The sequence below is a fragment of the Mesorhizobium sp. M0340 genome (assembly GCF_040321535.1).
GTDB lineage: Bacteria > Pseudomonadota > Alphaproteobacteria > Rhizobiales > Rhizobiaceae > Mesorhizobium.
Window position 1 is genome coordinate 56,600 of record NZ_JAMYRR010000004.1, and the last position, 55,852, is coordinate 112,451.

Annotated in this window: 55 protein-coding genes and 2 pseudogenes (2 of these 57 cut by a window edge); 32 read left to right on the forward strand and 25 right to left on the reverse strand. The window is 63.4% G+C overall.

Going from position 1 to position 55,852, the window contains the following annotated elements; genetic code table 11:
- The 3 genes in view from xdhB to uraH are tightly spaced (at most 1 nt apart) and all read right to left on the reverse strand, a layout consistent with a single transcriptional unit that may run on beyond the window.
- Positions 1-580 carry the 5' portion of a xanthine dehydrogenase molybdopterin binding subunit gene (gene xdhB / locus NKI79_RS06995; protein ID WP_352801069.1) on the reverse strand. 1,772 nt of this gene lie to the left of the window's left edge, so only the first 580 of its 2,352 coding nucleotides appear in the window; the start codon lies at positions 578-580; its stop codon lies beyond the left edge, outside the window.
- Positions 580-2,061, reverse strand: coding sequence for a xanthine dehydrogenase small subunit (xdhA, locus tag NKI79_RS07000; RefSeq protein WP_352480064.1), 1,482 nt, complete (start codon positions 2,059-2,061; stop codon positions 580-582). The genes xdhB and xdhA overlap by 1 nt, the downstream gene beginning before the upstream one ends.
- 1 nt (position 2,062) lies before the next feature.
- On the reverse strand, positions 2,063-2,437 hold the full coding sequence (gene uraH, locus NKI79_RS07005; RefSeq protein WP_352800673.1) for a hydroxyisourate hydrolase: 375 nt from the start codon (positions 2,435-2,437) through the stop codon (positions 2,063-2,065).
- Positions 2,438-2,610: 173 nt separating this feature from the next.
- On the opposite strand from uraH, the gene puuE reads away from it, so the two are divergent.
- From puuE to NKI79_RS07065, 12 genes and pseudogenes are all read left to right on the forward strand, one after another.
- Entirely contained in the window at positions 2,611-4,044 is a 1,434-nt protein-coding gene (puuE, locus tag NKI79_RS07010; RefSeq protein WP_352480062.1) for an allantoinase PuuE, read from the forward strand.
- 64 nt (positions 4,045-4,108) lie between these two features.
- Positions 4,109-4,957, forward strand: coding sequence for a bifunctional allantoicase/(S)-ureidoglycine aminohydrolase (locus tag NKI79_RS07015; RefSeq protein ID WP_502895601.1), 849 nt, complete (start codon positions 4,109-4,111; stop codon positions 4,955-4,957).
- A complete protein-coding gene (locus NKI79_RS07020; RefSeq protein ID WP_352480060.1) occupies positions 4,954-5,457 on the forward strand; it encodes an ureidoglycolate lyase in 504 nt (167 codons plus the stop codon). Before NKI79_RS07015 ends, NKI79_RS07020 begins: the two co-directional genes overlap by 4 nt.
- Positions 5,457-6,050 (forward strand): nucleoside deaminase, encoded by a 594-nt coding sequence (locus NKI79_RS07025; RefSeq protein WP_352480059.1) that lies wholly within the window; start codon positions 5,457-5,459, stop codon positions 6,048-6,050. The genes NKI79_RS07020 and NKI79_RS07025 overlap by 1 nt, the downstream gene beginning before the upstream one ends.
- An 85-nt stretch (positions 6,051-6,135) precedes the next feature.
- The gene (locus NKI79_RS07030) at positions 6,136-8,118 is read left to right on the forward strand and encodes a CocE/NonD family hydrolase (RefSeq protein WP_352800676.1); all 1,983 of its coding nucleotides are present in this window, start codon (positions 6,136-6,138) and stop codon (positions 8,116-8,118) included.
- A gap of 155 nt (positions 8,119-8,273) precedes the next feature.
- Positions 8,274-9,863, forward strand: a complete 1,590-nt coding sequence (locus NKI79_RS07035; protein ID WP_352800677.1) for an ABC transporter substrate-binding protein — start codon at positions 8,274-8,276, stop codon at positions 9,861-9,863.
- Between the two features lie 16 nt (positions 9,864-9,879).
- Positions 9,880-10,839: an ABC transporter permease gene (locus tag NKI79_RS07040; RefSeq protein WP_352480056.1), complete on the forward strand. Its 960-nt coding sequence runs from the start codon at positions 9,880-9,882 to the stop codon at positions 10,837-10,839.
- 10 nt (positions 10,840-10,849) lie between these two features.
- Complete coding sequence (locus NKI79_RS07045) at positions 10,850-11,674, forward strand: ABC transporter permease (RefSeq protein ID WP_352480055.1); 825 nt, start codon at positions 10,850-10,852, stop codon at positions 11,672-11,674.
- Complete coding sequence (locus NKI79_RS07050) at positions 11,674-13,374, forward strand: ABC transporter ATP-binding protein (RefSeq protein ID WP_352480054.1); 1,701 nt, start codon at positions 11,674-11,676, stop codon at positions 13,372-13,374. Before NKI79_RS07045 ends, NKI79_RS07050 begins: the two co-directional genes overlap by 1 nt.
- A gap of 93 nt (positions 13,375-13,467) precedes the next feature.
- Complete coding sequence (locus NKI79_RS07055; RefSeq protein WP_352480053.1) at positions 13,468-14,307, forward strand: alkaline phosphatase family protein; 840 nt, start codon at positions 13,468-13,470, stop codon at positions 14,305-14,307.
- 131 nt (positions 14,308-14,438) lie between these two features.
- Positions 14,439-15,002 (forward strand): annotated as a pseudogene (locus NKI79_RS07060) (sigma-70 family RNA polymerase sigma factor).
- The gene (locus NKI79_RS07065; protein WP_352800680.1) at positions 14,999-15,667 is read left to right on the forward strand and encodes an anti-sigma factor; all 669 of its coding nucleotides are present in this window, start codon (positions 14,999-15,001) and stop codon (positions 15,665-15,667) included. The pseudogene NKI79_RS07060 and the gene NKI79_RS07065 overlap by 4 nt, the downstream one beginning before the upstream one ends.
- 325 nt (positions 15,668-15,992) lie before the next feature.
- Here the strand turns inward: NKI79_RS07065 and NKI79_RS07070 are convergent, their stop codons facing one another.
- Positions 15,993-17,015, reverse strand: a complete 1,023-nt coding sequence (locus tag NKI79_RS07070; RefSeq protein ID WP_352800682.1) for a substrate-binding domain-containing protein — start codon at positions 17,013-17,015, stop codon at positions 15,993-15,995.
- A 352-nt stretch (positions 17,016-17,367) separates the two neighbouring features.
- Here NKI79_RS07070 and NKI79_RS07075 point away from each other — a divergent pair, with 352 nt between their 5' ends.
- The 5 genes from NKI79_RS07075 to NKI79_RS07095 all read left to right on the forward strand — a co-directional run bounded on the left by NKI79_RS07075 (position 17,368) and on the right by NKI79_RS07095 (position 23,925).
- A complete protein-coding gene (locus tag NKI79_RS07075; RefSeq protein ID WP_352800683.1) occupies positions 17,368-18,723 on the forward strand; it encodes an ABC transporter substrate-binding protein in 1,356 nt (451 codons plus the stop codon).
- Between the two features lie 225 nt (positions 18,724-18,948).
- Positions 18,949-19,962 (forward strand): carbohydrate ABC transporter permease, encoded by a 1,014-nt coding sequence (locus tag NKI79_RS07080; RefSeq protein WP_352800685.1) that lies wholly within the window; start codon positions 18,949-18,951, stop codon positions 19,960-19,962.
- Between the two features lies 1 nt (position 19,963).
- Complete coding sequence (locus NKI79_RS07085; protein ID WP_352667393.1) at positions 19,964-21,118, forward strand: carbohydrate ABC transporter permease; 1,155 nt, start codon at positions 19,964-19,966, stop codon at positions 21,116-21,118.
- Positions 21,119-21,122: 4 nt separating this feature from the next.
- Positions 21,123-22,787: a beta-galactosidase BglA gene (bglA, locus tag NKI79_RS07090; RefSeq protein ID WP_352800686.1), complete on the forward strand. Its 1,665-nt coding sequence runs from the start codon at positions 21,123-21,125 to the stop codon at positions 22,785-22,787.
- Between the two features lie 25 nt (positions 22,788-22,812).
- Positions 22,813-23,925 (forward strand): ABC transporter ATP-binding protein, encoded by a 1,113-nt coding sequence (locus tag NKI79_RS07095; RefSeq protein ID WP_352480043.1) that lies wholly within the window; start codon positions 22,813-22,815, stop codon positions 23,923-23,925.
- Between the two features lie 80 nt (positions 23,926-24,005).
- On the opposite strand, the gene NKI79_RS07100 is transcribed toward NKI79_RS07095, so the two are convergent.
- The 9 genes from NKI79_RS07100 to NKI79_RS07140 all read right to left on the reverse strand — a co-directional run bounded on the left by NKI79_RS07100 (position 24,006) and on the right by NKI79_RS07140 (position 31,391).
- Entirely contained in the window at positions 24,006-24,245 is a 240-nt protein-coding gene (locus NKI79_RS07100; protein ID WP_352700926.1) for a DUF680 domain-containing protein, read from the reverse strand.
- A 68-nt stretch (positions 24,246-24,313) separates the two neighbouring features.
- A complete protein-coding gene (locus tag NKI79_RS07105; RefSeq protein WP_352800689.1) occupies positions 24,314-24,520 on the reverse strand; it encodes a DUF680 domain-containing protein in 207 nt (68 codons plus the stop codon).
- A 71-nt stretch (positions 24,521-24,591) separates the two neighbouring features.
- Positions 24,592-24,795, reverse strand: coding sequence for a DUF680 domain-containing protein (locus tag NKI79_RS07110; protein WP_254815994.1), 204 nt, complete (start codon positions 24,793-24,795; stop codon positions 24,592-24,594).
- 440 nt (positions 24,796-25,235) lie between these two features.
- Positions 25,236-25,982: an FAD-binding oxidoreductase gene (locus tag NKI79_RS07115; RefSeq protein WP_352480240.1), complete on the reverse strand. Its 747-nt coding sequence runs from the start codon at positions 25,980-25,982 to the stop codon at positions 25,236-25,238.
- The gene (locus NKI79_RS07120) at positions 25,979-26,590 is read right to left on the reverse strand and encodes a molybdopterin-dependent oxidoreductase (protein ID WP_352480239.1); all 612 of its coding nucleotides are present in this window, start codon (positions 26,588-26,590) and stop codon (positions 25,979-25,981) included. Before NKI79_RS07120 ends, NKI79_RS07115 begins: the two co-directional genes overlap by 4 nt.
- 128 nt (positions 26,591-26,718) lie before the next feature.
- Complete coding sequence (locus NKI79_RS07125) at positions 26,719-28,257, reverse strand: DegQ family serine endoprotease (RefSeq protein ID WP_352800691.1); 1,539 nt, start codon at positions 28,255-28,257, stop codon at positions 26,719-26,721.
- 365 nt (positions 28,258-28,622) lie between these two features.
- Positions 28,623-29,348, reverse strand: a complete 726-nt coding sequence (locus NKI79_RS07130) for an MBL fold metallo-hydrolase (RefSeq protein ID WP_352800693.1) — start codon at positions 29,346-29,348, stop codon at positions 28,623-28,625.
- A gap of 16 nt (positions 29,349-29,364) precedes the next feature.
- Positions 29,365-30,531 carry a diphosphate--fructose-6-phosphate 1-phosphotransferase gene (locus NKI79_RS07135; protein ID WP_352800695.1) on the reverse strand — a complete coding sequence of 389 codons (1,167 nt, stop codon included), beginning with the start codon at positions 30,529-30,531 and terminating at the stop codon, positions 29,365-29,367.
- Positions 30,532-30,626: 95 nt separating this feature from the next.
- The gene (locus tag NKI79_RS07140; RefSeq protein ID WP_352800697.1) at positions 30,627-31,391 is read right to left on the reverse strand and encodes a L,D-transpeptidase; all 765 of its coding nucleotides are present in this window, start codon (positions 31,389-31,391) and stop codon (positions 30,627-30,629) included.
- Between the two features lie 188 nt (positions 31,392-31,579).
- Between NKI79_RS07140 and NKI79_RS07145 the strand changes: the two genes are divergently transcribed.
- From NKI79_RS07145 to xylB, 3 genes are all read left to right on the forward strand, one after another.
- The gene (locus NKI79_RS07145; protein WP_352736816.1) at positions 31,580-32,203 is read left to right on the forward strand and encodes a LysE family translocator; all 624 of its coding nucleotides are present in this window, start codon (positions 31,580-31,582) and stop codon (positions 32,201-32,203) included.
- A gap of 9 nt (positions 32,204-32,212) precedes the next feature.
- Positions 32,213-33,538 (forward strand): tetratricopeptide repeat protein, encoded by a 1,326-nt coding sequence (locus NKI79_RS07150; protein ID WP_352800699.1) that lies wholly within the window; start codon positions 32,213-32,215, stop codon positions 33,536-33,538.
- Between the two features lie 191 nt (positions 33,539-33,729).
- Positions 33,730-35,184: a xylulokinase gene (xylB, locus tag NKI79_RS07155; RefSeq protein WP_352800701.1), complete on the forward strand. Its 1,455-nt coding sequence runs from the start codon at positions 33,730-33,732 to the stop codon at positions 35,182-35,184.
- 38 nt (positions 35,185-35,222) lie between these two features.
- Here xylB and NKI79_RS07160 read toward each other — a convergent pair whose 3' ends face one another.
- Entirely contained in the window at positions 35,223-35,585 is a 363-nt protein-coding gene (locus NKI79_RS07160) for a nuclear transport factor 2 family protein (protein ID WP_352800702.1), read from the reverse strand.
- A 110-nt stretch (positions 35,586-35,695) separates the two neighbouring features.
- Between NKI79_RS07160 and xylA the strand changes: the two genes are divergently transcribed.
- Positions 35,696-37,021 carry a xylose isomerase gene (xylA, locus tag NKI79_RS07165; protein ID WP_352800704.1) on the forward strand — a complete coding sequence of 442 codons (1,326 nt, stop codon included), beginning with the start codon at positions 35,696-35,698 and terminating at the stop codon, positions 37,019-37,021.
- Positions 37,022-37,149: 128 nt separating this feature from the next.
- On the opposite strand, the gene NKI79_RS07170 is transcribed toward xylA, so the two are convergent.
- Positions 37,150-37,782 carry a TetR/AcrR family transcriptional regulator gene (locus NKI79_RS07170; RefSeq protein WP_352800706.1) on the reverse strand — a complete coding sequence of 211 codons (633 nt, stop codon included), beginning with the start codon at positions 37,780-37,782 and terminating at the stop codon, positions 37,150-37,152.
- Positions 37,783-37,875: 93 nt separating this feature from the next.
- Here NKI79_RS07170 and NKI79_RS07175 point away from each other — a divergent pair, with 93 nt between their 5' ends.
- Together NKI79_RS07175 and NKI79_RS07180 are read left to right on the forward strand one after the other, a co-directional pair.
- A complete protein-coding gene (locus tag NKI79_RS07175; RefSeq protein ID WP_352800708.1) occupies positions 37,876-38,532 on the forward strand; it encodes an O-methyltransferase in 657 nt (218 codons plus the stop codon).
- A 164-nt stretch (positions 38,533-38,696) separates the two neighbouring features.
- Entirely contained in the window at positions 38,697-38,906 is a 210-nt protein-coding gene (locus NKI79_RS07180; RefSeq protein WP_352800710.1) for a hypothetical protein, read from the forward strand.
- A gap of 61 nt (positions 38,907-38,967) precedes the next feature.
- Here NKI79_RS07180 and NKI79_RS07185 read toward each other — a convergent pair whose 3' ends face one another.
- Complete coding sequence (locus tag NKI79_RS07185; RefSeq protein ID WP_352480228.1) at positions 38,968-39,948, reverse strand: GlxA family transcriptional regulator; 981 nt, start codon at positions 39,946-39,948, stop codon at positions 38,968-38,970.
- Between the two features lie 76 nt (positions 39,949-40,024).
- Here NKI79_RS07185 and bcoG point away from each other — a divergent pair, with 76 nt between their 5' ends.
- The 7 genes from bcoG (at position 40,025) to NKI79_RS07220 (ending at position 47,777) form a co-directional block, all read left to right on the forward strand.
- Entirely contained in the window at positions 40,025-40,936 is a 912-nt protein-coding gene (gene bcoG / locus NKI79_RS07190; protein WP_352480227.1) for a 3-dehydrocarnitine:acetyl-CoA trimethylamine transferase BcoG, read from the forward strand.
- Between the two features lie 28 nt (positions 40,937-40,964).
- On the forward strand, positions 40,965-41,594 hold the full coding sequence (locus NKI79_RS07195; RefSeq protein WP_352480226.1) for an HD domain-containing protein: 630 nt from the start codon (positions 40,965-40,967) through the stop codon (positions 41,592-41,594).
- On the forward strand, positions 41,591-42,664 hold the full coding sequence (locus NKI79_RS07200; RefSeq protein ID WP_352800713.1) for a 3-hydroxyacyl-CoA dehydrogenase NAD-binding domain-containing protein: 1,074 nt from the start codon (positions 41,591-41,593) through the stop codon (positions 42,662-42,664). Before NKI79_RS07195 ends, NKI79_RS07200 begins: the two co-directional genes overlap by 4 nt.
- Positions 42,665-42,668: 4 nt before the next feature.
- Positions 42,669-43,832 carry an acyl-CoA dehydrogenase family protein gene (locus NKI79_RS07205; protein ID WP_352800715.1) on the forward strand — a complete coding sequence of 388 codons (1,164 nt, stop codon included), beginning with the start codon at positions 42,669-42,671 and terminating at the stop codon, positions 43,830-43,832.
- 64 nt (positions 43,833-43,896) lie between these two features.
- Complete coding sequence (locus NKI79_RS07210; protein WP_352800717.1) at positions 43,897-45,975, forward strand: acetate--CoA ligase family protein; 2,079 nt, start codon at positions 43,897-43,899, stop codon at positions 45,973-45,975.
- Complete coding sequence (locus NKI79_RS07215) at positions 45,968-46,750, forward strand: carnitinyl-CoA dehydratase (RefSeq protein ID WP_352800719.1); 783 nt, start codon at positions 45,968-45,970, stop codon at positions 46,748-46,750. The genes NKI79_RS07210 and NKI79_RS07215 overlap by 8 nt, the downstream gene beginning before the upstream one ends.
- Positions 46,751-46,835: 85 nt before the next feature.
- Complete coding sequence (locus tag NKI79_RS07220; RefSeq protein WP_352800721.1) at positions 46,836-47,777, forward strand: alpha/beta hydrolase; 942 nt, start codon at positions 46,836-46,838, stop codon at positions 47,775-47,777.
- Between the two features lie 46 nt (positions 47,778-47,823).
- Here the strand turns inward: NKI79_RS07220 and NKI79_RS07225 are convergent, their stop codons facing one another.
- From NKI79_RS07225 to NKI79_RS07235, 3 genes are all read right to left on the reverse strand, one after another.
- Complete coding sequence (locus NKI79_RS07225) at positions 47,824-48,096, reverse strand: hypothetical protein (RefSeq protein ID WP_502895602.1); 273 nt, start codon at positions 48,094-48,096, stop codon at positions 47,824-47,826.
- A gap of 89 nt (positions 48,097-48,185) precedes the next feature.
- Positions 48,186-48,971, reverse strand: a complete 786-nt coding sequence (locus NKI79_RS07230) for a DUF899 domain-containing protein (RefSeq protein ID WP_352480219.1) — start codon at positions 48,969-48,971, stop codon at positions 48,186-48,188.
- A gap of 175 nt (positions 48,972-49,146) precedes the next feature.
- Positions 49,147-49,695: an autotransporter gene (locus NKI79_RS07235; RefSeq protein ID WP_254815970.1), complete on the reverse strand. Its 549-nt coding sequence runs from the start codon at positions 49,693-49,695 to the stop codon at positions 49,147-49,149.
- Positions 49,696-49,794: 99 nt separating this feature from the next.
- On the opposite strand from NKI79_RS07235, the gene NKI79_RS07240 reads away from it, so the two are divergent.
- The gene (locus tag NKI79_RS07240; RefSeq protein WP_352800725.1) at positions 49,795-50,541 is read left to right on the forward strand and encodes a GntR family transcriptional regulator; all 747 of its coding nucleotides are present in this window, start codon (positions 49,795-49,797) and stop codon (positions 50,539-50,541) included.
- A gap of 135 nt (positions 50,542-50,676) precedes the next feature.
- On the opposite strand, the pseudogene NKI79_RS07245 reads toward NKI79_RS07240, so the two are convergent.
- The 5 genes and pseudogenes from NKI79_RS07245 to NKI79_RS07265 form a co-directional block, all read right to left on the reverse strand.
- Positions 50,677-50,867 (reverse strand): annotated as a pseudogene (locus NKI79_RS07245) (FAD-binding protein); the annotation flags it as partial.
- Between the two features lie 54 nt (positions 50,868-50,921).
- Entirely contained in the window at positions 50,922-51,908 is a 987-nt protein-coding gene (locus NKI79_RS07250; protein WP_352490432.1) for a Gfo/Idh/MocA family protein, read from the reverse strand.
- A 138-nt stretch (positions 51,909-52,046) separates the two neighbouring features.
- Positions 52,047-52,622, reverse strand: a complete 576-nt coding sequence (locus NKI79_RS07255; RefSeq protein WP_352800727.1) for a YceI family protein — start codon at positions 52,620-52,622, stop codon at positions 52,047-52,049.
- 68 nt (positions 52,623-52,690) lie between these two features.
- Positions 52,691-53,269 carry a cytochrome b gene (locus NKI79_RS07260; RefSeq protein ID WP_352736799.1) on the reverse strand — a complete coding sequence of 193 codons (579 nt, stop codon included), beginning with the start codon at positions 53,267-53,269 and terminating at the stop codon, positions 52,691-52,693.
- Between the two features lie 149 nt (positions 53,270-53,418).
- Positions 53,419-54,309, reverse strand: a complete 891-nt coding sequence (locus tag NKI79_RS07265) for a LysR family transcriptional regulator (RefSeq protein WP_352751829.1) — start codon at positions 54,307-54,309, stop codon at positions 53,419-53,421.
- Between the two features lie 105 nt (positions 54,310-54,414).
- Between NKI79_RS07265 and NKI79_RS07270 the strand changes: the two genes are divergently transcribed.
- Positions 54,415-55,410 (forward strand): aldo/keto reductase, encoded by a 996-nt coding sequence (locus NKI79_RS07270; protein ID WP_352800730.1) that lies wholly within the window; start codon positions 54,415-54,417, stop codon positions 55,408-55,410.
- Between the two features lie 253 nt (positions 55,411-55,663).
- Here the strand turns inward: NKI79_RS07270 and NKI79_RS07275 are convergent, their stop codons facing one another.
- Positions 55,664-55,852, reverse strand: partial view of a nucleotidyltransferase family protein gene (locus NKI79_RS07275; RefSeq protein WP_352800732.1) — the 3' end only. Its footprint extends 414 nt past the window's final position; the window shows 189 of its 603 coding nt (coding positions 415-603); the start codon falls outside the window, past its right edge; it ends in the stop codon at positions 55,664-55,666.

Here is a 55,852-nt window from a genome sequence, read left to right on the forward strand (position 1 = left end):
CTTCGAGATAGAAATGCTCCTGGCCGCCAATGCGCATTTTTCCCTTCAGCCGGCGCGGCGCCGCATTGATCGCAGCCGCTGCGTCACCGCGCTTCAGCGTCAGCGGCGGCGTGACCAGCTTGTCTTTCCCGGGATTGAGCTCGCCGATATCGGCGACGAACGGCAATTCCTCGTATTCGACCTTGGCCAGCCTTGTCGCGCGGCGCGCCTGCTCGCGGGTTTCAGCGATGACACAGAAGATCGGCTGACCGAAAAATTGCACCTTGCCGTCGGCCAGCACCGGCTCGTCGTGACGGCCGGTCGGCGAAATGTCGTTCTCGCCTGGCACGTCGCTCGCCGTCAGCACATCGACGACGCCGGGTGCGGCGCGTACCGCCGAAAGATCCATGCTGGTGATGGTGGCATGCGTCGCCGTCGAAAGCCCAAGGCAGCCGTGCAGCGTGCCGGCCGGTTCCGGCATGTCGTCGATGTAAACGGCCGTGCCACTGACATGCTTGTGCGCGGAATCATGGCGCTGGTCAGTGGCGACGCCGCCGGCGATTTTTTGCGCCTTCAGGTTTGGCGTGGCGTGCTTGTTCATCATGCCGCCTCGTGCCGTGATACCTGGATCGGCGCCCGGGTGCCGGTGGTTTCGGCAAAGAAGCGCAGCAGCAGGTTGCGTGCCGCCAGCGCCCGGTATTCGGCGCTTGCCCGCATGTCGGTCAGCGGGGTGAAATCGCCGGCGTACGCGGCCATCGCCGCCTCGACCGTCGCTTCCGTCCAGGGCCTGCCCAGCAATGCCTTTTCGACGCCAAAGGCGCGCTTCGGCGTTGCCGCCATGCCGCCATAGGCGATGCGCACATCCGCCACCGTGCCATCCTCGGCGAGCTTCAGGAAAAACGCGCCCAGCGCTGCTGTGATGTCTTCGTCGCGGCGCTTGGTGATCTTGTAGGCGGCAAATTTCGTCTCGCCGGCCGGCACCGGGACATGCACGGCCTCGACGAATTCGCCGGGCTGCCGGTCCTGTCGGCCATAAGCGATGAAGAAATCCTCCAGCGGGATCGTCCGCCGCTTGTCGCCGCGGCGCAGCGTCAGGCGGGCACCGAGTGCGATCAGCGGCGGCGGCGTGTCGCCGATCGGCGAACCGTTGGCGATATTGCCGCCGATGGTGCCCATGTTGCGCACCTGATCGCCGCCGATGCGATCGAACAGCGGGCCCAGCGCCGGGATGCGTTTCGCCAGTGTCGAGAAGGCCTCGCTATAGGTGACACCGGCGCCGATCGAGATGACGCCCTTGTCCTCGGAAATCCCGCACAGACCATCGAGATTGCCGATGAAAATCACCGGCGCAATATCGCGCATGTGCTTGGTCACCCAAAGGCCGACATCGGTCGAACCCGCGACGATGGTGGCGCCCGGCTCCTTGACCAGCACGCTGGCCAGATCGTCGGCATTGGCCGGCACGATCAGCCGCTTGTTGCCGGAGCCGATCTCGATGCGCGAACCGTCCTTCATCGCTTCGAGCTTGGCCGTAACTGCCTTGCGCTCCGCCGCCAGCGGATCCTTCGCCGCCTTGCCGTAGCTTGAGATGGCACGCGCGGCGCGCATGATCGCCTCGTAGCCGGTGCAGCGGCAGAGATTGCCTTGCAGCGCCTTTTCTATTGCCGCGTCCGACGGCTCCGGCGACCGCATCCACAGCGCATAAAGCGACATGACGAATCCCGGCGTGCAGAAGCCGCATTGCGAGCCGTGGAAATCGACCATCGCCTGCTGCACGGGGTGCAGCTTTCCTGCGCCGCCGCGCAGATGCTCGACGGTCACGACATGCGTGCCGTCTAGCGAGCCAAGGAAGCGGATGCAGGCATTGACGCTTTCATAGACCAGTCTGCCGGCCGAGAGCCTGCCGACCAGCACCGTGCAGGCGCCGCAGTCGCCCTCGGCGCAGCCTTCCTTGGTGCCGCGCAGCGAGCGGTCGAGCCGCAGCCAGTCGAGCAGGGTCTGGTCGGGTGCAACCGCGCCGAGCGCGACGTCCTCGCCATTGAGGATGAAGCGGATTTCGTTGCGTGTCTTGATCTCGGCCATCTCAGCTTCCCCGGTAGGTCGAATAGCCGTACGGCGACAGAAGCAGCGGCACATGATAGTGCATCGGCTCGGCCATACCGAAGCGGATCGGCACGTGGTCGAGGAAGGCCGGTTCCGGCAGTTTTGTCCCTTGCCCGCGCAGATAATCGCCGGCCGCAAAGACCAGCTCGTATTCGCCGGTGCGGAATTCCGCGCCGGCAAGCAGAGGAGCATCGCAGCGGCCGTCCTCATTGGTGACAACGGTTTTCAGATGCGTCCGGGCCTGCCCGTCAAGATGATAGAGCTCGATCGACAGACCGGCCGCCGGTTTGCCGGCCGCTGTGTCGAGGACATGGGTCGTCAGGCGCCCGCCTTCGGCTTTCGACGTTTCCGCCACTGGCTGCTCCATTCCCTGAACGGTCGAACACTATTCATGAATTGTGCGCCAATTAAAGGCGATGCATAAGTCCCGGTCGAGCGGAGCGCGACAAAAACACTTTCAAAAATTTCGGGGGAATGCGCAGGCACTCCTTTCGACTATCCTGATGACAATTTCCGGCAGGAGCGAGAATGCGTTACGAACGAGACATGCGCGGCTACGGAGCCAATCCGCCGGATCCGAAATGGCCCGGCGGGGCGCATGTCGCGGTGCAGTTCGTCGTCAATTATGAAGAGGGCGGCGAGAATTGCGTCCTGCACGGCGACAAGGCTTCGGAGGCTTTCCTGTCGGAGATCGTCGGCGCCGCGCCCTGGCCCGGCCAGCGCCACTGGAACATGGAATCGATCTACGAATACGGCGCCCGAGCCGGCTTCTGGCGATTGCTGCGCCTGTTCAGCGAGGCACAGGTGCCGATCACCTGCTATGGCGTGGCCACGGCCCTGGCGCGTTCGCCCGACCAGGTTGCGGCGATGCAGGAGGCCGGCTGGGAGATCGCTTCGCACGGGCTGAAATGGATCGACTACCGCGACCATACCCCGGAAGACGAGCGCCGCGACATGGAGGCGGCGATCCGGCTGCATTATGAGGTCACAGGGGCGCGGCCGACCGGCTGGTACACCGGCCGCACCTCGATCAACACGGTGCGGCTGGCGGCGGAAGAGGGCGGCTTCGACTATGTGTCGGACACATATGACGACGAACTGCCCTACTGGTTCGAGCATGTGACACCGGACGGGTCGGCGAAGCCGCAGTTGGTCATCCCCTACACGCTCGACGCCAACGACATGCGCTTTGCCACGCCGCAGGGCTTCAATTCGGGCGACCAGTTCTTTGCCTATCTCAGGGATAGTTTCGATACGCTTTATGCCGAGGGCAAGGCAGGCCGGCCGCGCATGATGAATATCGGCCTGCACTGCCGTCTGGTTGGACGGCCGGGCCGGGTCGCGGCACTGAAGCGCTTCATCGACTACGTCAAATCACACGACAAGGTCTGGCTGGCACGGCGCATCGACATTGCAAAACATTGGCAGGAGACGCATCCGTTCCGGTTGCCGGCGCTGCGCCCGTCGAAAATGGAATTCGAGGCCTTTGTCCACACATTCGGCGGCGTGTTCGAGCATTCGCCGTGGGTTGCCGAGCGCGCTTATGGGCTGGAGCTCGGCCCGGCCCATGACAGTGCCGGCGGCCTGCACAATGCGCTCTGCCGCGTGTTTCGCGCAGCAAGCGAGGCCGAGCGGCTTTCCGTGCTCAATGCCCACCCCGATCTTGCCGGAAAACTGGCGCAGGCTAGAAGGTTGACGGACGAATCGGCCAAGGAGCAAGCTTCGGCAGGGCTCGACGCGCTGACCGAGAAGGAGCGCGAGCTGTTCGCAAAACTCAATGCCGCCTACGTCACCAGCTTCGGTTTCCCCTTCATCATCGCGGTGAAAGGCAGGACCAAGGCGGAGATCCTGGCCGAGTTCGAAGCGCGTATCGGCAACAGCCACGACGTCGAATTCGAAACCGCCTGCAGACAGGTCGAGCGCATCGCGCTGCTCCGTCTCAAGGACATGCTTCCGCAATAGGGCTTTGGCTGCCGCGATAGGCCCTGGCTTCCGCAACAGGCTTGAATTTATGGATATGATGAAAATGGCCGAACGAACCTATTATGCGCCGCAAGGCGGACATCCCGGCCAGAGTGAATTGCTGACCGGCCGCGCTGTGTTCACACAGGCCTATGCCGTGATCCCCAAGGGCGTGATGCAGGACATCGTCACCAGCGCTTTGCCGTTCTGGGATGGGACACGGGTCTGGGTGCTGTCGCGGCCGCTGTCGGGTTTTGCCGAGACGTTTTCGCAATACATCGTCGAGCTCGCGCCCGGCGGCGGTAGCGACCGCCCTGAGCTTGACGCCGCCGCCGAAGGTGCGCTGTTCGTGGTCGAAGGCGAGCTATGCGTTTCGCTTGCCGGCAAGAAACATAGCTTAAGGCCGGGCGGCTTTGCCTTCCTGCCGCCGGCGAGCGGGTGGACGGTGCGCAATGAAAGCGGTGCCGCCGTCCGCTTCCACTGGATCCGCAAGACTTACGACGCAGTCGACGGCATCGACCAGCCGCAAGCGTTCTTCGCCAACGAACAGGACATCGCGCCGACGCCGATGCCGGGTACCGAAGGCCGATGGGCGACGACGCGCTTCGTTGATCCGGCCGACATGCGCCACGACATGCATGTCACCATCGTCACGCTCGAGCCTGGTGCGGTCATCCCGTTCGCCGAGACTCATGTGATGGAGCACGGGCTCTACGTGCTGGAAGGCAAGGCGGTCTACCGTCTCAACCAGGACTGGGTCGAAGTCGAAGCCGGCGACTATATGTGGCTGCGCGCCTTCTGCCCGCAGGCTTGTTATGCCGGCGGGCCGGGCAAATTCCGCTACCTCCTCTATAAGGACGTCAACCGCCACGCCAAGCTTGGCAGCGCCGGCGTCGCGAGACCTTCACCATGACGCGGATCGTCGCGCGGCCGCTGACCCGCGAGAATTTCGCCGAATTCGGCGACGTCATCGACATGGGCGGCGACAACCATTATCCGATCAATGGCGGCAAGGCCGAGCGCTACCACGACCTCGCCACCGCGGAAGCACGAGGACCGAATGCGCGCGTGCTGATCTCGATGGTGCGTGGCACCCCCTATGAGCTGCCGTTGAAGCTGACCATGGTGGAGCGTCATCCGTTCGGCAGCCAGGCCTTCATCCCGCTGTCACCACGGCCGTTCCTGGTCGTCGTCTGCCATGATGGCGAGGAAGGACCTGGCGAGCCGCACGCCTTCATCACGGCGCCCGGGCAAGGCGTCAACTACCCGCGCAATCTGTGGCACGGCGTGCTGACGCCGATCGGCGATGTCCAGGATTTTGTGGTCGTCGACCGCGGCGGCGACGGCTCCAACGTCGAAGAGTGTCATTTCTCACACCCTTACGAAATCCATCTTCCCGACGGGAGCCGGTGATGACCGACATTTCGCTGATCGATCGCCTGCTCGATGTCATCGAGCACGACATCGTGCCGAAGACCGTCGAAGGCGTCGCGCACGGCAACAAACTGTTCGGCGCGGCGATCCTGCGCAAGGACGACCGTTCGCTGGTGCTTGCCGAAACCAACAACGAGATCGAAAATCCGCTCTGGCACGGCGAGATGCACTGCCTGAAGCGCTTCTACGAAATGCCTAAGGCCGAACGCGTCGATACCAAGGACGCGATCTTTCTTGCCACGCACGAACCCTGCTCGCTCTGCCTGTCGGCGATCACCTGGACCGGCTTCGACAATTTCTACTATCTTTTCAGCCATGAGGATTCGCGCGACAGCTTCGATATCCCGCACGATCTGAAGATCCTGAAGGAGGTCTTCACCCTCGATCCCGGCGGCTACAATGCCGAGAATGCCTACTGGAGGAGCTTTTCGATCCGCAAATTGGTGCGATCGCTGCCTGAGACCGAACGCGAGCGGCTGGAAGCGCGGATCGGCACAATATCAGCGCGCTATGACGAATTGTCCGCCGCCTATCAGGCCGGCAAGGACGAAAACGACATTCCGCTGAATTGACGCGGATTGACCAGCCGAATTCGTTGACTGGCCCACGACGCGCTCTCACGGACTCCATCATCTGGCGCTCCTGGAGTTCGCCCGCATGAAAATCGTCACTGAATTCCCACGAAAGATCGTCGAATTTCCGGATATGGGGATCATCATGCCGGACGGCTGCCGGCTGTCGGCGCGGGTGTGGATGCCGGCCGATGCTGCCGACGATCCGGTGCCGGCAATCCTCGAACACCTGCCCTATCGCAAGCGCGACGGCACGATCTATCGTGATCAGCTGACGCATCCCTATTTTGCCGGCCACGGCTACGCCTCGATCCGCGTCGACATGCGCGGCAATGGCGATTCCGAAGGGCTGATGGACGACGAATATTCCGAGCAGGAATTGCAGGACGCTTGCGACGTCATCGCCTGGGCGGCGGACCAGCCCTGGTGCAACGGCAATGTCGGCATGATGGGCATTTCGTGGGGCGGCTTCAACTGCCTGCAGGTAGCGTCTAAGCAGCCGCCGGCGCTGAAGGCGGTTATCAGTCTCTGTTCGACGGTCGACCGCTATGCCGACGACATCCATTACAAGGGCGGCTGCCTGCTGATCGAGAATTTCGGCTGGGCCTCGACCATGCTGTCCTATTCCTCAAGGCCGCCGGATCCGTTGCTGGCCGGTGACAACAGATGGCGCGACCTGTGGCTGACCCGGCTGGAGAACCAGCCCTTCCTGGCGCCGCTGTGGCTGAAGCACCAGCATCGCGATGCCTATTGGAAGCGCGGCTCGATCTGCGAGGACTATTCCGCCATCCATGCCGCGGTGCTGTCGATCGGCGGCTGGCATGACGGCTATCGCAATACGATTTCCCACCTCGCCGCCAACATCGAGGCGCCGGTCAAGGGCATCGTCGGCCCGTGGATCCACAAATACCCGCATTACGCCGCGCCCGAACCCCGCATCGGCTTCCTGCAGGAGGCCTTGCGCTGGTGGGACCGCTGGCTCAAGGACATCGACACCGGCGTCGAGGCCGACCCCGCCTACCGCGCCTATCTCATGGACAGCGTGCGTCCGGCGCGCTGGCATCCCGCGCGGCCGGGCCGCTGGGTCGCTGAATCGGAATGGCCGTCACCCAACATCAAGACGCAAGAGGTTGAGCTTATCGCTGAAGGCAATCACGCTATCGTCGCTTCGCCGCAAAACTGCGGCCTTGCCGGTGGCGAATATTTCCCCTTCACCTTCGGTCCGGAACTGCCTGGTGACCAACGCCCCGACGATGCGCTGTCGGTGTGCTTCGACCAGCCGGTGCTGACCGAAACGGTCGACATTGTCGGTGCTCCCGAAGTTGTGGTCAGGGTCTCGTCGGACCGCCGCCAGGCGAATATCGCGGTACGGCTGTGCGACGTCCATCCGGACGGGGCGTCGGAGCTGATCTCGTACGGCGTGCTTAACCTGACGCATCGCAACTCGCACGAATTTCCCGAAGCGCTGGTGCCAGGGGAAACCGTCAGCGCCCGGGTGGTGCTCGACCAATGCGCCTATCGGGCGCCGGCCGGCCACCGCTTGCGCGTTGCCATCTCCAACAGCTATTGGCCGATGATCTGGCCGTCGCCGGAGCCGGTCCGGCTGGAATTGTCGGCCGCGACATTGATGCTGCCGCTGCGCCCGCCGGCGACAGGCGATGAGGTCACCTTCCCCGCCTCCGAAGGCGCGACGCCCTGGGCAACGGAGACACTTCGGCCCGCCAATTCCGAACGTCATGTCGATCGCGACGAAAAGACCGGACTGATCACGCTTTCCATCGTCGACGATTTCGGCGAAGTGCGCGACCTGGAGCATGGCCTCGCCCACGGGAGCATCGCCAGAGAGACATGGGCGATCCATCCCGACAATCCGTTGTCAGCGTCGGGCAAGACGCATTGGACCCAGACGCTGTCGCGAAATGAATGGTCGGTGCGCACCGAAACCTTCGCCGAAATGCGCTCCGACGCGCAAAGCTTCGTGGTTAGCGCCAGAATCGAAGCCTATGAAGGCGAAAAACTGGTCTTCGAGCGCAACTTCAAGGAGAAAATCCCGCGCGTACTGCTTTGAGCGCTTATAGCGATTGGTCCAATTGCGACGCACAATTTACGCCACGGCATGTCGCATTCGGTCTTGCTTACCGCTTTCCCTTACGGTCATTATTCTCCCGATCGAAATGAGAAAAAACGACCATAAGGTCGGACCAACAGAGTGAGGAACTTAACATGTCGAACGAACTGGAATATCTGAGCTGGCGCGTTGCGTCCGGCAAGCTGAGCCGTCGCGATTTTCTCGGCCGGGCAGCAGCGCTCGGCGTCACCGCAACCTTCGCCAATTCGCTGCTTTCAAGCGCGGCGCGTGCCGCAGGCCCGGTCAAGGGCGGCACGCTGAAGGCCGGCCTGGTCGGCGGCTCTTCGGCCGACAGCCTCGATCCGGCGCTGTTCCTGACGCAGGTGCCGTTCGCCTTCGGCAAGATGTGGGGCGAACTGATCGTCGAGCTTTCCCCGGAAGGCACTCTCGAGAACCGCATCGCCGAGGAGATCGGCTCGTCGGACGACGCCAAGACCTGGACGCTGAAGATCCGTGACGGCGTCGAATTCCACAATGGTAAGAAGGTGACCGCAGAGGATGTGGCCGCCACCCTCGAACGCCATTCGGACGAGAAGTCGAAATCCGGCGCGCTCGGCTATATGAAAGGCATTGAGACCATCAAGGCCAGCGGCAAGGAAGTCGTGCTGACGCTGAAGGAGCCGAATGCCGACCTGCCCTATCTGCTCAGCGACTACCACCTGATCGTCCAGCCGAACGGCGGCAAGGACAAGGCCGATGCCGGTATCTCGGCGGGTCCTTACAAGGTCACTACCAACGAGCCTGGCGTGCGTCATGGCGGCGAGCGTTTCGCCAATTACTGGCAGGGCGACAAGATGGGCCATGCCGATCAGGTCGAGGTCATCGTCATCAACGACGCCACGGCGCGGACGGCGGCCCTGCAGGGCGGACAGGTCAACATGATCAACCGCGTCGAGCCGAAGATCGTCGACCTGATCAAGCGCCTACCCGGCGTCACCATCCGCAACCATGCCGGCCCTGGCCACTACGTCTTCATCATGCACTGCAACACGGCCCCGTTCGACAACAACGATCTGCGCATGGCGCTGAAGCTGGCGATCGACCGCGAGGAGATGCTCGACAAGATCCTCAGAGGCTACGGTTCGCTCGGCAACGACTTCCCGATCAATGCGGCATACCCGCTGTTTTCCGACGATATCGAGCAGCGCAAATACGATCCCGACAAGGCAAAGTTCCACTTCAAGAAGTCGGGCCATGACGGTTCAATCTTGCTCAGAACATCGGACGTCGCCTTCCCGGGCGCCGTCGACGCCGCGCAGCTCTATCAGCAGAGCGCGGCCAAGGCCGGCATCACGCTGGAGATCAAGCGCGAGCCGGGCGACGGCTACTGGAACGAAGTCTGGAACAAGCAGCCCTTCTGCGCTTCCTACTGGGGCGGACGCTCGACCCAGGACCAGATGTATTCGACCGCCTACCTGTCGACGGCCGACTGGAACGACACGCGTTTCCTGCGTCCGGATTTCGACAAGATGGTGCTGGCGGCACGCGCCGAGCTCGACAACACCAAGCGCAAGGCGATGTATCGCGACATGGCGATGCTCGTTCGCGACGAGGGCGGCCTCATCCTGCCGATGTTCAACCAGTTCATCGACGCGACGGGCGCCAAGGTTGCCGGCTGGGTGGACGATCCGCATCAGGAACTGATGAACGGATACGCTCTGGCAAAGTGCTGGCTCGAAGCCTGAGCCCGGCCTTGCGGATATGTCCTCACCCATCGTGAAACTGGTGGCCCAGCGCATTGCGCTGGGCATTCTCCTGCTGTTGGCCGTATCGGTTCTGATCTTCGCCGGCACCCAGATCCTGCCCGGCGACGTCGCGCAAGCCATCCTCGGACAATCGGCGACGCCGGAGTCGCTCGCCAATCTGCGCGAGCAGCTCGGTCTCAACGACCCGGCCTATATCAGGTATTTTCGCTGGCTCGGCGGCGTGCTCACTGGCAATCTCGGCACCGCGATGTCGAGCGGACAGGATATTGCGACCTCGATCAAGGGGCGGTTGTGGAACACGCTGTTCCTGGCCTTCTGGGCGGCGGTCGTGGCGGTGCCGCTCGCGATTATCCTTGGGCTGATTGCGGTGCGTTATCGCAATGGCTGGGTCGACAAACTGATCTCTGGACTGGCGCTCGCCTCGACATCGTTTCCGGAATTCTTCATCGGCTATGTGCTCGTCTATTTCTTTGCCGTGAAATACCAGATCTTCCCGGGCATCTCGACCGTCTATGACGGAATGCCTTTCGGCGAGCGCATGCAGGCGATCGCGCTGCCGACGGCGGCGCTGACCCTGGTGGTGCTCGCCCACATGATGCGCATGACGCGCGCCGCAATCCTCAACGTCATGCAGTCGGCCTATGTCGAGACCGCGGAGCTCAAGGGGCTTTCGGCATTCGCGGTCATACGCAGGCATGCCTTCCCCAATGCGATTGCGCCGATCATCAACGTCGTCATGCTTAATCTCGCCTATCTCATCGTCGGCGTCGTCGTCGTCGAGGTGATCTTCGTCTACCCCGGCATGGGGCAATATCTCGTCGACCACGTCACCAAGCGCGACGTGCCGGTGGTGCAGGCGGTCGGGCTGATCTTCGCCGCCGTTTATATCAGCCTGAACATCATTGCGGACATAGCGGCGATCATCGCCAATCCGCGGCTCAGACATCCGAAGTGAGGGGGCGGGTATGCTCGTCATGAAACGCATCCCCATCCCGGCGCTGATCGGACTGGTGCTGACGGCGCTGTTCGTGCTGGCGGCGATCTTTGCGCCCTGGATTGCACCGCACGGCAATGGCGAGATCGTTGGCGACGTTTGGGAACCGATGTCGGCGACACATTTGCTGGGCACCGACAATCTCGGCCGCGACCTCCTTTCGCGCATGATCTACGGCGCCCGCGTCACGCTGTTCATCGCGGTGCTGGCCACCGCGCTGTCCTTCTCGCTTGGGGCTATCCTTGGCTTCTCGGCGGCGGTTTTCGGCGGCTGGTTCGACACGCTGATTTCGCGCCTCGTCGATCTCCTGATGTCGATCCCGACGCTGATCATGGGCCTCGTCGTGCTCTCGGTGCTGCCAACCAATCTGGTGACGCTGATCCTGGTGATGGGCATTCTCGATTCGACCCGCGTCTACCGCCTGTCGCGGGCGGTCGCCGTGGACATCAACGTCATGGATTACGTCGAGGCGGCCAAATTGCGCGGCGAAGGCAGCATCTGGATCATCTTCCGCGAGATCCTGCCCAACGCGCTGTCGCCGCTGGTTTCCGAACTTGGGCTGCGTTTCATCTATGCCGTGCTGTTCCTGTCGACGCTTTCCTTCCTCGGCCTTGGCGTGCAGCCGCCTAGCGCCGATTGGGGCGGCATGGTCAAGGAAAACAAGGACGGCATCGTCTTCGGCATAGCGGCGGCACTGATCCCGGCAGCAGCGATCGCCGCGCTGGCGATTTCCGTCAATCTGGTCGCCGACTGGGTGCTCAACCGCACGACAAGCCTGAAGGGAGGACGCGGGTAATGGCTGACAAGCAACCAAAGCCCGGGCAACCGAAGTCTGGGCAACCGAAGCCCGGGCAACCGAAGTCCGGCGTGCTGCTCGACATCCGCAATCTGCGCATCGAGGCCACGGTATATCCGCCGGGCGAGGCGCCGAAGAACATCGTGCTGGTGCACGATGTCTCGCTGACGCTCGAAAAAGGCAAGGTGCTCGGATTGATCGGCGAGTCCGGCGCCGGCAAATCGACCATCGGCCTGTCGTCGATGGGCTACGGCCGCGGCGGCGTGCGCATCACCGGCGGCGAGGTCATCCTCAATGGCCGCGACATCCTGAAAAGCGGCAAGGAGGGATTTCGCAAATTGCGCGGCCGCGAGGTCTGCTATGTCGCGCAATCGGCGGCAGCTGCCTTCAATCCGGCGCACAGGCTGATGGACCAGGTGGTCGAGGCAGCACTGCTGCACGGCATCGCGACGCGGGCCGAAGCCGAAAAGCGCGCCGTGGCGCTGTTCAAGAAGCTCAGCCTGCCGAACCCCGAAACCATCGGCGAGCGCTTCCCCCACCAGGTGTCGGGCGGTCAGCTGCAGCGCGTGATGACGGCAATGGCGCTGTGCTCGGAACCCGACCTGATCGTCTTCGACGAGCCGACCACGGCGCTCGACGTGACGACGCAGATCGACGTCTTAGCGGCGATCAAGGATGCCATCCGCGACACGCATGTGGCGGCACTCTACATCACCCATGACCTAGCCGTCGTCGCCCAGGTCTCGGACGAGATCATGGTGCTGCGCCACGGCCGGCTGGTCGAATGGGGCGGCACGCGCCAGATCATCAAGGAGCCGCGCCAGGAATACACCAACGCGCTGGTTTCGGTGCATGAGATCGAACATCAGGAGCAGAAGCCCGGCACGAGCCCGTTCCTGTCGGTCAAGAACATCACCGCCGCCTATGGCCGCAGCCACATCAAGGTGCTGAAGAACGTCTCGGTCGATATTTTCCCGGGCCAGACGCTGGCGGTGGTCGGCGAGTCCGGCTCCGGCAAATCGACGCTGGCGCGCGCCATCACCGGCCTCCTGCCGCCCGAACAAGGCACCGTCACCTTCGACGGACGGCCGCTCGCCAACCGGCTTGCCGACCGGCCGAAGGAGGATCTGCGCCAGCTGCAGATGATCTACCAGATGGCCGATGTAGCGATGAATCCGCGCCAGACGGTCGGCACCATCATCGGCCGGCCGCTGGAATTCTATTTTGGGATGCGCGGGCGCGAGCGCGACAAACGGGTCGCCGAACTGCTCGACAAGATCGAGATGGGTAAGGGCTATGTCGACCGCTATCCGGCCGAGCTTTCGGGCGGCCAGAAGCAGCGCGTCTGCATCGCTCGTTCGCTCGCCGCCAAGCCGAAGCTGATCATCTGCGACGAGGTGACATCGGCGCTCGACCCGCTGGTGGCCCACGGCATACTGGAGCTGCTGCTCGAGCTGCAGAAAGAGGAAAACGTCGCTTATCTGTTCATCACTCATGATCTCGCAACAGTGAAGTCGATCGCCGATTCGATCGCGGTGATGTATCGCGGCGAGGTGGTGCGCTACGGCCCCAAGAGCAAGGTTCTGACGCCGCCGTTCGACGCCTACACAGACCTTTTGCTGTCGTCGGTGCCCGAAATGGAGATTGGCTGGTTAGAGAAAGCGATCAAGGGACGGCGCATGGCCAGCGCGGGGAACTAGCGGGCTGCCCCTTGCGCCCGACGATCCTGTCCGGGCGTGGATTGAACGGCAGGCCCGCCCTGACTTTTCCGATCAAGCCGCATGGAGGCGCCCTTGGCGCTCAACACAAAACTTCTGCTCATCATCCTAGACGGCGTGCCTTACCGGAACTGGCGACGGCTGATGGGCAATCTCGAAGGCTGGGTGCAATCCGGCGACGCGCGCGTGTGGAAGATGCGCTCCGTGCTGCCGTCGACCTCGGCATCCTGCTATGCCTCGATCCACACCGGCGTGCCGCCTCAAGTGCACGGCATCCTGTCCAACGAGAACCGGTTTCGCGTCGAACAGCCGGACATCTTTTCCGAAGTCAGCAGGGCCGGCGGTAAGACGGGTGCGGTCACCCATTCCTACTGGTCCGAATTCTTCCGGGCCTATCCGTTCGACCTGGTCGAGGACATAGAGTTCGACCAGCCGGGCAGGCCGATCAGCCATGGCCGGTTCCACACCATGACCGGCTACAACGCCAGCAACCAGATGACGCCGAGCGATGTCGACCTGTTCGCGACGTTGACCATGCTGACCAGGCGCTACGGCATCGACTACGGCATCCTGCACAGCTGCACGCTGGACTCCATGGGCCACCGCTTCGGCCATGACTGCCGCGAGATGGATCATGCCGTCTATGCAATCGACGCCATGCTCGCCGGCTTCCTGCCGCGCTGGCGGGAGGCCGGCTACGAGGTGATCGTCACCGCCGATCATGGCCAGACCGATCGCGGCCATCATGGCGGCCACGACGAAGAGATGCAGGATTTCGCACTTTATTACTTCGGATCCGGCGAAGGCCCGGAGGCCAATACGCTGCTCGATCAGCTGCAGCTCGCGCCGACAGTGCTTGCGCGCCTCGGCGTGCCGGTGCCGGTCACCATGAAGGCAAAGCCGTTCCTGAGTTGAGCGCGCCCTCTTCTCCCTCTGGCAACGCTCCCGCTCTTCAGTTAGCCTCCGCAAATATACGGCGGATGCCGGTGAACCTTTTTGGGCCGATCAGCGACAGAGCAGGCAGGAGCCAGGCGGCTCGACCGGCGATGACTGCCGCGGAGACCGATCGCGCGCTCGTCGAGCGCGTCGCGAAGGGCGACCGTGCCGCCGTGCGGCTCCTGTTCATGCGCCACCACGCGCGGCTCTACCGCTTCGCGGCACGCCAGACGGGATCGGAACTGATGGCCGACGATATTGCGAACGAGGTATTCCTTGAACTCTGGCGGCAGGCGCCGGCCTTCGAGGGCCGCTCGGAGGTCTCGACATGGCTGCTCGGCATTGCCCGCTTCAAGGCGCTGTCCCTGTTGCGCAAGAAGAGAGGAAGACTGGATCGACGACGATGACGCGGCGCAGCTCGCCGACGGTGCCGACACGCCGGAAGCCGTGACGATGAAAGAAGAAAAGGCCGCTGCCTGGCGACGCTTCGTCGATGCCATGCCGGAAGAGCACCGTACGGTGATCGACCTTGCCTATTATCACAGGCAATCGGTGAGCGAGATCGGCGAGGTACTCGGCATCCCGGTCGCCAGGTCAAGACCAGGATGTTCTACGCCCGCAAGGAACTCGGCGAAGCCCTCAAGGCCGCCGGTTACGACAGGGGGTGGCCATGAGCGCCGCTGAAAAGATGTCGCGCCGCGACGAAATGGAAATGCTGCTGCCGTTTTATCTGAACGGCTCGCTGGAGGGCACCGAGCTCGAAGCCATCGAGGAATGGCTGGCAAGCGATCCGGCGGCGATGGCCGCACTAGGCGAGGCCGAGGCCGAATTCTCCGGCACCGCTGCCGCAAAGGAGGCAATCCGCCCGCCTGCCGATGCGCTCAGTCGCTTTGCCAAGACGCTCGATGCCGAGGCCGGACCCGCCCGCGGGCCGGCGGCATCGTCCTGGCTGGCGCAGGCCTGGAGCCGCTTCATGGCGGCGCCCGCCGGCATTGCCTGGGCCGCGGCCGCGGTGCTGCTGGCCCTGGTCGTCACGCAATCCTTTGTGCAGACCGGCAACAGAGGTGGCGATTTCGAGATTGCCGGATCGGAAGACGATCTGGCCAAAATGCCGTTTGCCCTTGTGAAGTTCAAACCGGATGCGAAGCTGTCCGACATCGTCGCTTTTCTCGACCAGAACCAGTTGACGATCGCCGGCGGGCCTACCGCCGACGGCGTTTTCCGGCTCGGCGTTCCGGCCAAGACCGCCGCCGACTATCAGAAACTGCTTGGCCTTATTGCCGCCCAGCCTTTCACCGAAGCTGCCCTGGAGGGAAGGAAACCGGCTGATGGCGGCTAAGGCGGTCACTCGATTGACGGCGGCGATGACAGTCTTCGCCACGTCTGCCGTCGCACAACCAAAGATCCTAACCTCACCCAGGCGGAGATCGACTGCCTGAACCAGGGAAGTGCCGCCAACGCCGACTGCGCCAAGGCGGCTGCTCGGCAACACGCTGGTGCTGTTCGGCATTCCGGATGGCCGCCCGGTCGGCGTCATGCCGTTCTCCCGGAGCCGCTGCATAATGTTGGGCATCAGATATTGGGGCAAAACTCAATCGGCCGGTTACCTCAAATGACCGATATGGGTTCGAACTCGGTCGCTCAGGGTAATTAAGTTTTGATCCCTAGGCCGGGGCGCCGGCGACCGATCCCCTGACCACCAGATCGACCGGCCAGACCTCGCCGCGGGCGCCCTCCTCCAGGCCGGAAATCCGCGCCGCCAGCCGTTCGGCGATGCGTGCGCCGGCCAGGCGGATCGACGAACGCGTTGTCGACAAGGGCACCGAAAAATTTTCCGGCTTCAGCCAGGGAAAGACGTCATCATGGGCGATCAGCGACAGGTCGCCCGGAATGGTCAGGCCGAGATCGCGCACCGCGCGCACCACGCCGAGCGCCATGATCAGGCTGGAACAGGCGATCGCCGTTGGCGCGTCGCTTTGTTCCAGCAGACGCCTGGCGGCGCGATAGCCGTTCTCCTCGGTCATTGTCAGGGAACAGACATGCTGATCACGAAGCACCAGGCCGCTTGCCGCAAGCGCGCGTCGCACGCCGCGCTCGCGATGTACGGCGAAGGTCTCGCGATCGTCGCCATTGATAAGCGCCAGACGCCTGTGACCGAGCTGGACGAGAAGCCGCGCCGCCTCGTGGAAGGCGCCCTCATTGTCGATGTCGGTGAAGGGGTAGTCGAAATCGAAGCCTTCACTGCGGCCATGGACGATGAAGGGAATGCCGAGCGTGTTGACGAGCGCCACCCGCCGGTCGGCCGGCCTCGGCGAGGAGATATAGACCGCGTCGACCTGCCGGTTGGCGACAATGCGGCGGTAGGTCGTCTCCTGGTCGTCGGCATCGGCCGGTGACAGCACCAGGTCGAGCTCGTGCGAACGGGCATAGTCGCCGAGGCCGGACAGGAACTCGACGAAATGCGGGTCGATATCGACGGTCGCTCCCGTCGGCAGCACATAGCCGATCATGCCGGTCTTGCCGGTCGCCAGCCGGCGGGCGCTTGGATTGGGGCGATAGCCATGACGCTTGGCGGCATCGACCACCCGCCGGCGCGTTTCCTCGTTGACTTCCGGGTAGCCGTTCAATGCGCGGCTCACCGTTGTCTGCGAAAGCGCCAGCATGTGGGAGAGCTGCTTGAGGTTCACCGGAGGCCTCCAAACCTCAAAGCGCTTTTAATCTGAATCGATCTGGCCGCGTTGCCGAGCGCAGTGACCATACGCACGGTTCGGACCGGTTTGAAGCCGAATTTGCTGCTGCACCGCCAGAAAACTGTGCTGCAGCGCACTTTTGCCGGCACCCGGTCGCAAAAATTAAATCGATTAGCCTGGCTTCCTATTGACTCGCGGTCAATTCAGTGGCGAGATCAAAATGACCAAAGCGCTTTGGAAGACTCCACGAAAGGTTGCAGTTCCTTTCCGACTGAGTCACAGTCCTGCGGCGCCGGCGGACGGAATGGAGGTTTCGTTCGGTGTTTGTCACCACTGGGAGGGAATACCGATGAAGAAAATGCTTCTGCTGGGCGCTGCGTTTGCCACGCTCGCCCTGGCCATGCCCGCGCAAGCCGAACTGAAGTTCAAGCCGGGCGAAGATCCCCGTTTCAACTGGGCCAACTACGAAGAGCTCAAGAAGGTCGACCTCAAGGGCGAGACACTGACGATCTTCGGGCCGTGGCGCGGCGAGGACGAAGGGCTTATCCGCACCGTTCTCGATTATTTCTCCGAAGCCACCGGCGCCGAGATCAAGTATTCCTCGTCGGAGAATTACGAGCAGCAGATCGTCATCGACACGCAGGCTGGCAGCCCGCCCAACATCGCCGTGCTGCCGCAGCCGGGCTTGATCCAGGATCTGGCATCGAAGGGCCTATTGACGCCGCTCGGCGACGACACGGCCAACTGGGTCAAGGACAATTACGGCGCCGGCCAATCCTGGGTCGACCTCGGCACGTTCAAGGACAAGGACGGCAAGCCCGGCTTCTTCGCCTTTCCTTATAAGGCCGACGTGAAATCGCTGGTCTGGTACTCGCCGGACAATTTCGAGGAAGCCGGCTACAAGGTGCCGAAGACGCAGGAAGAGCTTGCCGAGCTCGAAAAGAAGATCATCGCCGACGGCGGCACGCCATGGTGCATCGGGCTTGGTTCGGGCGGCGCCACCGGCTGGCCGGCGACCGACTGGGTCGAAGACATCATGCTGCGCACCCAGACGCCCGAGACCTACGACAAATGGGTGAAGAACGAAATTCCGTTCAACGATCCGGCCGTGGTCAACGCCATCGACATTTTCGGCAAGATCGCGACCGACGACAAGATGGTCGAGGGTGGCGCCAAGGCGGTTGCGGCGACCGATTTCCGCGACAGCCCGAAGGGCCTCTTCTCGGTGCCGCCGAAATGCTATCTGCACCACCAGGCATCGTTCATCCCGACCTTCTTCCCGCAAGGCACCAAGATCGGCGAGGATGCCGACTTCTTCTATTACCCGCCCTACGCCTCCAAGCCCGAGTTCGGCACTCCGGTGCTCGGCGCCGGCACGCTGGCCATGATCACCAAAGATAGCAAGAGTGCCCGCGCCTTCATCGAATTCCTGAAGCTGCCGCTCGCTCATGAGATCTGGATGGCACAGGGCGGCTTCGTGACGCCGTTCAAGTCGGTCAACAAGGACGCCTATGCCAGCGACGCGCTGAAGAAGCAGGGCGAGATCCTGGCCAACGCCTCGACCTTCCGCTTCGATGGGTCCGACCTGATGCCGGGCAAGATCGGCGCCGGCGCCTTCTGGACCGGCATGATCGACCTGGTCGGTGGCAAGTCCGCCCAGGACGTCGCCACCGACATCCAGAAAAGCTGGGACGCGATCAAGTAAGCGGCCGGCTCGAGTCCCATGTGATGCGGTCCGGGCCTCAAACGGCCCGGACCTTCTTCGGTGCCTGGCGTCGCGTCGATTGTCGTGAGCACGACGCATTCCGGCATGACGCGCGCCCAGTGACCTGCTTTTCGGCTGGTCGCGCTCCAGACAACTGAATCGGCGCATGATCCCGTCGCCAAAGCCATTCTCGACTGGCGGATCCGTGCGCAGGGGGAGGGACCCATGGCGGCTCAGATTTTTTCGGCGATATTCGTCATCATCATCGGCGTGGGCGGCTGCGTCGCCTATTTCTGGGGTGCCAACAAGGCACTCGACACGATCTTTCCGGCACGCGGCGTTTCCGGCAAGGCGGCGATCGACAATCTGCGCCGGCAAGGGGTGATCCGGCCCTGGCTGTTCGTCGGCCCGGCGATGATCATCCTCACCATTTATCTGATCTACCCGGTGGTGGAGACGCTGAGGCTGTCGTTCCTCGATCGCGGCGGCACCCATTTCGTCGGTTTGGCCAACTATCAATGGGCGTTCGGCGACCGCGAGTTCCGCAATTCGATCCTCAATAACATCCTGTGGCTGGCGGTGGTGCCGGCCGCCTGCACCTTCCTCGGCCTGATCATCGCCGTGCTCACCGACAAGATCTGGTGGGGCACCATCGCCAAGAGCCTGATCTTCCTGCCGCTCGCCATCTCCTTCGTCGGCGCCAGCGTTATCTGGAAATTCATCTACGAATATCGCGGCGAGGGCCAGACACAGATCGGCCTGCTCAACGCCATTATCCAGTATTTCGGCGGCCAGCCGCAGGTCTGGATATCGCTGCCGTTCTGGAACAACTTCTTCCTGATGGTCATCCTGATCTGGATCCAGACCGGCTTTGCCATGGTCATCCTGTCGTCGGCCTTGCGCGGCATTCCGGAAGAGACGCTGGAAGCCGCCGTCATCGACGGCGCCAACCCTTTCCAGATCTTCTGGAAGATCATGGTGCCGCAGATCTGGGGCACCATCGCCGTGGTCTGGACCACCATCACCATCCTGGTGCTGAAGGTTTTCGACATCGTGCTGACCATGACCAACGGCCAGTGGAACAGCCAGGTGCTGGCCAATCTGATGTTCGACTGGATGTTCCGCGGCGGTGGCGATTTCGGCCGCGGCGCCACCATCGCCATCATCATCATGATAGCGGTCATTCCGATCATGGTCTGGAACATCCGCCAGGCGAACAAAGAGACGGAAGGGCATTGAGATGACTGTCTCGACCGGAAAGTCCTTTGTCAGCCGTTTCGGCGTCCACATCGCCGTCTTCATCTTCGTTGCGATCTGGACGATCCCGACACTCGGCATTCTGGTCTCGTCGCTGCGCGACAAGGACCAGATCATCGCTTCTGGCTGGTGGAACTCGTTCACCAGTTCCAGCCAGACGGAGGCCGGGCGGCTGCCGCCCGCCTCGGCGCAGGTCGAGAAGGACGGCAAGTTCGTCCTGCAAGGCAACATCTTCGGCGACGGCCCTGCCCGCAACATCAGCGCCTTCGGCGTCAAGTCGGCAGCGCCGACGCAATATCCCGCCGGCACGACAGCCGATCTCGGCGACGGCGTGACCCTGCAGCTCAATGCCGACGGCAGTTTCGTCATGACCTCGCCGAAGGCTTTTGAAAGCGAACGCGGCCAGCGCGTCTATTACGCCTCCTCGGCGCCGCCGAAATTCACCACCGACAATTACGACACGGTGCTGTTTTCGGAAGGCATCGGCCGCTCCTTCATGAACTCGCTGACCGTCACCATTCCGGCGACCGTCATCCCGATCCTGATCGCCGCGTTCGCCGCTTACGCTTTGGCCTGGATGCGCTTTCCCGGCCGGGCTCTGCTCATCGCCGTCATCATCGGCCTCCTGGTCGTGCCGCTGCAGATGTCGCTGATCCCGCTGTTGAAGCTCTATAACGGCGTCGGCAGCTTCTTCGGCGTGCCGTCGAAGACCTATCTCGGCATCTGGCTGGCGCATACCGGCTTCGGCCTGCCTTTCGCCATCTATCTGTTGAGGAGCTATATCGCCGGCCTGCCACGCGAGATCATGGAGTCGGCGCGCATCGACGGCGCCAGCGATTTCGAGATCTTCGTCAAGATCGTGCTGCCCTTGTCGTTCCCGGTGCTGGCCTCGTTCGCCATCTTCCAGTTTCTCTGGGTGTGGAACGATCTGCTGGTGGCGATGGTTTTCCTTGGTACCGAGGGCGACCAGATCGTGCTGACCGCCAAGCTCAATGCGTTGCTCGGCTCGCGCGGCGGCGACTGGGAGATCCTGACGACATCGGCCTTCGTTACCATCATCGTGCCGCTGATCGTGTTCTTCTCGCTGCAGCGCTATTTCGTCCGCGGGCTGCTTGCCGGCTCGGTGAAAGGAGGTTGAGATCATGCAATCCGCTTTGAAGGCCACCCCGAAGCCCGATCTCGCTATCGATCGCGACTGGTGGCGAGGTGCCGTGATCTACCAGATCTACCCGCGCAGCTACCAGGATTCGAACGGCGACGGCATCGGCGACCTCAGGGGCATTATCGGCCGGCTGCCCTATATCGCCTCGCTCGGCGTCGACGCCATCTGGATCTCGCCGTTCTTCAAATCGCCGATGAAGGACTTTGGCTACGACGTGTCGGATTATTGCGATGTCGATCCGATGTTCGGCACGCTGGCGGACTTCGACGCGCTCACCGCCGAGGCGCACCGGCTTGGCCTCAAGGTGATGATCGACGAGGTGCTCTCGCACACCGCCGACGTCCATCCCTGGTTCAAGGAGAGCCGCTCGAGCCGCAGCAATCCAAAGGCCGACTGGTACGTTTGGGCGGACGCCAAGCCGGACGGCACGCCGCCCAACAACTGGCTCTCGATCTTCGGCGGCTCGGCCTGGCAGTGGGACACCAGCCGCCAGCAATATTACCTGCATAATTTCCTGGCCGAGCAGCCCGACCTCAATTTCCACAGCCGCGCGGTCCAGGACGCGCTGCTCGACGTCACCCGCTTCTGGCTGGAGCGCGGCGTCGATGGCTTCCGCCTCGATACCATCAATTTCTACTTCCACAGCCAAGGCCTGGAAGACAATCCGCCGCTGCCGCCCGAGCAGCGCAACGACCAGACGGCGCCGGCCGTCAACCCCTACAACTACCAGGACCATCTCTACGACAAGAGCCGGCCTGAAAACCTGGGCTTCCTCGAACGCTTCCGCGCCCTGCTCGATGAATATCCGGCGACGGCCGCGGTTGGCGAAGTCGGCGATTCGCAGCGTGGGCTGGAAGTCGTGGCGGCCTATACGGCCGGCGGCAAGCGCGTCCATATGTGTTACTCCTTCGACTTCCTGGCGCCGGAGAAGATCAGCGCGGCAAAGGTGCGCTCGGTGCTGGAAACGTTCGGCAAGGTGGCCAGCGATGGCTGGTCGTGCTGGGCCTTCTCCAACCATGACGTGATGCGCCCTGCCTCGCGCTGGGCAGCCGGCGAGCCGGACCCGACCGCGTACCTCAAGGTCATCTCGGCGCTGCTGATGTCGTTGCGCGGCTCGGTCTGTATCTATCAGGGCGAGGAGCTCGGGCTCAGCGAGGCCGAACTCAGCTTCGAGGATCTGCAGGACCCATACGGCATCCGCTTCTGGCCGGAATTCAAGGGCCGCGACGGCTGCCGCACGCCAATGGTTTGGGACGGCGCTGCCCGCAATGGCGGCTTCTCGACGGCAAAGCCCTGGCTGCCGGTGCCGGCCAAGCACCTTGCGCAAGCGGTCAATGTGCAGCAGGGCGACGACGGCTCGCTGCTCGAGCACTACCGGCGCTTCCTGGCTTTCCGCCGTGCTCATCCGGCACTGGCCAAGGGCGATATCGAGTTCATCGAAAGCGACGGCGACACCGTCGCCTTCACACGCCGCGAAGGCAACGAGCAGATCGTCTGCGCCTTCAATCTCGGCGCAAAGCCGGCCAAGGTCGATCTTGGCGGCCGCTCACTGCAGCCCTTGCCGGGACACGGGTTTTCGGGACAGACTGGCGCCGGCACTATCCGCCTCGGCGGCTACGGCGCCTGGTTCGGGCGTATCGACTGAATTCAAGGAAGAACTGGAGAGTACCATGGCCGATGTCACGCTAAGGCAAGTGAGGAAATCATATGGCAATCTCAACATTCTGCACGGCGTCGACCTCGACATAAAGTCGGGCGAATTCATCGTCTTCGTCGGTCCGTCTGGTTGCGGCAAGTCGACCTTGCTGCGCTGCATCGCCGGGCTGGAGGAGATCACCTCAGGCGAGCTCAAGATCGACGGCGAGATTGTCAACGACGTACCGCCGTCAAAGCGCGGCATCGCGATGGTGTTCCAGTCTTATGCGCTCTATCCGCACATGACCGTCTACGACAACATGGCGTTCTCGATGAAGATCGGTAAGGAAAGCAAGGCCGAGATCGACAAGCGGGTGCGCCAGGCGGCCGAGATCCTGCAGCTGACCAAATATCTCGACCGCCTGCCCAAGGCGATGTCGGGCGGCCAGCGCCAGCGCGTCGCCATCGGCCGCGCCATCGTGCGCAATCCCAAGGTCTTCTTGTTCGACGAGCCGCTATCCAACCTCGATGCGGCGCTGCGCGTCGCCACTCGCATCGAGATCGCCAAGCTCAAGGAATCGATGCCGGCCACAACGATGATCTATGTCACCCACGACCAGGTCGAGGCCATGACGCTGGCCGACCGCATCGTGGTGCTGAAGGAAGGCCATATCGAACAGGTCGGCACGCCGATGGAGCTCTACAAGCGGCCCGGCAATCTGTTCGTCGCCCAGTTCATCGGCTCGCCGGCGATGAACATCCTGCCGGCGACGATCGACAGGACCGGCAATCCGACGGTCGTCAGCCATGTCGGCGGCCGCAAGGCAACGGTGCCGATCGCAACACCTGCCTCGGCGAAAGGCGCTGCGGTGAGCTTCGGGGTGCGGCCGGAGGATCTGATGATCGCAGCCGGCGCCGACTATTTGTTCGAAGGGACGGTCGACTATGTCGAGCAGCTCGGCGAGGTCCAACTCGTCTATGTCGACATCGGCCGCGCCGACCTGCCGCTGGTGACCAAGCTGCCGGGCAATGTCGAGGTCAAGCGCGGGGCGTCGATGCGGCTGACGGCGGATGCCGGCGACCTGCATATTTTCGACGCGGACGGACACTCCTTCGCGCTCCATGAAGCAGAAGCAAAGGCGGCTTGAGGCAGGCGTTTTTCCGCCACGCAAAAGACACGAGCGGTGGGCATGGCCCGCCGCTCTTGTTTTTAATTCCGGTTCGGCTGTTAGTTGTTGCCGAAGAGGTTGCGGTCGGCGCCCTGAGGCGCGGACTTGGGCACATCGCCGGACGAATTCAGCAACTTGTAGATCGGCGAGTTGCTGTCACGCACCGAATATGTCTGCGTCTTGTCGACATTGACGGTCGACTGCTTGTTGATGTCGGTCCCGCCAACATTGTCGTTTTGGGCATAGGCGCCGCCGGCGGCAATCAAGAGAGCGGCGGCAGTAAGAACAATCTTTTTCATTTGGATACTCCTGGATTTCGGATCAAAGCGGCGGGCATGCCCGCCCGCCTTGATGGTGGGATCGGCTGTTAGTTGTTGCCGAAGAGGTTGCGATCGGCGCCCTGGTCGACCGGCTGCTTTTCAGCCTGATCCGACTTCTTGAGGGAGGCCGTGTACGAGCTGTCGACCGCGACAGCCGGCTGGTTGGCTCCGTTGGAACCATAATTGTCGCTGCCGGCGAAGGCGCTGCCGGTGATGGCCAAAACGGCGACGGCGGCAAGAAAGATCTTTTTCATTTCAATACTCCTGAATTTTTTCAGATCCCGGGCGGCGGATATGCCCGCCACCCTGATGCTGGGATCGGCTGTTAGTTGTTGCCGAAGAGGTTCCGGTCGGCGCCCTGGACAGGCTGCTTGTCAGCATCAGCCGGCTTCTGAATGGAAGCCGTGTACGAGCTGTCGCCCGAGGCGGCAGGCTGGTTCGCACCATTGGAACCATAATTGTCGCTGCCGGCGAAGGCGCTGCCGGTGATGGCCAAAACGGCGACGGCGGCAAGAGCGATCTTATTCATTTTTAGTACTCCAGTATCTTAGTCTCAGTCCGTCTAGCGGCGTGTCTTGGGAGGAGTTCGCGTCGTTCGGACCGCCCCGATGTGGGAAAGCCAATGGACAGTTTCCAATCACGAAGTTGTTTGGTGTGGACCAAGAATCTACACCTTGAAATTGTGCCACGGATTCCCTGCGCCACATTTTTATCGTTTAATGTCAACAAGATAGCCCATCGCCTCGGTCTGGCTGCAAGGTGACTTGGGAGGCAGCGTTCACAGCGTCCTGCACGCATTGTCAACAGAAACGAACCGTTCGGTTCGATTTTTTAAACCGATAAAAGTCGCAGCCGGGGTTGTTTGTCGAATCGTTAACCATTTCAGCCAAGCGCGGCCTCGCCGTTCTGCCGGTTTTCGGCCCGTTTAGGCCGGCCGGCAAAGGCAGCAACCGGGCAAGCAGAACCGGGTCAGACCCCGTAGCGTTCGGTGCGGATGAGAGCCGCAGGCACCCCGGCATCGATCAGTGCCTCGGCGGCGGCCGTCACGAATGCGTTCGAGCCGCAGACAAAGGCCAGCTTCGGCGGCGCGGGCAACCTGGTCATGGCTTGCACCATCATCGCGGCGTCGACCCGCCGCGCATAATCCGCCGGACGGCGGGCCGGCTCGCGCGTCAGCGTCAGCACCAGGTCGAAGCCATCCCGGCGCTCGGCGAGGTCGATCAGCTCATCGCGAAAGATCACCTCGTCCCAGACCCGCGCCGAAACCACCAGGGCGGCGGCAACCAGCGACCCCCGCATCGCCCGGTGACGGACCATCGACATCAACGGCACCACGCCCGACCCACCGCCGACGAGCAGGAGCGGTCCGCCATCGCCGTCGGACCAGACGAAATGGCCGCCGAGCGGCCCGCGCAATTCGAACTCGTCGCCCACCGCCGCGATCTCGTGAAAGAACGGCGAGACCTCGCCGTCCTCGAGTTTTTCAATCGCCAGCTCGATGGTCTCGCCGGTCTCCGGTGCCGAGGCGATGGAGTAGGAGCGCCGCGCCTGATAACCGTCAGGCGCCGTCAGCCTGACATCGACATGCTGTCCGGCACGGTAGGCGAAGGGCCGCGACGGCTGCAGGAAAAAGCTGGTGACGCGCGGCGTGCGCTTTTGGATGCGGGTGATGGTGACTATCTGCCAGGGCGACTGCGCCGCCGGTGCGTCGCTCATGGATCGTTCGTGTAGCGCTGCTCGCGCCACGGGTCGCCATAGATATGATAGCCTCGCAACTCCCAGAAACCCGGCTCGTCACGCTCGGTGAACTGCAGCCCGTTCAGCCATTTGGCCGATTTCCAGAAATAGAGATGCGGAACGAGCAGCCGCGCCGGGCCGCCATGGTCGGGGGTGATCGGCTTGCCCTCGTAAAGCAGCGCCACCATCGCCTTGCCGCCGGTGAGATCCTTCGTTGGCACGTTGGTGGAATAGCCGTCGAAACCCAACGCCAGCGTGAAGGCGGTGGGCGGCTCGATGCCGGCGTCGGCAAGGATGTCGTCGACCAGCACGCCCTGCCACGCCGTGTCGAACTTGGTCCATGCGGTGACGCAATGGATGTCGCGCGTCATCTTGGTCAGGGGCAGCGCGTTGAACTCGGCCCAGTTCCACTTCTTGATCGGCCGCGGCCCGTGCTTAAGCGTGAACGACCAATCCTCGGTGCGCACATGCGGCGTCGGGCCGGCCGACAGGACCGGGAAACCTTGCTCGAGATATTGCCCCGGCGGGATACGTGCACCCGTATCTGTCGGCGGCTTTCGTCCGGAAGAGAAACCTCGGGTAGCCATCGAGAATATCCGTTTGCGCAAGGTCCAATCGACCTTTGTCAGTTTTCTCGAAGACGCGTGCGCGGGCAACCGAAATCTTGGCTCGGCCGGCAATGCCCTCCATCGATCTTGGCAGCGCGGCGCCTGCCTCAGCCACTGGCGAAGGGGACGGCGACAAACATCTGGGCGTCGCCGCGCTGGACAAGCAGCAGCACCGATTTCTTGCCGGATTTGGCAGCCTGCACAATCGCCTGGTTAGCCTGCCTGGCGCTTCTCGCCGGATGCTGGTCGACGGCGACGATGATGTCGCCGGGCTGGATGCCGGAAGCCGATGCCGCCTTGTTCGGGTCGACGCGCTCGACCAGTGCGCCGTGCTGGTTGCCTGCCAGGTTCATTGCCTGGCGTACATCCGGGGTGACATCCATCAGGCGGAAACCGAGCGCCGGTGCACGGAGGCCCTGCTCCGTCGACGGCTGACCCTGATCGCCGGTCACCGATCCCGTTGCCATGTCGTCTTCGTTGCGCCCGATCTCGACGGAGATCTGCAGGCTTTGGCCCTTGCGCCAGACATTGAGGGTTTCCCTCGTGCCGGGCGCAACGTCGGCGACAGCGCGCGACAGGTCCCTTGGGTCCTTTATGTCGCGATCGGCGAAGCTGGTGATGACGTCGCCGGTCTCGATGCCGGCCTTGGCGGCCGGCGATCCGTCGCTGACCTGCGCGACGAGCACGCCGGCGGGGTGATCGAGGCCGATGGCGCTCGCCATATCAGGCGTCACCGGCTGGATCTGGACGCCCAGGTAGCCGTACTGGATGGAGCCGCCCTTCATCAGCTTGGCGACGACCTTTTGCGCCTGGTCGGAGGGGATGGCGAAGCCGACGCCGACACTGCCGCCATTCGGCGAAAAGATCGCCGTGTTGATGCCGACGACATTGCCGTTCACATCCGTCAGCGGGCCGCCGGAATTGCCCCGGTTGATCGGTGCGTCGATCTGGATGAAGTCGTCAAACGGCCCGCTGTGCAGGTCGCGGCCGCGCGCCGAGACGATGCCGGCCGTGACCGTGGTGCCAAGGCCGAAAGGATTGCCGAAGGCGAGCACCTGGTCACCCGGCATGAGCTTGTCGGAATCGCCCCATCTGACGGTCGGCAAGGGCTTGCCGGCTTTGACCTTGAGCACGGCAAGATCGTTCTTGGCGTCATGGCCGATCAATTTGGCGGGAAGCTCGGTGCCGTCGTCGAGCGTCACCTTGATCGATTGGGCGCCATCGACAACGTGATTGTTGGTGACGATGGTGCCGTCGCTGGCGACGATGAAGCCTGAACCGAGGGCCTCGGTGCGCGGCGCCTGTTCCGGCGGTGTTTTGGGAGCGGGCAGTCCCTGGTCATCGAAGAAATGGCGGAAATAGTCGTCGAAAGGGGAGGTTCCGCCAAAGGGAGAGGCGTCGCTCATGGTGTCGGGCTGTTGTACTTTCATGACCGTCGTGATGGTCACCACCGCCGGCTTATCGGCCGCCACGACCGGCGCGAACGAGCCGCTCGGCGCCGTCATGCCGGTGACGGGAGGGGTGACCGTTGCCGCTAGGACATCATTCAGCCTGGGAGCGAGAGGCAGAGCGAAAGAGCTGACGATCAGCGCTGCGCCCAGCAGAGCGGCGACGCGATGTCTGCGAAGGGTCTGGATTGGTGACATGGCCGTTGTCCGGGCGAGAGATTGGTGAAGCGCCCTAACGTTCCGTCACCGGAACAATTCATCGGCGCGTCGGTCGTCGGCCTTGCCTGTCTCGCCTGTCAGGCAGCCGACCGGATCGACAGCCCCGCATCTAGGGCGCCGATCATGGTTTCCAGATAATGTTACGAAGATTTAATTTTCGGCTGGCAACCGCCGTGCCGGGCTGGCGCCGAAACCCGAAAACAAAAACCCGCCTTGCGGCGGGTCGTTGGGGCAAATCAGCACCATAGCCAAATTACTAGCATAGCTGCCGGCACAAAGCAAGAACAAAATAGCTGCCCAAGCCAAATCGCTTCAGGCCGCCCCTCACTGCCCCGCCAAGGCTTCTATGCCGCTGTCCCGTCCGTTCGCCTGAGATACGCCGAGGCGATCTCGCGCATCCGCCTGCCGTCGAAGCTCGGTCCATGACCGCCATGGCCGATCCGGATCGGCAGGTCGAGCAGCCGCTGCATGGTGCGGCGATAGGCGGCACGATCGGAATCCGGCAGGTCGTCGATCAGCGTGGCGTCATAGATGGCGTCGCCCGCGAAGAACAGGCCGTCTGTCTCATCGAACAGCGAGATCGAATCCGGAGAGTGGCCGGGCAGGTGCAGGACGCGGAATTGCCGGTCGCCGAGGTCGATCCTATCGCCCTCGTCCAGGGTCCGGTCCAGCGGCGCCGGTGGAATCCTGTAATCGGCCGCTTTCCAGCCCTTTGCCGGCAGTCTGGAGACGGCGCCCTCCAGATCATGGAACATGTAGGCGTAGGTCACCGCTTCGTCCATGCTGTTGAACTGCGTGGCGCTGTGGCGCGGACCTGCCCGCAACGGAAACTCGTGCAGCGAGCCGACATGATCGAGATGGATATGCGTGGCGACGACGAGCAGCGGCTTGCCGGCCGGCGTGTCGATCTGCGGCGCCAGCGGGCAGATCCCCATGCCGGTGTCGACCAGCAGGTCGACATCGCGGCCGCGCACATGCCAGATGTTGGCGCGCACGAAATCATGCACGAAGGGCTCGGTCAGCATCATCGTCTTGGCGTCGACGATGGTTTTGCTGAACCAGCTGTCCATCAGATCAAGGCCGGCATCAGACGAACGGCTTGCCGACCTTGTACTTTCGCGGAACCAGCCGCTTCAGATAGGCCATGCCCGCATCGGACAGCCGGTTGACGTCGGGCAGCATGAAATCATCCGGCATATGGCGCGTCTTGCCGGCGACGTTCTTCAGCGGCACCTTCTTCAGCACGGTTTTTTTGCCGTCATATTGCAGCGCCACCGAACCGCCGCCCTCGTCGGCCACGGTGACGGCGAAGGCGCCGGCATCGAAGGCCTCCTGCGCGTCCACCGCGCTGATGGCGCCGACATAGCCGCGCGGCATATAGCCGAGCGCATCGACGCGCGCCCGCTTGCCCGGCAATCCTTCGGCGAGCGCGCGCTCCAAGGCTGCCGGCAGGTCGCTGCCCGACAGCTTGACGTTGCCGTGCTGGTCGCGCTCCAGCCTTTCGGGCGGCACCAGGCTTTCGACCAGCGCCTTGCCGTCGGCCGTGCTGACGCCTTCGGAGACGGCAACGATGCAGCGCTTGTGGCGGTCGAGCGTGGCGCGCACGTCGTCGATGAAACCGGCCGCCGAGAACGGCCGCTCCGGCACGTAGACGAGATGCGGGCCGCTGTCCTGGTCGAGCTGCCAGGCCGCGGATGCGGCCGTCAGGAAACCGGCATGCCGCCCCATGACGATACCGACATAGATGCCCGGCAGAGCGCGGAAATCGAGATCGACCGAAAGGAATGCTCCAGCGACGAACTCGGCCGCCGACATGAAGCCGGGCGTGTGATCGTTCTCCTCGAGATCGTTGTCGATGGTTTTCGGCGCATGCACGAAGGCGATCTTGCCGCCGGCGGCGTCGGTGAGGATCTGCTGCGTGCCCGAGGTGTCGTTGCCGCCGATATAGATGAAGGCGTCGGCGCCGGCTTTCTTCAAGCCATTGAGGATGAGGTCGCAATAGGCGGCATCCGGCTTGTCGCGCGTCGAACCAAGCGCGGCGCTCGGCGTCGCCGCGATCAGCCGCAGGCGGTCCTCGGGGATGGCGGAAAGATCGACGTAATTGCCGTCACGAATGCCACGCACGCCGTGGATGGATCCCAGCACCTTGGCGCCAGGATGCCGCTTGCGGATTTCGAGCGCAGCACCCACCACGGTTTGGTTGATGACGGCGGTCGGGCCGCCGCCCTGCGCGATGACAAAAGTTCCGGCCATTGTTCACGTCTCCCGGGCGATGAAATCGCAGGCACATTCGCCTGTCTTGCGGCATCGCGCAACGGCAGAGTGATCGCTGAAGGCGAAGCCGCCGTTCAGACGACGACGACCGGGTTTTTCTTGGAGACGCGGCTGTAGAGGTCGATGATGTCCTGGTTGATCAGGCGCACGCAACCCGACGACATCGCCTGTCCGATGCTCCACCATTCGGGCGAGCCGTGGATGCGATAACCGGTGTCGCTGCCGTTCTGATAGATGTAGAGGGCACGCGCGCCGAGCGGATTGTCGAGGCCGCCCGGCTGTCCGCTTTGCCATTTCACCAGCTCCGGCCTACGGGCGATCATCTCGGGCGGCGGGGTCCAAACCGGCCATTCCTTGCCGTACTGGATGTTGGCGCGGCCGGACCAGCGGAATCCGTCCTTGCCGATGCCGACCCCGTAACGGATCGCCTCGCCGCCGGGCTGCACCAGATAGAGCAGCCGTTCCTGCGAGTGAACGACAATGGTACCGGGCTGCTCGCCGGTCGGATCGACGACGATCTGGCGGCGAAACTCCGGCTTGATCTTGAGGTAGGGCACCTCCGGCACGTTGAAGCCACCGTCGGTAAGCGAAGCGTACATCACGTCGGGGCTGGTGATGTTCTTGTCGACGCTGATGCTCGGACGGACGGGCCGGATCGAGCCGGTGGTGACGTCGTCGAGCTGGAGCGACGGCAGATCCAGCGTCTGGCTGCAGCCTGTGACGCCGAGCAGCGCCAACGCGCCGGCGCCGGACAGCACCGTGCGGCGGGAAAGCTGTAGTTCGGTTTCGATTGCGTCGCCATTATGCGGCAGCGACAGACCGTGCGGCAACTCACGCATTTACCCAAACCCTACGCTGTCGGCGGGAAACACGGTCCGGCCGGATAGCAGGCATTTTCACCAATCATGGTTGAAAAAGCGTGAAGGCCAGCCGCCTGGCGTTAACGACGGGCTTTTTCGATTCTTGCCTCTTTACATCTGCGCGAGGCCAAGGATTTATCCTCTTCTTTAAGCTCAAGGAGAAGAAAATGTCCTTCGAAAACTGGGCCGCGTTTGCCGCCGCCTCGGCAGTCCTTCTGGTCATTCCAGGCCCGACCATCCTGCTGGTGGTTTCCTATGCACTCGGCCAAGGCTGGCGCACCGCGCTGCCGATGGCAGTCGGCGTGGCGCTCGGCGACTTCACCGCGATGACACTGTCGATGCTGGGCATCGGCGCGCTGCTGGCGGCGTCGGCCACCGTATTTACGGTGCTGAAGGTGATCGGCGCCGGCTATCTGATCTATCTCGGTATCAAGCTGTTTCGCGCCGGCGGCGCGCTCCGGGCCGAACCGCGCACCGATGCGGTGTCATCGGCGAAAATGGCGGCGCATGCCTGGCTGGTTACTGCGCTCAATCCGAAAAGCATCACCTTCTTCGTCGCCTTCCTGCCGCAGTTCCTCGACCGGCACGCGGATTTCTGGACACAGATGCTGATCTTCGAGACGACCTTCCTGACGCTCGCCTTCGCCAACGCCTTCGGTTATGCGCTGATCGCCGCAAGGGCGCGCAACGTCGTGCGCAATCCAAAGGCGATCCGCATTTTCAACCGCACCGGCGGCACGCTGCTGGTCGGCGCAGGCATCGCCACGGTGGCGATGCGATCGGGCAACTGAGGACACGCTATGGCGGTCAGGGATGCATTCGGCCTGACACTGTCTGGCGCGACGGAGGCCGGGTTTTCGTCCTACAGCCGGGCCGTGCGCGAATTGCAGTGCTTCATCGGCGATCCGGTCGGCTCCATTGACCGGGCAATCGCCGACGATCCCGGCTTCGTCATGGCGCAGGTGTTCAAGGGTTATCTCTTTGGCCTCGCCACCGAGCGTGAGGCGACGGCGGTGGCCAAGGCATGTCACGAGGCGGCGCTGCCGCTTGCCGCGACGACACGCGAGCAGGCGCATGTCGCCGCCCTTGGCCACCTTGCGGAGGGAAGCTGGCACGAGGCCGCCCGCGTGCTGGAGGATATCGCCATCGAGTTTCCGCTCGATGCGCTGGCGCTGCAGACCGGGCACCAGATCGACTTCTTCACCGGCAACGCGCGCATGCTGCGCGACCGCATCGGCCGCGCGCTGCCGTCCTGGCAGAGCGGCATGCCGGGCTATCACGCCATACTCGGCATGCAGGCCTTTGGCCTGGAGGAAATGGGCGATTACGCGCGCGCCGAAAAACTTGGCCGCACGGCGGTCGATCTCGAGCCGCGCGACGGCTGGGCCCAGCATGCGGTGGCCCATGTCATGGAGATGCAGAGCCGGCAAAAGGACGGCATTCTGTGGATGCGCGCCAATCCCGAAGCGTGGACGCGGGAAAGTTTCCTGCAGGTGCACAATTGGTGGCACCTGGCGCTGTTCCACTACGATCTCGGCGAAATCGACGAGGTGCTGGCGCTCTATGACGGGCCGATCTATGGCGAGCGCTCGACGCTGGCGCTCAACATGGTCGATGCCTCGGCGATCCTGTGGCGGCTGCATCTCGGCGGCGTCGATGTCGGCAGCCGCTGGGCGGCGCTCGCCGCCAACTGGTTGCCCAAGGCCAGCGCCGGCCATTATGCCTTCAACGACGCCCACGCAATGATGGCGTTTGTCGGTGCCGGCCTCGACGCGCCGGCCAGCGGCTTGCTCGAGGCGCAGCGCGAGGCGATGCACGGCAAAGACGACAACGCCGGTTTCACCCGGGATGTCGGCCATCCCCTGACGCTCGCCATCAAGGCATTCGGCGAGGGCAATTATGCCGGGACGATACGCCTGATCCGGCCGATCCGGGCGATCGCCCATCGCTTCGGCGGCAGCCACGCCCAACGCGACGTCATCGACCTGACGCTGATCGAGGCGGCATTGCGTTCCGGTGATGGCGCGCTGGCGAGGGCGCTTGCGGCGGAACGCGCGCTGGCACGGCCGGACAGCCCGTTGTCGGCACTGTTTTCACGGCGCGCAATCGCTCTCACGGCGAATTGACCAAGATTAAATCTTGCCTTAAAAACTGCCCCGGCCAGATTTTTTCGAGCGTCGAAAAAATCTTCGCGTGTTGACTGGAGCGTTTTTCCGGCAGCACGATTGCCGGGATATCTTCGCCGCCCGTGTCGCAGGACTGGGCTGGGAAGCAAGAAAGACCGTCGCCGCCAGGCCTGACGGATATGGGAGGAAGCATGTATCTCGGCCTCGATCTCGGCACGTCGGGCGTCAAGGCGCTGCTGATCGATGCAAGGCAGGGCATCGTCGGTTCCGGCCATGCGCCGCTCGATGTGTCGCGCCCGCATCCCGGCTGGTCCGAGCAGAACCCGGCCGACTGGATCCGCGCCTGCGAAGCGGCGATCGCCGAGCTGCGGTCCATGCATGCGAAGGAGCTCGCGGCGGTGAAAGGCATCGGCCTTTCCGGACATATGCATGGCGCCACCCTGCTCGATGCCGCCGACCAGGTGCTGCGCCCCTGCATCCTGTGGAACGACACACGCAGCCACGCCGAGGCGGCTGCACTTGATGCCGACCCGCGCTTTCGCAAGCTGACCGGCAACATCGTCTTTCCCGGCTTCACCGCGCCAAAGCTCGCTTGGGTGAAAAACAACGAACCGGCTGTTTTTGCCAAGGTGGCAAAGGTCCTGTTGCCGAAGGACTTTTTGCGGCTCTGGCTCGCCGGCGACCATATTTCGGAAATGTCGGATTCGGCTGGCACGTCGTGGCTCGACGTCGGCAAACGCGCCTGGTCCTCCGAACTGCTCGCAGCGACGTCGCTGGACGAAAGGCAGATGCCGTCATTGGTCGAAGGCACGGCCAAGGCCGGTGCCTTGCGCGGCGAACTGGCTGCGAAATGGGGCATCCAGACGGGCATCCCGATCGCCGGCGGCGCCGGCGACAACGCGGCCTCGGCCTGCGGCATGGGCACGGTCGGCGCCGGCCAGGCTTTCGTCTCGCTCGGCACATCGGGCGTGCTTTTTGCCGCCAACGCGTCCTATCTGCCCAATCCGGAAAGTGCGGTGCACACATTCTGCCACGCACTGCCCGGCACCTGGCACCAGATGGGCGTCATCCTGTCGGCAACCGATTCACTCAACTGGCTGTCGGCAATTGCGGGAAAAGGCGCCGTCGAGTTGACCGCCGAACTCGGCGATGCGCTGCAGGCGCCGACCGGTGTCTCCTTCCTGCCGTACCTGTCAGGCGAGCGGACGCCTCACAATGATTCCGTCATTCGGGGCGCCTTTACCGGGCTTGCCCACGAGTCCGGCCGCGCGGCGCTGACCCAGGCCGTGCTCGAAGGCGTCGCCTTCGCCTTCCGCGACAGCCTCGAAGCCCTGGCCAAAGCCGGCACGACGCTGACCCGGGTGACGGCGATCGGCGGCGGCTCGCGTTCGCGCTACTGGCTGAAGGCCATCGCCACAGCGCTTGGCCTGCCAGTCGATATTCCAGCCGACGGCGATTTCGGCGCCGCCTTTGGCGCCGCCCGGCTTGGCCTGATCGCGGCGACCGGCGCCGATCCGCGCGCCGTGTGCACGGCGCCGGCGACGGACGCCACGGTCGAGCCGGTCGCCGCCCTCGGCGGTGCCTATGCAGATGCCTATCAGCGCTACCGCCAGCTTTACCCGGCGATCAGGAGCGCCACGGCGTGAGCGGTTTCCCACCCTCGCCGTGGCCTGCCGAGAAGGCCTCACTGTGCCGGCACCTTGTCGAGAAAGCCGGTGACGCTTTTCAGCCGGCCATTTTCGATGACGCCGATATCGGTGCCTTCGATGACGGACTCGACGCCTTCCGGCCCGAGATTCCAGGAGAAACGGATGGTATCGGCGAAGCCGTCCGGCTTGCCTTTCAGCGAGAACCTGAAGCCGGCAAAGCGCTGCTGCACGCCTTCGATCAGCGCAGCGATGCCGTCATGGCCGTCGCCCTGCATGATCGGATCGCGGTAGCCGACGTCCTCGGTGAAGGTCGCCTCGAGCAAGGCTTTCCTGCGTGCGGCGTCGCTCTCGTTCCAGGCGGCGATGTAGTTTTCGGCAACGGTGTTGAGGTCGGTCATGGTCTGTCTCCTTCGTTGGGTGGCTTTGACATGAGCCTTTTCGACCAGCGCCAGCGCGAAACCAATTACGCCTGAGGTAATCAGGCCGAACCATGCGAGAGGAAAAGAACATGAGCAGCGGTTTTTTCGGCGACATCCAACAGATCAAATACGAGGGACCGGATTCGACCAATCCGCTGGCCTACCGGTTCTACAATCCCGACGAGATTGTCGCCGGCAAGCGGCTCGAAGACCATCTGCGCTTTGCCGTCGCCTATTGGCATTCCTTTGCCTGGCCGGGCGGCGATCCGTTCGGCGGCCAGACATTTGACCGGCCGTGGTTTCCGAAGGCCGGCAGCACCGACACGATGGAGTTGGCCAAGCTCAAGGCCGACGTCGCCTTCGAGATGTTTTCGTTGCTGGGCGCGCCTTTTTTCTGCTTCCACGATGCCGACGTGCGGCCGGAGGGCCGGGACTTTTCCGAAAGTGCGGCGCGGCTCGACGAGATCGCCGATTATTTCTCGGAAAAGATGAAGCAGACCGGCGTCAAGCTGTTGTGGGGCACGGCCAACCTGTTCTCCAACCGCCGCTTCATGTCGGGCGCCGCCACCAATCCCGATCCGGACGTCTTTGCCTATTCGGCGGCGACGGTGAAACACTGCATCGACGTCACCAAGCGTCTGAACGGCGAGAATTACGTGCTGTGGGGCGGCCGCGAGGGCTATGAGACGCTGCTCAACACCGACCTTGCCCGCGAGCAGGAACAGGCCGGCCGTTTTCTCAATCTGGTCGTCGATTACAAGCACAGGATCGGCTTCGAAGGCACCATCCTGATCGAGCCGAAGCCTCAGGAGCCAACCAAGCACCAGTATGATTACGACGTCGCCACCGTCTATGGCTTCCTCAAGCGTTTCGGACTGGAGAATGAGGTCAAGCTCAACATCGAGCAGGGCCACGCCATCCTGGCCGGCCATTCGTTCGAGCATGAACTGGCGCTGGCCACTGCGCTGGGAATCTTCGGCTCGATCGACATGAACCGCAACGACTACCAGTCGGGCTGGGACACCGACCAGTTCCCCAACAATGTGCCGGAGATGGCTCTCGCCTACTATCAGGTGCTGCAGGCCGGCGGCTTCAAGACCGGCGGCACCAATTTCGACGCCAAGCTCAGGCGCCAGTCGCTCGATCCGCAGGATCTGCTGATCGGCCATATCGGCGGCATGGATTGCTGCGCTCGCGGCCTCAAGGCGGCAGCGCGCATGGTCGAGGACAAGGCGCTGTCCGCCCCGCTCGCCGAGCGCTATGCCGGCTGGGATTCGGCCGAGGCCAAGGCGATGCTTGCCGGCAAGCGCACGCTGGAGGAAATCGCCGAGCGCGTCGTCAAGGAGAAGATCGAGCCGCAGCCCAGATCCGGTCGCCAGGAACTACTCGAAAACATCGTCAACCGGTACGTCTGAGGCGGACCGATTCGCGGCCGCATTGTTCACCGGCCGGGATAAAGACGACTTTCCGCGGGGCTGAAACCGACAAGGTTTGCCCCGTGCGAAACTTTTGGTCTGCTTGCTGAGCGGGCCTGGCACTTGCCTTAGCCGTGATCGAGGCCTCTCAGGTAGGCGCAGAACATGTCGGCCATGGCGTCGGCGTAGGCTTCGATCTCCGCGGGGGTTCGGGGCAACTCCGAGAACTGCTTCCCCACCGTGCTGAGCGTCGTCATGACCAGGTCGCCGGCCAATTCGCGAGTCGCTTGCGCGGCGTTGGGCAACGCCTCCTGCATGAAGAGCTGGATGGTGCGGTCTCCGGACGCCCTTGCCGCCTGCGACTCAGGCGCGTCGCGGTAAAGCGGTGCGGCGTCGTCGAGCGCCACACGCACCGCGGCCTCGTCACACTCCGAGCGGAGGAAGGCGTGGACCAAGGCGCGCAGCCGGTCAAGCGGCGGTTTCCTGACATCCTCGAGGATGTCGCGCAGCAAATCGGTCGTCTGCCGCCATTCGTCGCTCTGGAGCCGGAACAGGATCGCCGCCTTGTTCGGAAAATACTGATATAGCGATCCGACACTGACACCGGCCTTCTCGGCCACCCGCGCCGTGGTGAAGCGCTGCGCGCCTTCCTTCGCCAAAACCTGAACAGCAGCCTGCAAAATCGCAGCAACGAGCTCTGCCGAGCGGGCCTGCTTGGGCTGTTTTCGCGAGGAAATCCGCGGACTGCGGTGATCGCTCATTGAGAGGCGCGCCAATGCGATTAGTAAATGCGAATGAATAGTCGTATTTTGAATGCCGCACAAGAACGCATTCCATTCTGACTGGAGACCGATATGACCACACTGACGACACCGCCGCTCGCGCCCCTGCTGGACCGCCTGTTCAAGGAAGCCGCTGCGGCAACGAGCCCTGCAGTGGCGGAATTCTCCGCCGAGGAGCGGAGCCGCCTCGTTCGAAGCAAGACCGAATACCTCGATTTCTATGGGCGGCTAAAGGACCTCTGGCTTCCCGTTTCGCGAGAGACCGGCACGCTGCTCTACATGCTGGCACGGGGCAGCAGCGCAAGGACGATCGTTGAATTTGGAACCTCGTTCGGCATCTCGACCCTGCACCTTGCCGCAGCCTTGCGGGACAATGGCGGTGGCCGCCTCATCACCAGTGAGTTCGAGCCATCCAAGGTGGCGCGCGCCAGGAACAATCTGACGGCAGGCGGTCTCATCGACCTGGTGGAAATCCGAGAAGGAGATGCGGTGCAAACATTAAGCGTCGATCTTCCCGAAACCATCGACCTGCTTCTGCTCGACGGCGCCAAAGCGCTCTATCCAGAGATCTTGAGTCTGGTCGAAAGCCGCCTCAGGCCGGGCGCCTTCGTCGTTGCCGACAACGCCGATCTTTGCCCCGAATACCTCGAGCGGGTGCGGTCGACCGGAAGCGGCTACATGTCCACGTCGTTCAGCGAGGATGTCGAGCTGTCGATGCGGCTTGGCTGAAGCACTGCCTGACTACTGGTACGATAGTGCCCAAGATGGGCGGCGGCGGATAAAACTTTGCCCGGCGCCGCCCATCAATCGCCTCGCTCTTGCCTTCAAACAGCCGTCACGAACCTCCTATAGTGTGGTTCGTGGCGGGAACGGAAAGAAGGAGGCGAAACGATATGCAGCACGAACGCGAAATCGACGCCCTGCTCTCATCTGGCGAGGCCGGATCGATCATCGACCGGCTGATGGCGCTGCCGCATCCGAAGCAGGGTGCGCTGAGTGCGAACGAATGGGATCGCACGGTCGCCAGCCGCTTCGAGACCCATCTTGCGAGACAAATGCGCTCGCAGATCGACGGCAACAGCGACCGCCAGGACGCTGCCTGATCTACCTTTGTGTATGCATGCCGTTGTCCCAAAACCGCTACGGACTTTTGGGCGACATGCATTATCCCCGACGCAGCCTGACCGGCGCTTCGCCGAACGCTCTTGAAAACGCTCTGGAAAATGCCGCGGCGGACGAAAACCCCGTTCGCCCGGCAATATCGGCCATGGCCACGCGCGTGTCGACCACCAGCCGGCGCGCGGCGCCGAGGCGCAGCCTGAGATAATAGGCGCCGGGCGTTTCGCCGATCGACTTGCGAAAGATACTTTCCAGCGTTCGTGCCGTCACCCCGGCGCGCTTGGCCACCGCGGCTATGGTCAGCGGCTGGTCGATATGCGCTTCCATCAGCCGGATGGCTTGCGCCAACCTGGGATCGTAGCCGTCGAGACGGCCGAGCGAGACCAGCGGCTGCGCGTCGGTCGCGGCGCGCGCCTGGTCGTAGATGAAGACGCTCGCGACATCGAGCGCCACGGCCATGCCGAGCCGCGTGCGAATCAGATGCAGCATCAGGTCGAAGGTCGGCGAGGCGCCGCCGGAGGTGAACACCGGGCCGTCGATGACGTAGCGGTCGGGGCGCACGTCGACGCCGGGAAAGGCCGACGAGAAATCCTCCATGTCCTCCCAGTGGGTGGTGGCGCTGCGCCCTTCCAGCAAGCCCGCGCGCGCCACCAGCCACGTACCCGCCTCGACGCCGCCGCAGGCGCGTGCCGCGCGCGCCGCCCGGCGCAGTCCGGACAGCAGGGCCGATGTGGCATAGTTCTGCGTGCCGAATCCGGCGACGACGACCAGCATGTCGGCTGTGTCAGCCGCATCGAAGCGGCCGCTGACCGCCACCGGCAGGCCGCATGTGGTAACCGGCGCCTCGCCCGTCACCGAGACCAGCCTGAAATCGAACAGCGTCTCACCGGCAATGCGGTTTGCGGCGCGCAATGGATCGACGGCTGAGGCGACGCACATGATCGATGAGCCGGAGAATACCAGCAGCGTTACCTTGAGCGGCAAACGCTCGGCCTGAAAGATCGTCGGTTTTTCGCTTTTGGTCACACGATCTTCGTAAAACGTAAAACAGTTTCCGGCAAGTCAGGCATTCTTGCCCTGCGTCCTATTGGGAGAGAGTCCGATGCCGTTAGCGATGAACCGTGAGGTCTTCATTACCTGTGCCGTGACCGGGTCAGGCAGTTCGCAGGATCGCAGCCCGCATGTGCCGCGTTCGCCCAAGCAGATCGCCGATTCGGCCATCGAGGCGGCAAAGGCAGGTGCGGCGATCGTCCACTGCCATGTGCGCGATCCCGAAACCGGCAAGCCTAGGCGCGACGTACACCTTTATCGCGAAGTAACGGAGCGCATCCGCGCGGCGGACGTCGATGTGGTTTTGAACCTGACCGCCGGCATGGGCGGCGACATGGTGTTCGGCCCGCCGGAAAACCCGCTGCCGCTGAACGAAAAAGCCACCGACATGGGCGGTGCCAGCAACCGCATGGAGCACGTCCGCCAGTGCTTGCCGGAAATCTGCACGCTCGACTGCGGCACGATGAATTTCGCCGAGGCCGACTATGTCATGACCAATACGCCCGGCATGCTGCGTGCCATGGGCGGCATGATGACGGCGCTCGGCGTCAAGCCGGAAATCGAGGCTTTCGACACCGGGCATCTGTGGTTCGCCAAGCAATTGGTCGAGGAAGAAGTGCTGAAGCCGGATGCCTTGGTGCAATTATGCATGGGAGTGCCGTGGGGGGCGCCGGACGACCTCAACACCTTCATGGCGATGGTCAACAATGTGCCGGCGACCTGGAACTGGTCGGCTTTTGCCATCGGCCGCAACCAGATGGCCTACGTCGCTGCCGCGGTGCTCGCCGGCGGCAATGTCCGCGTCGGGCTGGAGGACAATCTCTGGCTCGACAAGGGCGTGCTGGCGACCAATGCGCAGCTGGTCGAGCGGGCGGTCAGCATCGTGTCGAATATGGGCGCCAGGGTCATCGGCCCGGACGAAGTCCGCAAGAAGCTCAACCTGACGAAGCGCGCACCGCTTTGAACAGGGAATCGGTTGGGAGGAGCCGCCGATGAAGACCGTGAAATTCACCGCCATGAAGGACGGCGACCGCGAGGATTATGCCTTCCTCACCGAGCACGAGATCGACCACGCGGCAAAGACCGGCGAACGGCTGCTCGACGCGCTCGTCCAGCTTGATGCGGGTCTCTCGGGCTACAAGATCACCCGGCTCGGCCATTCGCTGCAAGCGGCAACGCGAGCCTGGCGCGACGGCGCCGACACCGACTGGATTGCCTGCGCCTTGCTGCACGACATCGGCGACATCTACGCGCCCTATAATCACGACGAGTATGCGGCGTCGATCCTGAAACCCTTCGTTCGCGAGCAATGCACCTGGGTAGTGGAAAAGCACGGCGACTTCCAGCGCCTCTATTACGCCCATCACCTCGGCGGCAATCCGCACGCCCGCGACCGTTTCGCCGGGCACATCTACTTCGACGATTGCGATGAGTTTTGCGAACGCTGGGATCAGTCGAGCTTCGATCCCGACTACGACACATTGCCGATCGATTTCTTCCGGCCCTTCGTGCTCGAAGTGTTCGCGCGCAAGGCCTATGACGCGTCCGTGATCCGTGCCGGCGAACGCGTCGCCCTCACCGACCCCGCAACAGCCACCACAAGAACCGGAGCTTCCGCATGAGCATCATCAACAAGGCGGCCGCCATCGGCGGCGGCGTGATCGGCGCCGGCTGGGTCGCGCGGCTGCTGCTCAACGGCATCGACGTATCGATCTTCGATCCCGACCCCGAGGCATCACGCAAGGTCGGCGAGGTGATGAAGGGAGCGCGACGCGCCTACAAGCAGATGCTGCCCGGCGGCTTGCCGAAAGAGGGCAAGCTCACCTTCGCCAAGACGCTCGCCGAGGCGGTGGCCGATGCCGATTTAATCCAGGAAAGCGTGCCGGAGCGGCTCGACCTGAAGCACCGCGTGCTGGCCGAAATCGACCTTTATGCGCCGGCCAACGCAATTGTCGGCTCCTCCACTTCCGGCATCAAGCCGACCGACATGCAGGTGGCGATGAAGAAGCATCCGGAGCGGCTGGTCGTCGGCCATCCGTTCAACCCCGTCTATCTGCTGCCGCTGGTCGAGATCGTCGGCGGCGAACAGACCTTTCCCGAGGCGATCGAGGTCGCCAAGGAGATGTATGCCTCGATCGGCATGAAGCCGGTGGTAATCCGCAAGGAGATCGAAGCCTTCGTCGGCGACCGCCTGCTCGAAGCGGCATGGCGCGAGGCGCTGTGGCTGGTCAAGGACGGCATCTGCACGGTCGAGGAGCTCGACGACATCATGCGCTATGGCTTCGGCCTGCGCTGGGCGCAGATGGGCATGTTCCAGGTCTATCGCGTCGCCGGCGGCGAGGCCGGCATGCGCCACTTCATGGCGCAGTTCGGCCCGTGCCTGAAATGGCCGTGGACCAAGCTGATGGACGTGCCGGAGTTCAACGACGAGCTGGTCGAGCTGATCGCGACCCAGTCGGACGACCAGGCGCACGGTCTGTCGATCCGCGATCTCGAAAAGATCCGCGACGACAATCTGGTCGCCATCATGGAGGCACTGTCGAAGCAGAACAAAGGCAAAGGCTGGGGTGCCGGCGCCTTGCATAGGGACTACACCAGGCAGTTGGCCAAGCTTGCGGCGAAGAAGCCCAGCGCCTCCAGGGCGGCCGAAAAGGCCAAGGCTGAAAAGCCGAAGAAAAAGAAGAAAGGCTGAGACCATGGATTTTGGTCTTTCGGAGGAGCAGAAGCTCATCGTCGAGACGACGCGGGCCTTCGTCGAGAACGAGCTTTACCCGCATGAGCGCGAGGTTGAACGTACCGGCGTGCTGCGCCGCGAGCTGATCGAGGAGATCAAGGCCAAGGCGATCGAAGCCGGCCTCTATGCCGCCAACATGCCAACGGAAGTCGGCGGCGCCGGGCTCGATACGGTGACCTGGCTACTCTATGAAAAGGAGCTCGGCCGCGCCAACTACGCGCTGCATTGGACTTGCGTTGCGCGGCCTTCGAACATCCTTCTCGCCGGCACGCCGGTGCAGCGCGAGAAGTACCTGTTTCCGTGCATTCGCGGCGAAAAATGGGATTGCCTGGCAATGACAGAGCCGGGCGCCGGCTCCGATTTGCGCGGCATGAAGGCAACCGCCGTGCAAGACGGCGACGACTGGGTGCTGAACGGCACCAAGCATTTCATCAGCCACGCCGACCTCGCCGATTTCGCCATCGTCTTCATGGCCTCGGGGGAGGAAGAATCTTCGCGCGGAAAACGCAAGAAGATCACCGCCTTTTTCGTCGACAAGGGCACTAAGGGCTTTGCCGTGCGCGACGGCTACCGCAACGTGTCGCATCGCGGCTACACCAATGCCATTCTCGAATTCGACGATTGCCGGCTGCCGGCGAGCCAGGTACTCGGCGAGGTCCACAAGGGCTTCGAGGTCGCCAATTCATGGCTCGGCGCAACGCGCCTGCAGGTCGGCGCCACCTGCCTCGGCCGCGCCGAGCGGGCGCTTGGCCACGCCATCGAATACGCCGCGCAGCGCCAGCAATTCGGCCAGCCGATCGGCAAGTTCCAGGGCGTGTCGTTCAAGCTCGCCGACATGGCGACCGAGCTGAAGGCCGCCGACCTGATGGTGTTCGAAGCCGGCTGGAAGTACGATCAGGGCACCGTCACCGACCAGGACATGGCCATGGCCAAACTGAAGGCCACCGAAATGCTCGCCTTTGTCGCCGACGAGGCGATTCAGATCCATGGCGGCATGGGGCTGATGGACGACCTCCCACTGGAACGCATCTGGCGCGACGCCCGCGTCGAGCGCATCTGGGAAGGCACTTCGGAAATCCAGCGCCACATCATCTCGCGCGCGCTGCTGCGCCCGTTCGGGGGCTAGAGCGTGACCCCAAAAAGTGAAATCCGGTCTTTGGAAAAGATCATGCTCAGACGAAAAGATGACAATGCACAGGCTTGAACGTCTTTTGCGGCCGAAATCGATCGCCGTCTTCGGTGGTGCGCAGGCGGCGGCCGTCGTCGCGCAATCGATCAAAATGGGCTTTGCCGGCGAGATCTGGCCGGTGCATCCGAGCAAGGACGAGGTCGCCGGCCGCAGGGCTTATCGCTCGGTGGCGGAATTGCCCAGTGCGCCGGATGCCGCTTTCGTCGGCGTCAACCGGCATTTGACCATCGAAGTGGTCAAGGCGCTGGCGGAGCGCGGCGCTGGCGGTGCGGTCTGCTTCGCCGCCGGCTTTCTCGAAACCGAGGCCTATGACGAAGACGGCGAGCGGCTGCAGGCCGAACTGGTCGCGGCGGCCGGCCAAATGCCGATCATCGGGCCGAACTGCTATGGGCTGATCAATTACGCCGACGGCGCGCTTTTGTGGCCCGACCAGCATGGCGGCATCAGGCTGCCGGAAGGCGGTCGCGGCGTTGCCATCATCACCCAGTCGTCGAACATCGCCATCAACATGACGATGCAGAAACGCGGCCTGCCGATCGCCTTCCTGATGACTGCCGGCAACCAGGCGCAGACCGGGCTTTCCGAAATGGCGCTCGGCCTGATCGAGGACGACCGCGTCACCGCGCTCGGCCTGCATATCGAGGCCTTCGATTCGGTAGCCGGCTTCGAAAGGCTGGCGGCACGGGCACGCGAGCTGAAGAAGCCTGTTATCGCCATGAAGGTCGGCCGCTCCGAGCAGGCGCGGCAGGCGACCGTCTCGCATACCGCGTCGCTGGCCGGCTCGGACGCGGCGTCCGGCGCTTTCCTGAGGCGGCTCGGCATCGCCCGGATCGATTCAATTCCCGCCTTCATCGAGGCGCTCAAGCTACTGCACGTCACCGGCCCCCTGCCCGGCTACCGGCTGTCATCGATGAGCTGCTCGGGCGGCGAGGCGTCGGTCATGGCCGACAGCGCCGAAGGCCGCTGGGTGACGTTTCCGCCACTCACCCCCGAGCACCGCGCGCGGGTCAAATCGACGCTCGGGCCGCTGGTCGCGGTGGCCAACCCGCTCGACTACCACACCTTCATCTGGAACAACGAGCCGGCGATGACCGCCACCTTCACCGCCATGGTGTCTGGCGGCTTCGACCTCAATATGCTGGTGCTCGACTTTCCGCGTCCCGACCGCTGCTCGGACACGGACTGGTGGGCGACGCTGCGCGCCTTCGAATCGGCGCTGAAGACCAACAGCGCGCAGGGCGCGATCGTCTCCTCGCTGCCGGAAAACCTGCCCGAGGAATACACTGCCGGCCTGATGGCGCGGGGCATGGTGCCGCTGTTCGGCATTTCCGAGGCCATCGACGCCGCCCAGGCGGCAGCCTTCATCGGCTGGGCGTGGCGCGAGCCGCAGGCGCAGCCGATCGACACTTCGGCGTCCGGCGCGCCGGCCGGCGACCATGTCACGCCGGACGAGGCCGAGGCGAAGGCGCGGCTCATCGAGGCCGGGCTCCCCGTGCCGAAGGGCGAGCGCGCCGGCAACGCGGTCGAAGCTGTGATCTCCTCGATGGCGCTCGGCTTCCCGGTGGCGCTGAAGGCTCTTGGCGTCATCCACAAGTCCGAGCTCGACGCGGTCCGGCTCAACCTCAGGGATGCCGAATCGGTCAGCACCGCCGCCCATGATCTCGGGCCGCTCGGCACCGGCCTTTATGTCGAGCGCATGGTGCGCGACGGCGTCGCCGAGCTGCTGGTCGGCTTCACCCGCGACCCGATGTTCGGCGCGGTAATGACGCTAGGCACCGGCGGCGTGCTGGTCGAGCTGTTGCGCGACAGCGTCACACTGATGCTGCCGGCGACCCGTGACGACATCGAGGCCGCTTTGCGCGGGTTGAAGCTGTTCCCGCTGCTCGACGGTTATCGCGGTCGGCCGAAGGCCGATGTCGCAGCTGCAATCGATGCGATATCGGGCATTGCCGCTTTCGTGCAGCAAAATGCCGGAGAGATCGAGGAGCTCGACATCAATCCTCTGATCGTCTGCACCGAGGGCAAGGGCGCCTGGATCGCCGACGCGCTGCTGGTGCTGGGAGAGAACAAAAATGTCTGACGTCATCACCACCCGCCGCGAGGGCACGATCCTCGAAGTCATGCTCGACCGGCCCAAAGCCAATGCCATCGACCTGAAGACGTCGCGGCTGATGGGCGAGACGTTCAAGGGGTTTCGCGACAATCCCGACCTGCGCGTCGCCATCGTCAAGACCGCCGGCGACAAGTTTTTCAGCGCCGGCTGGGACCTGAAGGCAGCGGCTGGCGGCGATGCCGTCGACGGCGACTATGGCGTCGGCGGCTTCGGCGGGCTGCAGGAATTGCGCGACCTCAACAAGCCGGTGATCGCCTGCGTCAACGGCATGGCGGTCGGCGGCGGCTTCGAGCTGGCGCTGTCCTGCGACCTCATCTACGCGTCGGACCACTCCTCTTTCGCGCTGCCCGAAATCCGCGCCGGCACGCTGGCCGATGCGGCAACGATCAAGCTGCCGAAGCGCATGCCTTATCACGTCGCCATGGACCTTTTGCTCACCGGCCGCTGGATGGATGTCGCCGAGGCGCACCGCTGGGGCCTGGTCAACGAGGTGCTGCCCAAGGAAAGACTGGAGGACCGCGTCTGGGAGATCGCTCGGCTGCTCGCCAGCGGGCCGCCGCTGGTCTTCGCCGCGATCAAGGAAACGGCCCGGGTCGCAGAATCGCTGACCTTCCAGGATGCCATGAACCGGGTGACGCGCCGGCAACTGCCGACGGTTGACGCGCTCTACGGCTCGGAGGACAATCTCGAGGGCTTTCGTGCCTTTGCCGAAAAGCGCGATCCGGTGTGGAAGGGCAGATAGTGAGTGTCCCTGGAACGACGGCGTTCCGTCCCGCCCCCCTCCGGCCTGCCGGCCAGGCGGATTCGTTACGATCCGTTCCGTTCCCATGACCAACTACAAGAAACTCATCGACGCCGAGACCTGGGCCTTCATCGAGCGGACCAATTCGTATTATCCGCCGGATACGATCGACTACACGATCGCCGAGCAGCGCGCGATCTATGACCGGATGTGCCGCGAATTCTCTGCCGGCTATCCGGATGGCGTGACGGCTGAAACCACCGTCATTGCCACGCAAGCGCACGACGTCCCGATCCGCATTTATCGCAGCGCGGCGCCGAACGCCTCTGCGATGGTGCTCTATGTCCATGGCGGCGGCTACATCCTCGGCGGCCTCGACAGCCACGACGATGTCTGCGCCGAGCTTTGCGCCCGCACCGGCTATGAGGTGGTCTCGGTCGACTACCGGCTGGCGCCGGAACATCTGCACCCGGCCGCCTTCGACGATGTGATGGGCGTCTTCGAATGGGCCACCGCCACTTACGAATGCCCCGTCCTGCTCTGCGGCGACAGCGCCGGCGGCAATCTCGCCTGTGCCGTCAGTCATGCGACGCGTGGCCACGTGACAAAGCCGGTCGGCCAGGTGCTGATCTATCCTGGCCTTGGCGGCGACCGTTCACGCGGTTCCTATGTCACACATGCCGAAGCGCCGATGCTGACGATGCGCGATCTGGAGTTCTATAAAAACATCCGGACGGGCGGAGTGGACGCCACAGGCGACATCACTTTGTCTCCGCTTGCGGACGCCGATTTCGTCTATCTGCCGCCTACCGTCGTGATCACCGCCGAATGCGACCCGCTGTCGTCAGACGGTGAAGCCTATCGCGACCGCGTCGTTGCCGCAGGCGGACGCGCCTGGTGGTTCGAGGAGCCGGGGCTGGTGCACGGCTATCTCAGAGCCAGGCACACGGCCGGCCGCGCCCGCTCGAGCTTTACCAGGATTGTCGATGCCGTGACGGTGCTTGGGAAGGGCGAATGGATCTGGTGAGGGCTGTCCTCCTCGCCGCGAAGGGCGTTTATCGGCCGCCATAGCTCTACTTGCGGCGGCGTCGGCGGCCGGAGACCCGCCTCAACCAAGGTCCCAAATGAAAGGCGCTCATCAGCAGGTACATCGGGACCATGCCGCCCAGCGGCGACGCATCTTGCCCGGTCGAGCACATCATATCCGGCGCTCCGCCGAGAAACGTCAGCAGCGCCATGGTTGCGAAGGTCGGCGCGGCCGCAAAGGACAGCCAATCGGCTGCGCCAAGGCCGGCCGGGCTCGCATCGCCGGTGGATCCGCCCGCATGAATCTCGCTCATGGCCATAGTCCTGCATAGCGAGCGGGATGCGGTCGAATGAACGTGCATCCCGCTCCTCCAATTGTCCTAGCCGCATTTCCGCGACGCCAAACGTTCTATTCGGTGCGGTTCCGGAACGCGGCCTCTCCGGCGTCCGACACCTCGACCCACTTTTTGTCGGGAACGGTTTCGGCGCCGTAATTGTCGTGCCAGTTCCACCACTTGTACGTCGGCGTCTGCGGATAGCCTTCGGGCGAATCCTCCCAAACCTCCTGGCGGCCGAGCGGCGACAGGTCGAGATAGCTCCATACGGTCCCCATCGCCTCGTCGCCGCGGTTGTTGATGAAGTAGGTACGGAACACGCGATCACCATCGCGGATGAACACGTTGTGGCCGTGCCATTCGTCAACGCCGAAATCGGCATCGAAGCTGTCGGTGATGGTGTACCAGGGCATCTTCCAGTCCATCCGCGCCTTCAGCCGCGCAATGTCGGCCTGCGGTGCGCGCGAGGCGTAGGCAAGCGTGGTGTCGCGGGCGTTCAGATGGGCAAGATTGCCGACCTGGTCTGCCCCCAGCGAGCAGCCGCGGCAAGCGTGATCGGGCCAGCCGAATACGCCGGGCTCGAAGAAAGCGCGGTAGACGATCAGCTGACGGCGGCCCTCGAACAGGTCGAGCAGGCTCACCTTTCCGTTGGGGCCCTCGAAAGTATAGGCCTTCTCCACCGCCATCCACGGCATCCGCCGACGCTCGGCGGCCAAGGCGTCGCGAGCCCGGGTCACGGTTTTCTCCTTCACGAGCAACTGCTGGCGCGCGGCCTCCCACGCATCAGGCGAAACGACGGGTGGTGTCTTCATCGCGAGCCGCGTCGTCTGCTCGCCTGTGCCATTCTGATGTGCCGTCATTGTGCATCTCCCTTGCTGGTCTGTTGTCGCACCATTCCCGGCGCGACGTGTTGCTGATTGGTCGTGAGCCAGGATAGGGGCGATAGCGGATTGGCGAGAGTGACAAGTGTGACGCGATTCCGACGGGTCCGCTGATCCCGGCCAAATTCGCCGCCCGCGACGCCTCTGCTCATTCCTACCCGGACTGCTGGATGGGCCGTGCGCCGGCCAGGTAGCGATCATTGTCAAACGGTTCGGCCTGGTTGCTTTCCGGGCTCCACAGCTGCCGGTGGGTTCGTGTGAGATCGCCGAGATAGACATGCAGCGCACCGGATCGCGCGCTGCCCGTATTCGCAACCGCATGCACGGTATTTGACGCCATGTGCACGACGGCAGGCGCTGCGATGTCCTGCCTTTCGGGAACATCGAGTTCGCTGCCGGCAACGGGATAGATGAAGTTCGTCTCGCTGCCCTTGTAGATGCCGATCAAGGCATCCATCAGGTGGTTGTGGGGCGGGTACTGCAGGCCGGGCGACAGCGTGATGTGATAGATCGTCAGGTTCGGGCTGGCATGCAAAAGAACCTCGTCGTCGTCTTCTTCGTGGGCGAGTGTTCCCGATGCGTGAAAACGGTTGGTGTAGTCGCCCAGGACCGTCCTTACCGCTTCGAGGGGATCTGGCCCCTTCGCGGCATTGACGATATCATCGGCAACAGCGTAGAGAGGCGAGTTGGCGGGTAAAGGCATATCAGTTATCCTCCCTGAGATGCTCAGAGTTTCAACCTGAGGCGCTCACGCTAGCGAATGCCGATGCCAGCGTCAACCGGACAGCCAAACGGACAAAATATGAAAACGACGAAGTTGACCGCCGAACCGGCAAGGCCGGCCACGGTCGAGGCGACAGCACTGTCAGCCGCCGACGTCCTTCGCAGGGAACAGGCATATGAGCAGCTGAGGAACGACATCATTGCCTGCGTGCTGCGCCCCGGCGAAGCGCTGACCGAAAAACAGATCGGCGATCGATACCAGATCAAAAAGGCGACCATCCGCGCGGCGTTGGCCCGTCTGATGCAGGAAGGTCTGGTCAGGAGCGAGCCGCGCCGCGGCTACGTCGTTGCAACGCTCAGCCTGCGGGACGTCAACGAGATCTTCGATGTCCGCAGCTTGATCGAACCGGAAGTGTTCAGGGTGGCGGCATCGAACATTACCGAGCGCGGGCTGGAGGACATCGGGCTGGCAGCGAAAAAAGTGCTGAAGCCGGAGACGTTGCGTAGTCACGTTGCATTCCTGGCGGCTGATCGTGCGTTTCGTCTGGTCCTTGCGGAGCTCTCGGGAAATTTACGACTGGCGCATCTAGTGGACCAGATACTCGACCAGTCGGCGCGGGTTCTCCACCTTGGGTTCAAGTCCCGCGACTTCACCCAGTTGATCATCGCGCAGCAAAAGGAACTGGTTCTTGCCTGCGAGGCAGGCGACGTTTCCGGCATCGTCAAACTTGCCCGTTCGCAGTGCCTGTTTCTCAAGAAGCAGGTGCTCGAGGCTTTGCTTGCCGGTTCCAAGCTTCAGGACGTCAATTTGCAGCCCTTCGCCTAGAGCGGTTCTCCTGGAACCGGTAAGCGGCTCTAACTACCTGTTTTGCCGCATTTATGCGGGCGCCGAATGATTCCATTTGGCTGCAAAATGCTCCAAGGGAAGTTGGCCGTTCGGTGCGACCGCCACCTTGGCGCAACGGCGCCGGCGGGGCTTGTTCACCCCACCGAGGAAGATGCCGCCGAGCGACCAGAATGCCTGGCCGCCAAGCGACTGCTCCGGCTCCTGCTCGACAATGATGGCCTTCTTGCCGGCCGCAGTCAGTTCGGCCGCCGCGACAAGGCCGGCAGGACGGCGCCGACAATGATCACATCCGCATCGTCGGGCATCTATTTGGCCATGATCTCGTCCAAAAACCGGCCTGTTGCAGGATCACGGCCGGCCTAGACTGCCTCCCAGCCTTCCTTCTCGCCGGCGCGGAAGATGGCATCGATGACCTTCTGGTTGAGCACCGATTCTTCCAGGGTGAAGACACGATCCTTGCCGCCCTGTGCCGCCCGCGCGAAGGCCTCGACTTCCAGCCGGTACTGTTGCGTGCCGGGAAAGCGGAAGACCTGCGCCTCGCTGTGGTTCTGGTTGTGCAGTTCGACGCGGTGATGGTCGTAGAGTCCGGCGTTGAACGGTGAGAACACCTCGATGAAGCCCTTCTCGCCGTGGAAGACCATCACCTGGCGTGCCGCCATCTGTGTCGACAGGTAAAACGACAACTCGAAGTCGCCGAAATCGGCGCGGATCGAGGAATAGATGTCGGTGCCGAATGTCTTGTCGCGCTCGATCGTCGCCTGGACGCGCAGCGGCTCCTTGCCGGTCGAAAAGCGCGTCGATACCGTCGGATAGACGCCGATGTCGGGTAGCGCGCCGCCGCCGAGATCGAGCTTGTTGCGCATGTTGTTGGGGTCGACATTGTAGTAGGAGAACGCGCCCTGGACATGGCGCAGCCGGCCGATGGCGCCGTTGGCGATCAGCTCGCGCACCTTGATCCATTGCGGGTGGTAGACGACCATGAAGGCTTCGCAGACCAGCACCTTCCTGGCATCGCGCAGCTTGATCAGTGGCGGAATGTCCTTGGCGTCGAGCGCCAGTGGCTTTTCGACCAGAACATGCTTACCGGCCTCGATCGCCTTGGCTGTCCATTCGACATGCTGCGAGGTCGGCAGCGGAATGTAGACGCCGTCGATGTCGCTGGAGGCGAGCAGTTCCTCATAGGAGCCGAAAGCGTGGCGCGCGCCGAAGCGTTCGCCCAGCGCCCGAGCTTTCGACAGATCGCGGCTGGCGATCGCCGACAGCACGCCGTTCTCCGCCTCGACGATTGCCGGCAAAAGCTGCTCGCGGCCGATTTTGGCCGTCGACAAAACACCCCATCGGAACATCAGATTTCTCCTCTCGATTGCAGGCCTGGAGGTTTGCCTGAAATCGGCGGAAAAGCCAATGCGGGAGCGTAGTTCCTCGCCCCACCGGGGCGAGGAACCCAGGTCCTGCAGCGACGGTGAAATCGCAGGAAGAACCGCTCAACCCCTTCTACCCGTCAGCGTCATGTCGAATTCGACGACGTTGGAATAAATCGGCGTGCCGACATCCATGCCATAGCGCGACCGCAACACCTTGCCTGTGACGTGGAACTTTATCGTGCCCGCCTTGAGGCCGCCGAGCTCGGCCGTGAACTTTTCCTGAAAGGTCTTGCCGCGCGCCGTCAGCTGGCCGGTGACAAGGGCCGACGTGTCGCCGGTGCGTTTGACGCTGGTCGAACGGAACTGGATCTCCGGATTGTCGGTCGCGTCGAAAACCGCGTCCGAGCGGAGAAGGGCATCGATGCGGCTTTGGCCGGTACCGACGCTTTCGGGGAAGATGGTGAAATTGACCTGGGACCGGCCGACATCGCTGTTGTCGATAAGGATATTGCCCTTGAAGCGGGAGAAGGCACCGTCGAGCCCGCCGCCGCCGAGCTTGGCGATGGAGAAGTGGATGCTGGAACTCCCTGGGCTGATCGTGTAGCTGCCGGCCGCCTCGCCAAGGGCAACGGCGGCGAAAACAGGCATGGCAAAACAAGCGGCGGCTGCCGCAAATCCGAAGATGCGCGCGTACATGGAAATGGTCCTCTTGGCAGGCAACGCTTTCTAGCGTCCTCGCCCCATGAACGAATGAGCCGCCCGCTCTATTCCGTCTCGCGATGTGACGAAGCCGTGATCATGCGCGTCAGCACGGTATCCCTCAGCCAGAAATGATGACGCAGCGCAGCAGCGAGATGCAAAGCGACAAGTCCGATGCCGGCATAAGCGAGATACCAGTGCGTCGCTGCCCAGAAGCTTTCTGCCATGTCCGATTCACCAAGCGGCAGATTGGGCATGACGAACAGATTGAACGGCACGCTCGGGATCTCCAGCACCGAGACCGAGACCAGCGCCCAGCCGGACAGCGGCAGAGCGAGCTGAAAAGCATAAAGCGCAAGATGGACAAGCGGCGCCATGCGGCGCTCGAAAGGGCCGACTGAGCGCGGCAGCGGCGGGGCCGGTCTGCCAAGGCGCCAGGCGATGCGCAGGATGACCAGCCCAAGCAGCAGGAAACCGAAGGATTTATGCAGCTGAATCAGCTCGAAGGCGGTGCGCTGGCTGGACAGCCGCACCATGACGAAGCCGAGCACGAACTGGCCGATAAAGAGCGCCGCGATCAGCCAGTGAAGGATGATCGCTGTCCAGCCGTAGCCGGTCGGCTGGTGCTTGGGCAGTGCTGACATGGTCTGTGAACGAATGCCAGGTCGGCTTTCTTCCATCCCGGAAAGGCGGTTTCCACTTATGTTTGGAGACGACCAATTGCCGGTGCCAAGGGCCGTAAGACGAGCATTCACGCCGAAATAGATTGCCCTCCGCAGTTCCGACGGTGCCCCTATGTACTCACTTTGAAGAAATCGACAAAGGCCCTGAGCGCCGGCCGCATCTGGCGTCGGCTCGGATAATAGACGAAGAATCCATCGAAGGGCGGGCACCAGTCCTCCAGCACGCGAACGAGCTTGCCGGCGGCGAGCGGGTCGCGGACATAGTCCTCGAACACGAAGGCGAGCCCGGCGCCGTCAACCGCAGCATTGGCAATCAGATGGTCCTCGTCGAGGATCAATGGCCCTTGCACCGGGATTTCGATCTCCTCGCCGTTTTTCTCGAATTCCCAGCGATAGATGATGCCGCTGGAGAAGCGGAAGCGGATGCAGCGGTGAGCGGCGAGATCGCGCGGATGCTGCGGCCTGGGCCTGGTCTCGAAGTAAGATGGCGTGCCGACCACCGCGCCGCGAAGGTTCGGCCCGATGCGCACTGCGATCATGTCGCGCTGCAGGCTCTCGCCCAGCCGCACACCGGCATCGAAGCCGCCCTCGACCACATCGGTGAAGCGGTCATCGATGACGATCTCCAGCACGATGTCGGGATAGGCAGCCGCAAAGGCGCCGAGCCTTGGCGTCAGCGCCAGGTGGGCGGCGGTGCGCGGCACGGTCAGCCTGAGATTGCCCGCCGGCCGGTCGCGCGCCTCGATCGCCGATTCCAGCGCCAGGTCGATTTCCGACAGCGCCGGCCTGAGGCGCTCGAGCAGCTGCGCGCCCTCCTCGGTCGGAGCAACGCTGCGCGTGCTGCGCGCCAGAAGGCGCACGCCGAGGCGCGCTTCCAGGCTGGACACCGCGTGGCTGACCGCCGACGGCGCGATTGCCAGCTCCTTGGCGGCGCCGCGAAAACTGCCGCATTGGGCGACCGTTGCCAGCACGGCAAGCTGTGAAAGATGTGTTCGCTTCATTGATCTATTTTTGGGAACAGCCCGTGCAAATAAGAGGCGATTATCGAACGCTGCGCAAGACGGTATCTCTGTGGCATCACAACCATCACAACAAGGAGACACCTGATGCAAACCCGCAAGCTCGGCAATGAACTCGACGTCTACCCAGTCGGCCTCGGCTGCATGGGGATGAGCTTTGCCTATGGTGGCCAGCCGGAGGCGGAGGCGATTGCCACGCTGCGCCACGCCGTCGAGATCGGGGTCAATTTCTTCGACACCGCCGAGGTCTATGGCCCCTACGAGAACGAGATCCTGGTCGGCAAGGCGCTGAAGCCGGTGCGCGATCGTGTGACGATCGCGACCAAATTCGGCTTCAAGATCCTCGAAGAAGGCAGCGGCACCGAACGCATGGCCGGCGTCGACAGCCGCCCGGAGCATGTCAAGGCGGTGGCCGAAGCGTCGTTGAAGCGGCTGGATACCGAGATCATCGATCTCTACTACCAGCACCGCGTCGACCCCAGCGTGCCGATCGAGGATACGGTCGGCACCATGGCCGAGCTGGTACGCGAGGGCAAGGTGCGGGCGCTCGGCCTGTCGGAGGCGAGTGCGGCGACCATCCGCCGGGCGCATGCCGTGCATCCGATCGCCGCGGTGCAGAGCGAATATTCGTTGTGGAGCCGCGATCCGGAGGAGGAGGTGTTTGCCGTCTGCCGCGAGCTCGGCATCGGCTTTGTCCCCTATAGCCCGCTCGGCCGGGGCCTGCTCACCGCCACGATCGCCAGGCCCGATGTTCTCGGCGCCGACGACTGGCGCCGGGGGTTGCCGCGCTTCCAGGCCGACGCCATGGCGGCCAATGCGGCGGTCGTCGCCGTGCTGGAAAATATGGCCGCCGAGAAGGACGTGGCGCCGGCGCAGCTGGCGCTCGCCTGGGTGCTGCATCAGGGCGACTTCATCGTGCCGATCCCCGGCGCGCGAAAAATCCGCCATCTGGAGCAGAACACGGCGGCGGCTGATATCGTGCTGACCGCGGCCGAGGTAGCAGCCATCGGCGATGCGCTGTCGCCGGACAAGGTTGTCGGCAAGCGCTACACCGAGGAGCTGCTGGCCCTGGTCGACGGGTGAACTGCAATCGACAGCGCAATCGAAACGGGGCGTTTCGGCACCCCGTTTCGAATGCTGCAGCGGTGCAAAATAATTGCGAGAAATTGGCGCGACCTCCGTCCTACCGGACATCTCCGCCTCAAGGAGGAGATTGGACGTCACCTCGGCTTTCGCCAATCACCGGCGGCGCCGGAAGGGCGGGCAGGGCGCTGGAACTGCCAATCTCCCCTCTTGCGGGAGATGCCCGGCAGGGCAGGTGCCTCGCGCCGACATTCTACCAAGGCACGACAGTAATCTCCGGCCAGCACTCCTGTGCCCGCCTGCCCTTCATCTCATGGGTCCGCTGATTATCCAGCACCCTATTCGGCGTGATGCGGAACGAAAAGATGTCGTCGAGCCCGAACGGCGCCACCAGATCGAGGCGCCCCTCGGCATCGAAGCGGACGCCGACGGCATGCGTCTT

Bases quoted from the DNA above. Each gene is read 5' to 3' on its own strand.
- xdhA (WP_352480064.1), bottom strand. From the start codon at position 2,061: ATGGCCGAGATCAAGACACGCAACGAAATCCGCTTCATCCTCAATGGC.
- puuE (WP_352480062.1), top strand. From the start codon at position 2,611: ATGCGTTACGAACGAGACATGCGCGGCTACGGAGCCAATCCGCCGGAT.
- NKI79_RS07015 (WP_502895601.1), top strand. From the start codon at position 4,109: ATGGCCGAACGAACCTATTATGCGCCGCAAGGCGGACATCCCGGCCAG.
- NKI79_RS07020 (WP_352480060.1), top strand. From the start codon at position 4,954: ATGACGCGGATCGTCGCGCGGCCGCTGACCCGCGAGAATTTCGCCGAA.
- NKI79_RS07025 (WP_352480059.1), top strand. From the start codon at position 5,457: ATGACCGACATTTCGCTGATCGATCGCCTGCTCGATGTCATCGAGCAC.
- NKI79_RS07030 (WP_352800676.1), top strand. From the start codon at position 6,136: ATGAAAATCGTCACTGAATTCCCACGAAAGATCGTCGAATTTCCGGAT.
- NKI79_RS07035 (WP_352800677.1), top strand. From the start codon at position 8,274: ATGTCGAACGAACTGGAATATCTGAGCTGGCGCGTTGCGTCCGGCAAG.
- NKI79_RS07040 (WP_352480056.1), top strand. From the start codon at position 9,880: ATGTCCTCACCCATCGTGAAACTGGTGGCCCAGCGCATTGCGCTGGGC.
- NKI79_RS07045 (WP_352480055.1), top strand. From the start codon at position 10,850: ATGCTCGTCATGAAACGCATCCCCATCCCGGCGCTGATCGGACTGGTG.
- NKI79_RS07050 (WP_352480054.1), top strand. From the start codon at position 11,674: ATGGCTGACAAGCAACCAAAGCCCGGGCAACCGAAGTCTGGGCAACCG.
- NKI79_RS07065 (WP_352800680.1), top strand. From the start codon at position 14,999: ATGAGCGCCGCTGAAAAGATGTCGCGCCGCGACGAAATGGAAATGCTG.
- NKI79_RS07075 (WP_352800683.1), top strand. From the start codon at position 17,368: ATGAAGAAAATGCTTCTGCTGGGCGCTGCGTTTGCCACGCTCGCCCTG.
- NKI79_RS07080 (WP_352800685.1), top strand. From the start codon at position 18,949: ATGGCGGCTCAGATTTTTTCGGCGATATTCGTCATCATCATCGGCGTG.
- NKI79_RS07085 (WP_352667393.1), top strand. From the start codon at position 19,964: ATGACTGTCTCGACCGGAAAGTCCTTTGTCAGCCGTTTCGGCGTCCAC.
- bglA (WP_352800686.1), top strand. From the start codon at position 21,123: ATGCAATCCGCTTTGAAGGCCACCCCGAAGCCCGATCTCGCTATCGAT.
- NKI79_RS07095 (WP_352480043.1), top strand. From the start codon at position 22,813: ATGGCCGATGTCACGCTAAGGCAAGTGAGGAAATCATATGGCAATCTC.
- NKI79_RS07100 (WP_352700926.1), bottom strand. From the start codon at position 24,245: ATGAAAAAGATTGTTCTTACTGCCGCCGCTCTCTTGATTGCCGCCGGC.
- NKI79_RS07105 (WP_352800689.1), bottom strand. From the start codon at position 24,520: ATGAAAAAGATCTTTCTTGCCGCCGTCGCCGTTTTGGCCATCACCGGC.
- NKI79_RS07110 (WP_254815994.1), bottom strand. From the start codon at position 24,795: ATGAATAAGATCGCTCTTGCCGCCGTCGCCGTTTTGGCCATCACCGGC.
- NKI79_RS07115 (WP_352480240.1), bottom strand. From the start codon at position 25,982: ATGAGCGACGCACCGGCGGCGCAGTCGCCCTGGCAGATAGTCACCATC.
- NKI79_RS07120 (WP_352480239.1), bottom strand. From the start codon at position 26,590: ATGGCTACCCGAGGTTTCTCTTCCGGACGAAAGCCGCCGACAGATACG.
- NKI79_RS07125 (WP_352800691.1), bottom strand. From the start codon at position 28,257: ATGTCACCAATCCAGACCCTTCGCAGACATCGCGTCGCCGCTCTGCTG.
- NKI79_RS07130 (WP_352800693.1), bottom strand. From the start codon at position 29,348: ATGGACAGCTGGTTCAGCAAAACCATCGTCGACGCCAAGACGATGATG.
- NKI79_RS07135 (WP_352800695.1), bottom strand. From the start codon at position 30,531: ATGGCCGGAACTTTTGTCATCGCGCAGGGCGGCGGCCCGACCGCCGTC.
- NKI79_RS07140 (WP_352800697.1), bottom strand. From the start codon at position 31,391: ATGCGTGAGTTGCCGCACGGTCTGTCGCTGCCGCATAATGGCGACGCA.
- NKI79_RS07145 (WP_352736816.1), top strand. From the start codon at position 31,580: ATGTCCTTCGAAAACTGGGCCGCGTTTGCCGCCGCCTCGGCAGTCCTT.
- NKI79_RS07150 (WP_352800699.1), top strand. From the start codon at position 32,213: ATGGCGGTCAGGGATGCATTCGGCCTGACACTGTCTGGCGCGACGGAG.
- xylB (WP_352800701.1), top strand. From the start codon at position 33,730: ATGTATCTCGGCCTCGATCTCGGCACGTCGGGCGTCAAGGCGCTGCTG.
- NKI79_RS07160 (WP_352800702.1), bottom strand. From the start codon at position 35,585: ATGACCGACCTCAACACCGTTGCCGAAAACTACATCGCCGCCTGGAAC.
- xylA (WP_352800704.1), top strand. From the start codon at position 35,696: ATGAGCAGCGGTTTTTTCGGCGACATCCAACAGATCAAATACGAGGGA.
- NKI79_RS07170 (WP_352800706.1), bottom strand. From the start codon at position 37,782: ATGAGCGATCACCGCAGTCCGCGGATTTCCTCGCGAAAACAGCCCAAG.
- NKI79_RS07175 (WP_352800708.1), top strand. From the start codon at position 37,876: ATGACCACACTGACGACACCGCCGCTCGCGCCCCTGCTGGACCGCCTG.
- NKI79_RS07180 (WP_352800710.1), top strand. From the start codon at position 38,697: ATGCAGCACGAACGCGAAATCGACGCCCTGCTCTCATCTGGCGAGGCC.
- bcoG (WP_352480227.1), top strand. From the start codon at position 40,025: ATGCCGTTAGCGATGAACCGTGAGGTCTTCATTACCTGTGCCGTGACC.
- NKI79_RS07195 (WP_352480226.1), top strand. From the start codon at position 40,965: ATGAAGACCGTGAAATTCACCGCCATGAAGGACGGCGACCGCGAGGAT.
- NKI79_RS07200 (WP_352800713.1), top strand. From the start codon at position 41,591: ATGAGCATCATCAACAAGGCGGCCGCCATCGGCGGCGGCGTGATCGGC.
- NKI79_RS07205 (WP_352800715.1), top strand. From the start codon at position 42,669: ATGGATTTTGGTCTTTCGGAGGAGCAGAAGCTCATCGTCGAGACGACG.
- NKI79_RS07210 (WP_352800717.1), top strand. From the start codon at position 43,897: ATGCACAGGCTTGAACGTCTTTTGCGGCCGAAATCGATCGCCGTCTTC.
- NKI79_RS07215 (WP_352800719.1), top strand. From the start codon at position 45,968: ATGTCTGACGTCATCACCACCCGCCGCGAGGGCACGATCCTCGAAGTC.
- NKI79_RS07220 (WP_352800721.1), top strand. From the start codon at position 46,836: ATGACCAACTACAAGAAACTCATCGACGCCGAGACCTGGGCCTTCATC.
- NKI79_RS07225 (WP_502895602.1), bottom strand. From the start codon at position 48,096: ATGGCCATGAGCGAGATTCATGCGGGCGGATCCACCGGCGATGCGAGC.
- NKI79_RS07230 (WP_352480219.1), bottom strand. From the start codon at position 48,971: ATGACGGCACATCAGAATGGCACAGGCGAGCAGACGACGCGGCTCGCG.
- NKI79_RS07235 (WP_254815970.1), bottom strand. From the start codon at position 49,695: ATGCCTTTACCCGCCAACTCGCCTCTCTACGCTGTTGCCGATGATATC.
- NKI79_RS07240 (WP_352800725.1), top strand. From the start codon at position 49,795: ATGAAAACGACGAAGTTGACCGCCGAACCGGCAAGGCCGGCCACGGTC.
- NKI79_RS07250 (WP_352490432.1), bottom strand. From the start codon at position 51,908: ATGTTCCGATGGGGTGTTTTGTCGACGGCCAAAATCGGCCGCGAGCAG.
- NKI79_RS07255 (WP_352800727.1), bottom strand. From the start codon at position 52,622: ATGTACGCGCGCATCTTCGGATTTGCGGCAGCCGCCGCTTGTTTTGCC.
- NKI79_RS07260 (WP_352736799.1), bottom strand. From the start codon at position 53,269: ATGTCAGCACTGCCCAAGCACCAGCCGACCGGCTACGGCTGGACAGCG.
- NKI79_RS07265 (WP_352751829.1), bottom strand. From the start codon at position 54,309: ATGAAGCGAACACATCTTTCACAGCTTGCCGTGCTGGCAACGGTCGCC.
- NKI79_RS07270 (WP_352800730.1), top strand. From the start codon at position 54,415: ATGCAAACCCGCAAGCTCGGCAATGAACTCGACGTCTACCCAGTCGGC.